Origin of the sequence: Streptomyces sp. NPDC096132 (assembly GCF_044763345.1) — a bacterium.
Lineage (GTDB): Bacteria > Actinomycetota > Actinomycetes > Streptomycetales > Streptomycetaceae > Streptomyces.
Genome location: NZ_JBIWGA010000002.1, coordinates 450,939 through 508,126, shown reverse-complemented (window position 1 = coordinate 508,126; position 57,188 = coordinate 450,939). Strand labels below are relative to the sequence as shown.

General features: G+C 70.7%; 51 protein-coding genes, 1 pseudogene and 1 riboswitch (2 of these 53 cut by a window edge). Of the genes and pseudogenes, 37 read left to right on the top strand and 15 right to left on the bottom strand.

The window, feature by feature from the left end; translation table 11 throughout:
- Positions 1-2,023, top strand: the 3' portion of a protein-coding gene (locus ACIRF9_RS06670; protein ID WP_403817334.1) for an efflux RND transporter permease subunit. It extends 1,082 nt beyond the left edge of the window; the window shows 2,023 of its 3,105 coding nt (coding positions 1,083-3,105); the start codon falls outside the window, past its left edge; the stop codon is at positions 2,021-2,023.
- Between the two features lie 110 nt (positions 2,024-2,133).
- The gene (locus ACIRF9_RS06665; protein WP_403817331.1) at positions 2,134-4,386 is read left to right on the top strand and encodes a PQQ-binding-like beta-propeller repeat protein; all 2,253 of its coding nucleotides are present in this window, start codon (positions 2,134-2,136) and stop codon (positions 4,384-4,386) included.
- A 21-nt stretch (positions 4,387-4,407) separates the two neighbouring features.
- Here the strand turns inward: ACIRF9_RS06665 and nadA are convergent, their stop codons facing one another.
- Positions 4,408-5,592, bottom strand: coding sequence for a quinolinate synthase NadA (nadA, locus tag ACIRF9_RS06660; protein ID WP_403817328.1), 1,185 nt, complete (start codon positions 5,590-5,592; stop codon positions 4,408-4,410).
- Positions 5,593-5,879: 287 nt separating this feature from the next.
- Here nadA and ACIRF9_RS06655 point away from each other — a divergent pair, with 287 nt between their 5' ends.
- On the top strand, positions 5,880-6,236 hold the full coding sequence (locus ACIRF9_RS06655; protein ID WP_030582488.1) for an iron-sulfur cluster assembly accessory protein: 357 nt from the start codon (positions 5,880-5,882) through the stop codon (positions 6,234-6,236).
- A gap of 70 nt (positions 6,237-6,306) precedes the next feature.
- Here ACIRF9_RS06655 and ACIRF9_RS06650 read toward each other — a convergent pair whose 3' ends face one another.
- Entirely contained in the window at positions 6,307-7,797 is a 1,491-nt protein-coding gene (locus tag ACIRF9_RS06650; protein ID WP_403817960.1) for a hypothetical protein, read from the bottom strand.
- A 670-nt stretch (positions 7,798-8,467) separates the two neighbouring features.
- Positions 8,468-8,680, bottom strand: a complete 213-nt coding sequence (locus ACIRF9_RS06645) for a hypothetical protein (RefSeq protein ID WP_403817325.1) — start codon at positions 8,678-8,680, stop codon at positions 8,468-8,470.
- Positions 8,681-8,810: 130 nt separating this feature from the next.
- On the opposite strand from ACIRF9_RS06645, the gene ACIRF9_RS06640 reads away from it, so the two are divergent.
- Positions 8,811-9,785, top strand: a complete 975-nt coding sequence (locus ACIRF9_RS06640) for a carbohydrate kinase family protein (protein WP_403817322.1) — start codon at positions 8,811-8,813, stop codon at positions 9,783-9,785.
- Positions 9,786-9,878: 93 nt separating this feature from the next.
- Here the strand turns inward: ACIRF9_RS06640 and ACIRF9_RS06635 are convergent, their stop codons facing one another.
- Positions 9,879-11,228 (bottom strand): cysteine desulfurase/sulfurtransferase TusA family protein, encoded by a 1,350-nt coding sequence (locus ACIRF9_RS06635; protein WP_403817319.1) that lies wholly within the window; start codon positions 11,226-11,228, stop codon positions 9,879-9,881.
- Positions 11,229-11,513: 285 nt separating this feature from the next.
- Here ACIRF9_RS06635 and coxB point away from each other — a divergent pair, with 285 nt between their 5' ends.
- The 4 genes from coxB to ACIRF9_RS06615 all read left to right on the top strand — a co-directional run bounded on the left by coxB (position 11,514) and on the right by ACIRF9_RS06615 (position 15,988).
- On the top strand, positions 11,514-12,473 hold the full coding sequence (coxB, locus tag ACIRF9_RS06630) for a cytochrome c oxidase subunit II (RefSeq protein WP_403817317.1): 960 nt from the start codon (positions 11,514-11,516) through the stop codon (positions 12,471-12,473).
- Positions 12,470-14,200: a cytochrome c oxidase subunit I gene (gene ctaD / locus ACIRF9_RS06625; protein WP_403817314.1), complete on the top strand. Its 1,731-nt coding sequence runs from the start codon at positions 12,470-12,472 to the stop codon at positions 14,198-14,200. The genes coxB and ctaD overlap by 4 nt, the downstream gene beginning before the upstream one ends.
- On the top strand, positions 14,197-14,595 hold the full coding sequence (locus ACIRF9_RS06620; protein WP_403817310.1) for a cytochrome c oxidase subunit 4: 399 nt from the start codon (positions 14,197-14,199) through the stop codon (positions 14,593-14,595). Before ctaD ends, ACIRF9_RS06620 begins: the two co-directional genes overlap by 4 nt.
- Positions 14,596-14,725: 130 nt before the next feature.
- The gene (locus ACIRF9_RS06615) at positions 14,726-15,988 is read left to right on the top strand and encodes an Ig-like domain-containing protein (RefSeq protein ID WP_403817307.1); all 1,263 of its coding nucleotides are present in this window, start codon (positions 14,726-14,728) and stop codon (positions 15,986-15,988) included.
- Between the two features lie 101 nt (positions 15,989-16,089).
- Here the strand turns inward: ACIRF9_RS06615 and ACIRF9_RS06610 are convergent, their stop codons facing one another.
- Positions 16,090-16,491 (bottom strand): hypothetical protein, encoded by a 402-nt coding sequence (locus ACIRF9_RS06610; protein WP_403817304.1) that lies wholly within the window; start codon positions 16,489-16,491, stop codon positions 16,090-16,092.
- Between the two features lie 177 nt (positions 16,492-16,668).
- Here ACIRF9_RS06610 and ACIRF9_RS06605 point away from each other — a divergent pair, with 177 nt between their 5' ends.
- From ACIRF9_RS06605 to ACIRF9_RS06575, 7 genes are all read left to right on the top strand, one after another.
- On the top strand, positions 16,669-17,289 hold the full coding sequence (locus ACIRF9_RS06605; RefSeq protein WP_403817301.1) for a heme-copper oxidase subunit III: 621 nt from the start codon (positions 16,669-16,671) through the stop codon (positions 17,287-17,289).
- Positions 17,290-17,366: 77 nt separating this feature from the next.
- On the top strand, positions 17,367-18,179 hold the full coding sequence (locus ACIRF9_RS06600) for a c-type cytochrome (RefSeq protein WP_403817298.1): 813 nt from the start codon (positions 17,367-17,369) through the stop codon (positions 18,177-18,179).
- Positions 18,176-19,237 (top strand): Rieske 2Fe-2S domain-containing protein, encoded by a 1,062-nt coding sequence (locus ACIRF9_RS06595; protein WP_403817295.1) that lies wholly within the window; start codon positions 18,176-18,178, stop codon positions 19,235-19,237. Before ACIRF9_RS06600 ends, ACIRF9_RS06595 begins: the two co-directional genes overlap by 4 nt.
- Positions 19,234-20,871: a cytochrome bc complex cytochrome b subunit gene (locus tag ACIRF9_RS06590; RefSeq protein WP_403817292.1), complete on the top strand. Its 1,638-nt coding sequence runs from the start codon at positions 19,234-19,236 to the stop codon at positions 20,869-20,871. The genes ACIRF9_RS06595 and ACIRF9_RS06590 overlap by 4 nt, the downstream gene beginning before the upstream one ends.
- 146 nt (positions 20,872-21,017) lie before the next feature.
- Positions 21,018-22,082 carry an anthranilate phosphoribosyltransferase gene (gene trpD / locus ACIRF9_RS06585; RefSeq protein WP_403817289.1) on the top strand — a complete coding sequence of 355 codons (1,065 nt, stop codon included), beginning with the start codon at positions 21,018-21,020 and terminating at the stop codon, positions 22,080-22,082.
- A gap of 82 nt (positions 22,083-22,164) precedes the next feature.
- Positions 22,165-22,281: riboswitch (SAM riboswitch) on the top strand.
- A gap of 122 nt (positions 22,282-22,403) precedes the next feature.
- The gene (locus ACIRF9_RS06580; protein WP_403817286.1) at positions 22,404-23,765 is read left to right on the top strand and encodes an aminotransferase class V-fold PLP-dependent enzyme; all 1,362 of its coding nucleotides are present in this window, start codon (positions 22,404-22,406) and stop codon (positions 23,763-23,765) included.
- A gap of 68 nt (positions 23,766-23,833) precedes the next feature.
- Positions 23,834-25,978, top strand: coding sequence for a PQQ-binding-like beta-propeller repeat protein (locus ACIRF9_RS06575; protein ID WP_403817283.1), 2,145 nt, complete (start codon positions 23,834-23,836; stop codon positions 25,976-25,978).
- A 21-nt stretch (positions 25,979-25,999) separates the two neighbouring features.
- On the opposite strand, the gene ACIRF9_RS06570 is transcribed toward ACIRF9_RS06575, so the two are convergent.
- The gene (locus ACIRF9_RS06570; protein WP_089101146.1) at positions 26,000-26,281 is read right to left on the bottom strand and encodes an Lrp/AsnC family transcriptional regulator; all 282 of its coding nucleotides are present in this window, start codon (positions 26,279-26,281) and stop codon (positions 26,000-26,002) included.
- Complete coding sequence (locus tag ACIRF9_RS06565) at positions 26,278-27,012, bottom strand: rhomboid family intramembrane serine protease (RefSeq protein ID WP_403817279.1); 735 nt, start codon at positions 27,010-27,012, stop codon at positions 26,278-26,280. The genes ACIRF9_RS06570 and ACIRF9_RS06565 overlap by 4 nt, the downstream gene beginning before the upstream one ends.
- 180 nt (positions 27,013-27,192) lie before the next feature.
- On the opposite strand from ACIRF9_RS06565, the gene ACIRF9_RS06560 reads away from it, so the two are divergent.
- The 5 genes from ACIRF9_RS06560 (at position 27,193) to ACIRF9_RS06540 (ending at position 32,602) form a co-directional block, all read left to right on the top strand.
- On the top strand, positions 27,193-27,432 hold the full coding sequence (locus ACIRF9_RS06560) for a hypothetical protein (protein ID WP_055541554.1): 240 nt from the start codon (positions 27,193-27,195) through the stop codon (positions 27,430-27,432).
- Positions 27,433-27,469: 37 nt separating this feature from the next.
- Complete coding sequence (locus tag ACIRF9_RS06555) at positions 27,470-28,813, top strand: NYN domain-containing protein (RefSeq protein ID WP_403817276.1); 1,344 nt, start codon at positions 27,470-27,472, stop codon at positions 28,811-28,813.
- 212 nt (positions 28,814-29,025) lie between these two features.
- On the top strand, positions 29,026-30,066 hold the full coding sequence (locus ACIRF9_RS06550; RefSeq protein ID WP_403817273.1) for an NlpC/P60 family protein: 1,041 nt from the start codon (positions 29,026-29,028) through the stop codon (positions 30,064-30,066).
- Between the two features lie 268 nt (positions 30,067-30,334).
- The gene (locus ACIRF9_RS06545; RefSeq protein ID WP_403817271.1) at positions 30,335-31,357 is read left to right on the top strand and encodes an NlpC/P60 family protein; all 1,023 of its coding nucleotides are present in this window, start codon (positions 30,335-30,337) and stop codon (positions 31,355-31,357) included.
- Between the two features lie 39 nt (positions 31,358-31,396).
- Complete coding sequence (locus ACIRF9_RS06540) at positions 31,397-32,602, top strand: hypothetical protein (protein ID WP_403817268.1); 1,206 nt, start codon at positions 31,397-31,399, stop codon at positions 32,600-32,602.
- Here the strand turns inward: ACIRF9_RS06540 and ACIRF9_RS06535 are convergent.
- Entirely contained in the window at positions 32,590-33,120 is a 531-nt protein-coding gene (locus ACIRF9_RS06535) for a PadR family transcriptional regulator (RefSeq protein ID WP_403817265.1), read from the bottom strand. The two genes, ACIRF9_RS06540 and ACIRF9_RS06535, sit on opposite strands and share 13 nt — an antisense overlap.
- 87 nt (positions 33,121-33,207) lie before the next feature.
- Between ACIRF9_RS06535 and ACIRF9_RS06530 the strand changes: the two genes are divergently transcribed.
- Complete coding sequence (locus ACIRF9_RS06530; protein WP_403817262.1) at positions 33,208-34,533, top strand: MATE family efflux transporter; 1,326 nt, start codon at positions 33,208-33,210, stop codon at positions 34,531-34,533.
- On the opposite strand, the gene ACIRF9_RS06525 is transcribed toward ACIRF9_RS06530, so the two are convergent.
- Positions 34,491-35,729 (bottom strand): glycosyltransferase 87 family protein, encoded by a 1,239-nt coding sequence (locus tag ACIRF9_RS06525; protein WP_403817259.1) that lies wholly within the window; start codon positions 35,727-35,729, stop codon positions 34,491-34,493. The two genes, ACIRF9_RS06530 and ACIRF9_RS06525, sit on opposite strands and share 43 nt — an antisense overlap.
- Positions 35,730-35,851: 122 nt before the next feature.
- Here ACIRF9_RS06525 and ACIRF9_RS06520 point away from each other — a divergent pair, with 122 nt between their 5' ends.
- Together ACIRF9_RS06520 and ACIRF9_RS06515 are read left to right on the top strand one after the other, a co-directional pair.
- Positions 35,852-36,994, top strand: coding sequence for a glycosyltransferase family 4 protein (locus ACIRF9_RS06520; protein ID WP_403817256.1), 1,143 nt, complete (start codon positions 35,852-35,854; stop codon positions 36,992-36,994).
- 104 nt (positions 36,995-37,098) lie between these two features.
- Positions 37,099-38,679, top strand: coding sequence for a GMC oxidoreductase (locus ACIRF9_RS06515; RefSeq protein WP_403817957.1), 1,581 nt, complete (start codon positions 37,099-37,101; stop codon positions 38,677-38,679).
- Positions 38,680-38,698: 19 nt separating this feature from the next.
- Here the strand turns inward: ACIRF9_RS06515 and ACIRF9_RS06510 are convergent, their stop codons facing one another.
- Entirely contained in the window at positions 38,699-40,495 is a 1,797-nt protein-coding gene (locus tag ACIRF9_RS06510) for an AMP-dependent synthetase/ligase (RefSeq protein ID WP_403817253.1), read from the bottom strand.
- A gap of 338 nt (positions 40,496-40,833) precedes the next feature.
- Here ACIRF9_RS06510 and ACIRF9_RS06505 point away from each other — a divergent pair, with 338 nt between their 5' ends.
- From ACIRF9_RS06505 to ACIRF9_RS06480, 6 genes are all read left to right on the top strand, one after another.
- The gene (locus ACIRF9_RS06505; RefSeq protein WP_403817954.1) at positions 40,834-41,589 is read left to right on the top strand and encodes a metallophosphoesterase; all 756 of its coding nucleotides are present in this window, start codon (positions 40,834-40,836) and stop codon (positions 41,587-41,589) included.
- A gap of 102 nt (positions 41,590-41,691) precedes the next feature.
- Positions 41,692-42,132, top strand: a complete 441-nt coding sequence (locus ACIRF9_RS06500) for an SRPBCC family protein (protein ID WP_403817250.1) — start codon at positions 41,692-41,694, stop codon at positions 42,130-42,132.
- A 142-nt stretch (positions 42,133-42,274) separates the two neighbouring features.
- Positions 42,275-43,441 (top strand): ArsA family ATPase, encoded by a 1,167-nt coding sequence (locus ACIRF9_RS06495; RefSeq protein WP_403817247.1) that lies wholly within the window; start codon positions 42,275-42,277, stop codon positions 43,439-43,441.
- 122 nt (positions 43,442-43,563) lie between these two features.
- Positions 43,564-44,070 (top strand): DUF5304 family protein, encoded by a 507-nt coding sequence (locus tag ACIRF9_RS06490; RefSeq protein ID WP_403817244.1) that lies wholly within the window; start codon positions 43,564-43,566, stop codon positions 44,068-44,070.
- Positions 44,071-44,184: 114 nt separating this feature from the next.
- On the top strand, positions 44,185-45,138 hold the full coding sequence (locus tag ACIRF9_RS06485; RefSeq protein ID WP_403817241.1) for an ROK family glucokinase: 954 nt from the start codon (positions 44,185-44,187) through the stop codon (positions 45,136-45,138).
- A gap of 154 nt (positions 45,139-45,292) precedes the next feature.
- Entirely contained in the window at positions 45,293-46,039 is a 747-nt protein-coding gene (locus ACIRF9_RS06480; protein WP_403817238.1) for an endonuclease/exonuclease/phosphatase family protein, read from the top strand.
- Between the two features lie 4 nt (positions 46,040-46,043).
- Here ACIRF9_RS06480 and ACIRF9_RS06475 read toward each other — a convergent pair whose 3' ends face one another.
- Positions 46,044-46,688, bottom strand: a complete 645-nt coding sequence (locus ACIRF9_RS06475) for a hypothetical protein (RefSeq protein WP_403817235.1) — start codon at positions 46,686-46,688, stop codon at positions 46,044-46,046.
- Complete coding sequence (locus ACIRF9_RS06470; protein ID WP_403817233.1) at positions 46,681-47,460, bottom strand: alpha/beta hydrolase; 780 nt, start codon at positions 47,458-47,460, stop codon at positions 46,681-46,683. The genes ACIRF9_RS06475 and ACIRF9_RS06470 overlap by 8 nt, the downstream gene beginning before the upstream one ends.
- A 158-nt stretch (positions 47,461-47,618) precedes the next feature.
- On the opposite strand from ACIRF9_RS06470, the gene ACIRF9_RS06465 reads away from it, so the two are divergent.
- The 5 genes and pseudogenes from ACIRF9_RS06465 (at position 47,619) to ACIRF9_RS06445 (ending at position 52,487) form a co-directional block, all read left to right on the top strand.
- Positions 47,619-48,380, top strand: coding sequence for a lysophospholipid acyltransferase family protein (locus ACIRF9_RS06465; RefSeq protein ID WP_403817231.1), 762 nt, complete (start codon positions 47,619-47,621; stop codon positions 48,378-48,380).
- Positions 48,381-48,411: 31 nt separating this feature from the next.
- Positions 48,412-49,635: a MacS family sensor histidine kinase gene (macS, locus tag ACIRF9_RS06460; RefSeq protein WP_403817228.1), complete on the top strand. Its 1,224-nt coding sequence runs from the start codon at positions 48,412-48,414 to the stop codon at positions 49,633-49,635.
- Positions 49,632-50,318 carry a response regulator gene (locus ACIRF9_RS06455; protein WP_403817225.1) on the top strand — a complete coding sequence of 229 codons (687 nt, stop codon included), beginning with the start codon at positions 49,632-49,634 and terminating at the stop codon, positions 50,316-50,318. The genes macS and ACIRF9_RS06455 overlap by 4 nt, the downstream gene beginning before the upstream one ends.
- Positions 50,319-50,378: 60 nt before the next feature.
- Positions 50,379-51,439, top strand: a pseudogene (locus ACIRF9_RS06450) (6-phosphofructokinase).
- Between the two features lie 52 nt (positions 51,440-51,491).
- Complete coding sequence (locus ACIRF9_RS06445; protein ID WP_403817222.1) at positions 51,492-52,487, top strand: 2-hydroxyacid dehydrogenase; 996 nt, start codon at positions 51,492-51,494, stop codon at positions 52,485-52,487.
- On the opposite strand, the gene ACIRF9_RS06440 is transcribed toward ACIRF9_RS06445, so the two are convergent.
- Together ACIRF9_RS06440 and ACIRF9_RS06435 are read right to left on the bottom strand one after the other, a co-directional pair.
- Positions 52,439-54,319 carry an anthranilate synthase family protein gene (locus tag ACIRF9_RS06440; RefSeq protein ID WP_403817219.1) on the bottom strand — a complete coding sequence of 627 codons (1,881 nt, stop codon included), beginning with the start codon at positions 54,317-54,319 and terminating at the stop codon, positions 52,439-52,441. The genes ACIRF9_RS06445 and ACIRF9_RS06440 overlap by 49 nt on opposite strands.
- 112 nt (positions 54,320-54,431) lie before the next feature.
- Entirely contained in the window at positions 54,432-54,488 is a 57-nt protein-coding gene (locus ACIRF9_RS06435; RefSeq protein ID WP_393673033.1) for a trp operon leader peptide, read from the bottom strand.
- Between the two features lie 97 nt (positions 54,489-54,585).
- Between ACIRF9_RS06435 and ACIRF9_RS06430 the strand changes: the two genes are divergently transcribed.
- The gene (locus ACIRF9_RS06430; RefSeq protein ID WP_403817216.1) at positions 54,586-55,938 is read left to right on the top strand and encodes a class II 3-deoxy-7-phosphoheptulonate synthase; all 1,353 of its coding nucleotides are present in this window, start codon (positions 54,586-54,588) and stop codon (positions 55,936-55,938) included.
- Positions 55,939-56,086: 148 nt separating this feature from the next.
- Positions 56,087-56,320, top strand: coding sequence for a bacterioferritin-associated ferredoxin (locus ACIRF9_RS06425; RefSeq protein WP_403817213.1), 234 nt, complete (start codon positions 56,087-56,089; stop codon positions 56,318-56,320).
- Between the two features lie 34 nt (positions 56,321-56,354).
- Here ACIRF9_RS06425 and bfr read toward each other — a convergent pair whose 3' ends face one another.
- Positions 56,355-56,834, bottom strand: a complete 480-nt coding sequence (gene bfr, locus ACIRF9_RS06420) for a bacterioferritin (protein ID WP_360840254.1) — start codon at positions 56,832-56,834, stop codon at positions 56,355-56,357.
- A 175-nt stretch (positions 56,835-57,009) separates the two neighbouring features.
- Here bfr and ACIRF9_RS06415 point away from each other — a divergent pair, with 175 nt between their 5' ends.
- Positions 57,010-57,188 carry the 5' end (the start) of a sulfite oxidase-like oxidoreductase gene (locus ACIRF9_RS06415; protein WP_403817210.1) on the top strand. It continues 454 nt past the right edge of the window, so only the first 179 of its 633 coding nucleotides appear in the window; it begins with the start codon at positions 57,010-57,012; its stop codon lies off the right edge, out of view.

Sequence of the window (57,188 nt, the reverse complement as noted above, 5' to 3'; positions counted from 1 at the left end):
CGCGGTCTCCATCCCGCTGTCCGTCGTCCTCGCCCTGATCGTGCTGTGGACCCGCGACCTGTCGCTCAACATGCTGACCCTGGGCGCGCTGACCATCGCCATCGGCCGGGTCGTCGACGACTCGATCGTGGTCCTGGAGAACATCAAGCGCCACCTCGGCTACGGCGAGGAGCGGCACACGGCGATCATCACGGCCGTCCGCGAGGTGGCCGGCGCGGTCACCTCCTCCACCCTCACCACGGTCGCCGTGTTCCTGCCGGTCGGTCTGGTCGGCGGCATGGTGGGCGCCCTGTTCGGCGCGTTCAGCCTCACCGTGACGGCCGCCCTGCTGGCGTCCCTGCTGGTCTCGCTGACGGTCGTGCCGGTCCTGTCGTACTGGTTCCTGCGCGCCCCCAAGGGCACCTCGGAGGACGCCGAGGAGGCCCGTCGCGTCGCGGAGGAGAAGGAGGCGAGGAGCCGTCTCCAGCGCCTCTACGTCCCCGTCCTGCGGTTCGCGACCCGGCGCCGGCTGACCAGCGTGGCCATCGCGGTCGTGGTGCTGCTGGGCACCTTCGGCATGGCCCCGCTGCTGAAGACCAACTTCTTCGACCAGGGCGAGCAGCAGGTCCTGACGGTGAAGCAGGAGCTGAAGCCCGGCACCAGCCTCGCGGCGACCGACGTCCAGGCCGGGAAGGTCGAGAAGCTGCTCGCCGGCGTCAAGGGCGTGAAGGACTACCAGGTCACCGTCGGCTCCTCCGGCTTCATGGCGGCCTTCGGCGGCGGCACCGACACCAACCAGGCCTCCTACCAGGTGATGCTGGAGGACTCGGCGTCGTACGAGGACGTCCAGGACCGGATCGAGGACGGGCTGAAGAAGCTCGACGGGATCGGAACGACCACGGTCGCCGCCGGTGACGGCTTCGGCAGCCAGGACCTGAGCGTCGTCGTGAAGGCGGCCGACGCGGGTGTGCTGCGCACGGCGTCCGAGCAGGTCCGCAAGGCGGTGGCCGGCCTCGACCACGTCACCGACGTCACCAGCGACCTCTCGCAGAGCGTGCCGCGCATCTCGGTCACGGCGAACTCCAAGGCCGCGGCGGCCGGTTTCGACGACCAGACGCTGGGCGCGGCGGTCACCCAGGCCGTCCGCGGGACGACGGCCGCGAAGGCGGTGCTCGACGACACCGAGCGGGACGTCGTCATCCGGTCGGCGAAGCCGGCGCAGACCCTCGCCCAGCTCAAGGCCCTGCGTCTGGGCCCGGTGAAGCTCGGTGACATCGCCGCCGTCCGGCTCGTCGACGGCCCGGTGTCCATGACCCGGATCGACGGCCGGCGCGCGGCCACCGTCACCGCCCGGCCGACCGGCGACAACACGGGCGCGGTCAGCACCCAGCTCCAGTCGAAGATCGACGCGCTGAAGCTGCCGGCGGGCGCCACGGCCGAGATCGGCGGTGTCTCCTCCGACCAGGACAGCGCGTTCAAGAACCTGGGCCTGGCGATGCTCGCGGCGATCGCGATCGTCTTCATGCTGCTGGTCGCGACCTTCCGTTCGCTCGCCCAGCCGCTGATCCTGCTGGTCTCCATCCCGTTCGCGGCGACGGGCGCGATCGGCCTGCTCGTCGCCACCGGCACCCCCATGGGCGTCCCGGCGATGATCGGCATGCTGATGCTCATCGGCATCGTGGTGACCAACGCGATCGTCCTGATCGACCTCATCAACCAGTACCGCAAGCAGGGTCACGGCGTCGTCGAGGCCGTGGTCGAGGGCGGCCGGCACCGTCTGCGCCCCATCCTGATGACCGCGCTCGCGACCATCTTCGCCCTGCTCCCGATGGCCCTGGGCGTCACCGGCGAGGGCGGCTTCATCGCCCAGCCGCTGGCGGTGGTCGTGATCGGCGGTCTGATCACCTCGACCCTGCTCACCCTGCTCCTCGTCCCGACGCTGTACGCGATGCTCGAACTCCGCAAGGAGCGCAGGGCCAAGAAGAAGGCCCTGAAGAGGCAGACCGCACAGCCCGAGAAGACGCCCGAACCGGCCGGCGTCTGAGGACATGTCGGCGTGACGGACCCCGGGTCCGTCACGCCGACGCTTTTCCCCCGTGGCCGGTTCCCTATGCTGAGCGCTCGAACTGATCTGCGGCGGAAGGGAATCGGGACGTGCCGCTCCACAAGGACGACCCGAAGGCGCTCGGTGGATACAAGATCGTCGACCGTCTCGGGGCCGGAGGCATGGGCATCGTCTACCGGGCCCGCTCGCGGTCGGGGCGCGAGGTCGCCCTCAAGGTGGTCCACGCGCAGTACGCCGAGGACGCCGTCTTCCGCGCCCGGTTCCGGCAGGAGATCGAGGCCGTCCGCAGGGTGAGCGGCGCCTTCACCGCGCCGGTCGTGGACGCCGACCCGGAGGCCGCGCGGCCCTGGATGGCGACCCAGTACGTGCCCGGGCGCTCACTCGCCGACCGGATCCGCGAGGGCGGCCCGATCCGGGACGCCGAACTGCGGCTGGTGGCGCTGGGGTTGGTGGAGGCGCTGCGGGACCTGCACCGGGCGGGCGTGGTGCACCGCGATCTGAAGCCGGCGAACGTCCTGATGGCCGAGGACGGCCCCCGTGTCATCGACTTCGGTATATCCAGGGCGGCCGAGAACCACAACACCCTCACCGAGACCGGCCAGATGATCGGCACCCCGCCCTTCATGTCGCCGGAGCAGTTCGTCGACGCCCGCTCGGTCGGACCCGCCTCCGACGTGTTCTCGCTCGGGGCGCTACTGGCGTACTCCCTCACCGGGCGTGGCCCCTTCGACGCCGACAGCCCCTATCTGACCGCCTACCGGGTGGTCCACAACGAGCCGGTGCTGGAAGGGGTGGCACGCCCCCTGCGCACCGTCCTGGAGCGCTGTCTGGCCAAGGAGGCCAAGGAACGGCCCGGACTCGACGAGCTGGCCCGGGAGTTCGCGGCCGTCCTGCCCGAGTACGCGCAGGACGAGCCGCACACGATGAGTCTGCGGGTGGACACACTGCGGGCCGCGCTGCGGGACGGCGCGGCGACCGACCCGGGGACCGGCGCTCATCGCACCGCCACTTCCGTCACCGGCTCCGGCCGCCGCCGCCCGTGGTGGCGCGGACTGCCGGGACTGCTCGCCGCGTCCGGCCTCATGGCCGCGTCCCTCACCGCACTTTTCGCGTTCGCCCCGCTCGACCCCGAAGAGGCCGCGCAGGCGCGCCCCTCGGCATCCCCCTCGTCCCGCTGGGCGGCTGTCCCGGCCGGCTGGAAGCCCTGGCAGACGACCGTGTCGGCGGACGCCGAGCGCGGTGTCCGCGAGGCCCAGGGGGCGGACTTCGCCGCGCCGTTCTGCCTGACGGACCACGGCGCGGTCTACTGCGGCGGCACCGCGCTCCTCCCGGAACGGATCGACGGCGCCACCGGCAGGACGCTGTGGCGTGCGGACATCACGCCCGCCGGGTACTCGGCCGACCGGTACCAGACGGCGGTCATCGGGGTGCACGACGGTCTGGTGCTCGTGGAGCTGACGGTCGACGAGAAGTCCGGGGAGACGAAGGAGCACCTGATCCTCGGCCTCGACGCCAAGACCGGCGACAAGGTGTGGTCCCAGAAGGCGAACTACGACGGCGTCGGGGGAGCGGTCTACTCCGGCGGGCTGGTCCTGGTGCAGGACGACGACGGCCCGTCGGTGATCCTGCGCTCGGCGGCCGACGGGAGGGAGCGCTCGCGGGTCTCCCTGCCCGCCAACCACTACTGCGGGATGCTGGCGGTGGCGGACCGCGCGGTCGTGCAGTGCACCAGCGCGTCGGAGGACTCCGACGACACGCAGTTCATGGTCATCGACCCCGCCAACGGATCCCTGCTGCGGTCGACGGGAGTGGCGGCGGACGAGAACTTCCTCGGCATCCTCGACGGGCAGCTGATCTTTCTGGCGTACGAGGACGACGGGACCCTCAACAGCGACGTCGCCTACGACCGCATCGTGCGCGTCGACCCCGGAAGCCGCGAACGCGAGGTGACCGAGCTGTCCGAGAAGTACACGGGGCGGGCGGTGCTGCGGGACGGCACGATCTGGTTCTCCAACTCCAGCGGCCGGGTGAGTGCCGTCTCGGCCCGCACCGGCAGCCGGACCTGGCAGACCCACACCAACCTGGAGGCACCGGGCGACGTCACCGTGGACGACGACGGGCGCACCGTGTACATGGCCACCGGCAGCGGACGGGTGGCGGCGCTGGACGCGGCCAAGGGCACCCTGTTGTGGGAGTCGGGCGCCCGCGCCGAGATCCTGCCCGACGGGATCGTGCCCACCGTGCTGGCCAACAAGGGCGCCCTGGTGGTGGTGACCGCCGACGGCACGGTCTTCACCCTCGACCCGGCCCACCCCGACCGGAAAGCGGTCTCGGCGGGGTGAGCACGGGCCGGGGTGGACCGGCTACGGCAGCGCCAGCATCCGCTCCAGCGCCAGCTTCGCGAACGCCTCGGTCTCCTTGTCGACCTCGATGCGGTTGACCAGCTTGCCCTCGGCGAGGGACTCCAGGGCCCAGACCAGGTGGGGGAGGTCGATGCGGTTCATGGTCGAGCAGAAGCAGACCGTCTTGTCGAGGAAGACGATCTCCTTGCCCTCGGGCGCGAAACGGTTCGCCAGGCGGCGCACCAGGTTCAGCTCGGTGCCGATGGCCCACTTCGAGCCGGCCGGGGCGGCTTCCAGCGCCTTGATGATGTACTCGGTCGAGCCGACGTGGTCCGCCGCGGCGACGACCTCGTGCTTGCACTCGGGGTGCACCAGCACGTTCACGCCGGGGATGCGGGCGCGGACGTCCTCGACCGACTCCAGGCTGAAGCGGCCGTGCACCGAGCAGTGACCGCGCCACAGGATCATCTTCGCGTCGCGCAGCTGCTCGGCGGTCAGCCCGCCGTTCGGCTTGTGCGGGTTGTAGACGACACAGTCCTCCAGGGACATGCCCATGTCCCGGACGGCCGTGTTGCGGCCCAGGTGCTGGTCGGGCAGGAACAGCACCTTCTCGCCCTGCTGGAAGGCCCACTCCAGGGCTCGCTGGGCGTTGGAGGAGGTGCAGATCGTGCCGCCGTGCTTGCCCGTGAACGCCTTGATGTCGGCGGACGAGTTCATGTACGAGACGGGCACGACCTGCTCGGCTATGCCGGCCTCGGTGAGCACGTCCCAGCATTCGGCGACCTGCTCGGCCGTCGCCATGTCGGCCATGGAGCAGCCGGCGGCGAGGTCCGGGAGGACCACCTTCTGGGCGTCGGAGGTCAGGATGTCCGCCGACTCGGCCATGAAGTGCACACCGCAGAACACGATGTACTCGGCCTCCGGGCGGGCGGCCGCGTCCCGGGCCAGCTTGAAGGAGTCGCCCGTGACGTCGGCGAACTGGATGACCTCGTCGCGCTGGTAGTGGTGGCCGAGCACGAAGACCTTGTCACCGAGCTTCTCCTTGGCCGCGCGGGCGCGCTCGACCAGGTCCGGGTCGGAGGGCGAGGGCAGGTCGCCGGGGCACTCGACGCCCCGCTCGCTCTTCGGGTCGGCCTCACGGCCGAGCAGCAACAGGGCGAGCGGAGTCGGCTGTACGTCGAGCTCCGTGGTCTGGGCGGTGGTCACGACACGCACCCTTTCTACTTTTCGTCGATCTGACGCTATCTATGATAGCTTGCTTCGTGTCACTTTGACGATGGTCATCGCGTCGATGTGACATGAATCCCGGACACGGCGCGCAGAGGCCGGTCGCGCGGGCCGTGCGGTCGCTGTTCGCTTCGTCGCCGGTGTGCGAGCATGAAGGAACAGGCAGAGAATCTGGCGACGAGAAGTGCCCGGCCCGGAATGAATCCGCGGCCCCGTCGGTTGCAACCGTCGGCAAGCAGTCTCCGTACAACCCGGGAGAGATGTAGATGTCCGTATCGGACGAGACCAGCACCGTCACCGACGGCATCATCCTGTCCGACGCCGCAGCGGCGAAGGTCAAGGCCCTGCTCGACCAGGAAGGCCGTGACGACCTGGCCCTGCGTGTCGCCGTGCAGCCCGGTGGCTGCTCCGGCCTGCGCTACCAGCTCTTCTTCGACGAGCGCTCCCTCGACGGCGACGTCGTCAAGGACTTCGGCGGCGTCAAGGTCGTCACCGACCGCATGAGCGCCCCGTACCTGGGCGGCGCGTCCATCGACTTCGTCGACACCATCGAGAAGCAGGGCTTCACGATCGACAACCCGAACGCGACGGGCTCCTGCGCCTGCGGTGACTCCTTCAGCTGAGCCCATGACGGCGTGAGGAAGGCGGCGGCACCCTCCCGAGGGTGCCGCCGCCTTCGTCGTCCCACGGCGCCTACTGCACGTCGGGCAGCCGCGCCCCGTCCTTCTCCAGCGGCACGGCCCCGCCGTCCGAGCCGACCACCTTCCGGCTGCCGAGCGGCTCGTCCAGCTGCACGGTCAGGTGGTACTCCTTGGCGATCATGATGCAGACCTTGTCCGGCCAGGGCGTCTCGGTCACGGTGACCGTCACCTCGTCCGTGCTCTCCTTCGCCGTCGCCTCGTAGTCGCCGCACACCCCGCCGGTGAAGCTCACGACCAGCTCCTTGCCCTCGGCCGTGTAGCCGTCCACCTGCACGTCCCGCGGACCCGCGGTGCCGCTGGGCGTGGGCGTCGGTGCCGTGGCCGCCTTCAGATACGCCGGGTCGACCGCCGGCTGCGTGACCCGGTACTCGTCCGCGGCCCCCGAACCCTTCACGTCGAACAGCCAGGACGGGACGAGCACCTGCCGCCCGCCCGAGCTGTGCGGGGCGAGCCCGAGCACCGCGTCCTCGATCGTCACCGTCTCTCCCTGGGGAGCGCCCGTGGACGAACCCGTGGAGGAGCCGGTGGACGAGCCGCACGGGCTCTCCAGCCGGTCCTTCAACGGCACCGGGCTGGCGCACCCTCCGATGCCCATCCGATGGCCGGCGTCACTCGACGCCGCGTTCAGCGCGTCCAGCGCCTCCTCGGCACTCAGCAAGGGGTACGTCTCACCCTCGGCCGGTGCCTTCAGCTGCCCGTTCCCGCCGATGACCACGCCGTCGGAGCCGACGCTGATCCCGGTCGTCCACCCGTAGGTGGGCAGTCCGCCGACCTCCGGGTCCGCGTTCACCACCCGCTGGGCGCCCATGACCTGGCTCGCGTCCACCTTGGCGTCGTCCTGCCCGACGGCCTTCAGGATCGGCGCCGCCGCCTTCTTCGCGGCCGCCTCACTCACCGGGTCGGCGGCCGGGGCGGCCGGATCCTGCGTGCACTTGGCGATGCCGCCCTTGCAGTTGTCGGTGCCCGGCGCGTACCGGCTGAACGTCCACATGCCCGGCGCCTGCCGGTTCACCCGCAGCACCGGTCCCGAGCCGTCGTTGCCGGAGCCGACCTTCCAGGCATCCCCGTCGACCACGGGCGTCCCGTCCACCCCGAGCGCCTTCGCCAGCCGGGCCACCTCGTCCTTGCCGACCGCGCCCTTCGCCCAGTACACGGGCGCGGAACCGGGGCCGTCGGGGAGCGTGCCGTCGGCCTTGTACGTCACCCCGTACGGGTTCGGCTCACCGGGCGCGATGCCGTTCGAGCCACCGTCGGAACCGTCCGCCGTGTAGTCGTCCAGCACGAGCGGCGCGGGCGTGCCGTCACCGGAGGGCGCGCCGGCACCGGAACCGGAGCCACCGGTGGCCTGCGCACCGAGGTACGCCCCGCCGCCCCCGACCAGCAGCACGGCGGCGGCGACGGAGGCGACGAGGAGGGGGGAGCGGCGTCGGCGCACGGGGGAGGGCTCGTGGTCGCCCCGCTCGACCTCGTCGACGGCTTCCACGGCCCGCGCGGCCTTGCCGACGGCGGCGGCCTCCGCGCCGGCCGTGTCCTCGCCGACCGGCGCGGCGGTCTCGGCCTCACCGACGGCTGAGGCCTCGTCCGTCCGCGCGGCCTTCTCGGCTTCCTCGGCCTCTCCGCCGGGCGGCACGACTTCCTCGGCCTCGTCGACGGGCGGCGCTGCGTTCTCGGCCTCGTCGACGGGCGGCGCTGCGTTCTCGGCCTCGTCGACGGGCGGCGCTGCGTTCTCGGCCTCGTCGACGGGCGGCGCTGCGTTCTCGGCCTCGTCGACGGGCGAGGCTGCGTTCCCGGCCTCGTCGGCGGGCGGCGGGGCGTTCCCGGCCTCTTCGGTCGGCGCGGCCTCCTCGACCTGCTCGGGCTCTTGTTTTTCGGCGCGCGCGGGTTCCTCGACGCTCTCGGCCCGTTCGGCCTTCTCCGTCGGCGCGACCTTCTCGGCCCGCGCGGCCGGGTCGGCGGAAACCCTCTCCTCCGGCTCGCGCGCGGCGTCGCTGTTCTCGGGTCGCTCGGTGTTCACCGCATCGCTCCTTCGGCTGCCCTGCTGTCGTACCTCACATCCCCTTTACGGGGGACAGCGATGGGACGCGGCGGGGGAGCGCACGGTTCCCTTCCGGGCGCCGTACGGCGGAAAGCCCTGGCCGTACCTGGGGAAACCCCTAGTTGCCGTAGTCCGGCATGGCCTCCAGCAGGCGCGCGGACCTCGCCGGGACGTTCACGCCGTGGATGAGTGACGGGGAGACCGGACGGGAAGTGATCTTCTCCGGGGCCGCCCAGTGTGGAACCATCCGTGCGCAGTCGCCACGCAGCGACGCGAGGTCGCCGTCGAGGTCGGCCGGAGCGGGGGCTGCGTGGAGCTCGAGGTTCGTCATAGCGGAACCGTAAGCACGCTCGAGCCCGCGAAGAAAGATCTACTATCGGGTAGTTTCGGCTGCTTCAGTGGCGCCCCTCGACCGGGTAGCGTGAACTGTCAATCCCCCTCCCCTCAGGAGAGTCCACGCCGTGCGCATCGCAGTCACCGGCTCCATCGCGACCGACCACCTCATGACGTTCCCCGGACGTTTCTCCGACCAGCTCGTCGCGGACCAGCTCCACACGGTCTCCCTCTCCTTCCTCGTGGACAACCTGGACGTACGCCGGGGCGGAGTGGGTGCGAACATCGCCTTCGGGATGGGGCAGCTGGGCACGCGGCCGATCCTGGTCGGCGCCGCGGGCGCGGACTTCGACGAGTACCGCGCCTGGCTGGACCGGCACGGCGTGGACACCGAGTCGGTCCGCATCTCCGAGACCCTGCACACGGCCCGCTTCGTGTGCACCACCGACGCCGACCACAACCAGATCGGCTCCTTCTACACGGGCGCGATGAGCGAGGCCCGCCTGATCGAGCTGAAGACCGTCGCCGACCGCGTCGGCGGTCTCGACCTGGTCCTGATCGGCGCCGACGACCCGGAGGGGATGCTCCGCCACACGGAGGAGTGCCGCGCCCGCGCGATCCCCTTCGCCGCCGACTTCTCGCAGCAGATCGCCCGGATGGAGGGCGAGGAGATCCGGATACTGCTGGAGGGCGCCACGTACCTCTTCTCGAACGAGTACGAGAAGGGCCTCATCGAGTCCAAGACCGGCTGGACGGACGCCGAGATCCTCGCGAAGGTCGGCCACCGCGTCACCACCCTCGGCGCGCGCGGCGTCCGGATCGAGCGCGACGGCGAGGACCCGATCGAGGTCGGCTGCCCGGACGAGGAGCGCAAGGCCGACCCCACGGGCGTCGGCGACGCCTTCCGCGCGGGGTTCCTCTCCGGCCTCGCGTGGGGGGTCTCGCACGAGCGGGCCGCCCAGGTCGGGTGCATGCTGGCGACGCTCGTCATCGAGACGGTGGGGACGCAGGAGTACCAGTTGCGGCGGGGGCACTTCATGGAGCGGTTCACCAAGGCGTACGGGGACGAGGCGGCGGCGGAGGTTCGCAAGCACCTCGGGTGAGGGTGGATCGTCGTCGGGTGCAGGTGCGTGGGGGCTGGTCGCGCACACGCGGCGGTAGCCGCATGTCGACACAGCCCCGCGCCCCTGGGTGGGTCAGCTGAGCCTGCGGATCAGGTATGCCGTCCCCTTCTCCGCCGGCTCCTCGCCCACGTACTCCTGCCCCCGCATCTCGCACCACGCCGGGATGTCCAGGCGGGCCGCCTCGTCGTCCGACAGGACCCGGATCCGGCCGCCCACCGGCACGTTCCCGATGACCTTCGCGAGTTCGATGACCGGGATCGGGCAGCGCTTGCCGAGGGCGTCCACGACCAGGACGTCCTCCTCCACGGCCGTGGCGGGTGCCGGTGCCCCGAGCTTCTCGCGTACCCCTGCCACCACGCCCGGCAGCACCGCCAGGAAACGCTCCACGTCCTCCTCGGCCGCCCCCGCGGGCAACGACACCCGCACATTCCCCTCGCTCAGCACCCCCATCGCCTTGAGCACATGGCTCGGCGTCAGCGTGCTGCTGGTGCAGGAGGAGCCCGAGGACACCGAGAACCCCTCCCGGTCCAGCTCGTGCAGCAGCGCCTCCCCGTCGACGTACAGGCAGGAGAAGGTGACGACCCCCGGCAGCCGCCGCTCCGGATCCCCCACCACCTCCACGTCCGGCACCAGTTCGGGCACCCGCACCCGAATGCGCTCCGTCAGCTCCCGCAGTCGTACGGACTCCTGGACCGCCTCGGCCCGTACGGCCCGCAGGGACGCGGCGGCCGCCACGATGGCCGGCAGGTTCCCGAACTCCTCCACCTCCCGCGCCGCGAACCGCACCCCCTTGCGCACCACGAGCAGCCCGACGCCCGACGGCCCGCCCCACTTGTGCGCACTGGCGGTCAGGACCGACCAGTCGCCGTCCACCCGCCCCCACCCGAGGGACTGCGCCGCGTCCACCAGCAACGGCACCCCGGCCGCCCGGCACACCTCGGCCACTGCGGCCACCGGCTGCTCGGTCCCCACCTCGTGATTGGCCGACTGCAGGCACGCCAGCGCGGTGTCGGCCCGCAGCGCGTCCTCGTACACCCCGGCCTCCACGGCGCCGCTCCGCACCACCGGAACCCGGGTCACCGTCCCACCCTCCGCCTCGTGCGCTTCGGCCGAATGGAGCACCGACGAGTGTTCAACGGATGACACGATCAGGTGACGCCCGACCCGCCGACGCCCCGCCAACACCCCCGCGATGCCCGTCTGTACGGCCCGGGTCCCGGAGGACGTGAAGACCAGCTCGTCCGGTCGGCACCCGACGGCCTCCGCAGCAGCCTCCCGAGCGGCGTCCACCAGCATCCGAGCCCGCCGCCCCTCCCTATACAACCGCCCCGGATCGGCCCACCCCTCATCAAGAGAGGCCAACAGCGCCTGACGGGCGACGGGATGAAGGGGAGCGGCGGAAGCGGCGTCGAAGTAGGCCATACGGCAACGTTAAAACGTAGGTGAGCGACGCAGGGGCGCGGGGAACTGCGCGACCAGCCACGAAAGCGCCCGCACACGCCGAACAGCCGCACCCGACGAACTACTAGGCGCTTTCGGCTGACCCGCGGCGCGTATGGCACCCCTCCCCGAGAACCCCCGGAGGGCGTCGGCTAGGGTTTGGTCCGCATAAACATCCAAACCCCTGCCCGACGCAGGGCGGCGACCGACCAGCGAGAAGGCAGGCCGCAGCCAACCGCGCGGGCGAGACTCTCGGGAAGGCGCTACGTGAGTCCCAACGGCTCCGACCGCTCGCCGCGGCGCCCGATGCGGCGGAAGCTGCTGCAGGCAATGACCGCGGGCCTGGTCCTGGCGACCGCCACCGGTTGCACATACAAGGACTTCCCCCGCCTTGGTATGCCCACCCCGGTCACAGAAGAGGCTCCGCGGATCCTCTCCCTGTGGCAGGGATCCTGGGCTGCCGCGCTGGCCACCGGCGTGCTGGTGTGGGGCCTGATCCTGTGGAGCGCTGTCTTCCACCGGCGCAGCCGGACGAAGGTCGAAGTTCCTCCGCAGACCCGGTACAACATGCCCATCGAGGCGCTGTACACGGTGGTCCCGATCATCATCGTCTCGGTGCTGTTCTACTTCACGGCCCGCGACGAGACGAAGCTCCTCAGCCTCGAGAAGAAGCCCGACGTCACGGTCAACGTGGTCGGCTTCCAGTGGAGCTGGTGCTTCAACTACATCGCGAACGTCGAAGGCTCCACCGGCGACGCGAAGACCGACAAGAACCTGGCCGCGATCCCGGACCGGTACAAGGCGGACTTCCCGGCCGACGCGGGCGGCGTCTACACCTGCGGTGTCCCCGGTGAGCGGAACCCGCAGACCAACAACCCGGGTCCGACCCTCTGGCTCCCCGAGGGCAAGACGGTCCGCTTCGTCCTCACCTCGCGTGACGTCATCCACTCCTTCTGGGTGGTGCCGTTCCTGATGAAGCAGGACGTCATTCCGGGCCACACCAATGCCTTCCAGGTGGTTCCCAACCATGAGGGCACCTTCCTGGGCAAGTGCGCCGAGCTCTGCGGCGTCGACCACTCCCGGATGCTGTTCAACGTGAAGGTCGTCTCCCCCGAGCGCTACGAGCAGCACCTCAAGGACCTCGCCAAGAAGGGGCAGACCGGTTACGTTCCCGCGGGCATCGAGCAGACCGCCCATGAGAAGAACCGGGAGACGAACAACCTGTGAGCATCCTCAACGAACCCCAGGGTGCGGCGGCAGCTGAAGACTCCTACGAGAACGAGCTGCCGGTCCGGCGCAAGCAGCCCGGCAACGTCGTGGTGAAGTGGCTGACGACCACCGACCACAAGACCATCGGGACGCTGTATCTCGTCACGTCGTTCGCGTTCTTCATGATCGGCGGCGTGATGGCGCTGTTCATGCGCGCCGAGCTGGCCCGTCCGGGCCTGCAGCTGATGTCGAACGAGCAGTTCAACCAGGCGTTCACGATGCACGGCACGATCATGCTGCTGATGTTCGCGACGCCGCTGTTCGCCGGCTTCACGAACTGGATCATGCCGCTGCAGATCGGTGCGCCGGACGTAGCCTTCCCGCGGCTGAACATGTTCGCCTACTGGCTGTACCTGTTCGGCTCGCTCATCGCCGTCGGTGGCTTCCTCACCCCGGACGGCGCGGCCGACTTCGGCTGGTTCGCCTACTCCCCGCTGTCGGACGCGGTCCGCAGCCCGGGCATCGGCGCCGACATGTGGATCATGGGTCTGGCCTTCTCCGGCTTCGGCACGATCCTCGGCTCGGTCAACTTCATCACCACGATCATCTGCATGCGCGCGCCCGGCATGACCATGTTCCGCATGCCGATCTTCGTGTGGAACGTGCTGCTGACCGGTGTCCTGGTCCTGCTGGCCTTCCCGGTCCTGGCGGCCGCGCTGTTCGCCCTGGAGGCGGACCGCAAGTTCGGTGCCCATGTCTTCGACGCGGCCAACGGCGGCGCCCTACTGTGGCAACACCTCTTCTGGTTCTTCGGCCATCCAGAGGTGTACATCATCGCCCTGCCGTTCTTCGGCATCATCAGTGAGATCATCCCGGTCTTCTCCCGCAAGCCGATGTTCGGCTACATGGGCCTGATCGCCGCGACGATCGCCATCGCCGGCCTCTCCGTGACCGTGTGGGCGCACCACATGTACGTCACCGGTGGCGTCCTGCTCCCGTTCTTCTCCTTCATGACGTTCCTCATCGCCGTACCGACCGGCGTGAAGTTCTTCAACTGGATCGGAACGATGTGGAAGGGCTCGTTGTCCTTCGAGACACCGATGCTCTGGGCGACGGGCTTCCTCATCACCTTCACCTTCGGCGGTCTGACCGGCGTCATCCTGGCCTCGCCGCCGATGGACTTCCACGTGTCCGACTCGTACTTCGTGGTGGCGCACTTCCACTACGTCGTCTTCGGCACCGTCGTCTTCGCGATGTTCGCCGGCTTCCACTACTGGTGGCCCAAGTTCACCGGCAAGCTGCTCGACGAGCGTCTCGGCAAGATCACCTTCTGGACGCTGTTCATCGGCTTCCACGGCACCTTCCTGGTCCAGCACTGGCTGGGTGCCGAGGGCATGCCGCGTCGTTACGCCGACTACCTGGCGCAGGACGGCTTCACCGCTCTGAACACGATCTCGACGATCAGCTCGTTCGTCCTCGGTCTGTCGATCCTCCCGTTCCTCTACAACGTGTGGAAGACGGCCAAGTACGGCAAGCCGGTCGGCGTCGACGACCCGTGGGGCTACGGCCGCTCCCTGGAGTGGGCGACCTCCTGCCCGCCGCCGCGGCACAACTTCCTCACCCTGCCGCGGATCCGCAGTGAATCCCCGGCGTTCGACCTGCACCACCCGGAGATCGCCGCGCTCGAGCAGCTGGAGCACGCGGGCCACGGTGCCATCTCGGGCAGCAAGGAGGCCGGCAAGTGAAGGTCCAAGGCAGGATGTTCACCTGGCTGAGCGTCTTCATCCTCGTCATGGCGATCGTCTATGGCGTGTGGTCGAAGGAGCCGGCCGGCACCACGGCCCTCTTCCTGGCCTTCGGTCTGTCCATCATGATCGGCTTCTACCTGGGCTTCACGGCCCGGCGGGTCGACGCGGGCGCCCAGGACAACAAGGAAGCGGACGTCGCGGACGACGCCGGCGAGCTGGGCTTCTTCAGCCCGCACAGCTGGCAGCCGCTGGCGCTCGGCATCGGCGGTGCCATCGCCTTCCTCGGCGTGGCCGTGGGCTGGTGGCTGCTGTACTTCTCCGTCCCGATCATCCTCATCGGTATCTGGGGCTGGGTCTTCGAGTACTACCACGGTGAGAACCGCACCCAGTAGCACGCGCTGAGCGCACGGGAGCCCGGACACTCCGTCAGGAGAGTCCGGGCTCCTTCTTTTGCCGTAATCCCTGTCCTCCATACGTGGCGTCCAGCGCGCCGCGGTTGACGCGGCTTCCTAGCGTGAAGCCATGAGCCACTCACCCCGCCCCCGCACAGTCGTCAGCTGCACGCTGCTGGTGATCGCCCTCGGAGCGGGCGCCGTCACCGCCTGCTCCTCCGACGGCAATCCCCTCGCCGAGCGCCCCTACGACGCGAGCGACCAGATCTCCTTCAACGGCCCCGACGGCGACGGCAAGAAGAAGGCCGACCCGGACAAGCCCCTGGAGGTCGTCGCGGAGGACGCCGACGAGCCCATCACGGACGTCACCGCCGTGGACGCCACAGGCCGCTATGTGGCGGGCGAACTCTCCGCCGACGGCACCCGCTGGCACAGCACCGAGCCGCTGGCCGCGGACGCCCACTACACGGTCCGGGTGAGCACCGAGGACGACGACGGCGCCCCCGGCCGCCGGGTCCTCACCTTCGACACCGGCAAACCCAGCGGCAAGAAGCGCCTCACGGTCGAGCTGGGCCCCGACACGGGCACCTACGGCGTCGGCCAGCCCGTCACCGCCAAGCTCAGCGAGCCGGTCAAGGACCCGGCCCAGCGGGCGATCGTCGAACGCGGCCTCAAGGTCGACTCCACGCCCGCCGTACCGGGCGGCTGGCACTGGGTGGACGACAAGGAGCTCCACTACCGCCCCAAGGACTACTGGCCCGCCCACGCCACGATCCGCGCCCACAGCAACCTCAACGGCATCCGGATCAGCGACCGGCTGTGGGGCACCACCTCGAAGGACGTCAACCTCAGCATCGGCGACCGGGTCATAGCCGTCACGGACGCCTCGGCCCACTCACTGACGTTCTACAAGAACGACGAGGTCGTCAACACCTTCCCCGTGACCACCGGCAAGCCCGGCTTCGAGACCCGCAACGGCGTCAAGGTCGTCCTCGGCAAGGAGCAGTTCGTCCGCATGCGCAGCTCCACCGTCGGCATAGCCGAGGGCTCCTCGGAGTCCTACGACCTCCCCGTCTACTGGGCCACCCGGCTCACCTGGAGCGGCGAGTACGTCCACGCCGCCCCCTGGTCGGTGGGCTCCCAGGGCTACGCCAACGTCAGCCACGGCTGCACCGGTATGAGCACATCCAACGCGGCCTGGTTCTTCGACCACGTCCGCCCGGGCGACGTCGTCAAGGTGATCAACAGCTACGGCAACACGATGGAACCGTTCGGCAACGGCTTCGGCGACTGGAACGTCGACTGGACGAAGTGGCGGACGGGCAGCGCGCTGACCACCGGCAAGCAGAAGACCCAGCCCGACACGACCACTCTCCGGCCTACGGTGCTGTGACCCACCAGGGGCGCGGGGCTGTGTCGATGTGCGGCTCCGCCGCGGGGCGTGAGCAGCCCACGACGGCCCGCAGTCGCCCCACGACCTCACACCGCACCCTCTCAGGCGCTCAGCAACCTCTTCTGCCGCAACAGAGAAGCCAGCGCCGAGGCGAACTCCACAGGCTCGACCGGCAAGGTCACCGCCGCGTCAGCGCGACTCCAGGTCGCGAGCCACGCATCCTGAGGCCGAGCGATCAGCAGCAGCACCGGCGGGCACTGGAACACCTCGTCCTTGATCTGCCGGCACACCCCCATGCCCCCCATCGGCACGGCCTCGCCGTCCAGCACGCAGACATCGATCCCGCCCTTGTCCAGTTCCCTGACGACGGCCTCGGGCGTCGCGCACTCCACGAACTCCACCAGGGGGACGTCCGGAGCCGGCCTGCGCCCGGTCGCGAGCCGGACCTGCTCGCGGGTGTTGGAGTCGTCGCTGTAGACCAGCACCGTCGCGGTCGCCTGCATGCTTCCTCCGTGACTTCGGCGTCGTACGGACAGAACCGTTGCGGCGGATGCTACTCCCATGAACACCGCGTCAACACCGCCTGGAACACCACTTCGATGGGCCATCCGGGCGTACGCACCCTGCGAACACTCCGAACGGCACCCCCCGGAGTGAGCGCGAGATAAGCGACCGACATAATGTCGGTCGTGGCGACAGCAACGACAGTAGAAACCGGGCACGCGCACCCGTCGGTCAATCGGCCGAACCTCACCAGCGTCGGAACCATCATCTGGCTGAGTTCCGAGCTGATGTTCTTCGCGGCCCTCTTCGCGATGTACTTCACCCTGCGATCGGTGACGGGGGCCGAGTACTGGAAGAGTCAGGCCGAGTTCCTGAACTTCCCGTTCTCGGCGACGAACACCACGATCCTGGTGCTCTCCTCCCTCACCTGCCAGCTCGGCGTCTTCGCCGCCGAGCGCGGTGACGTGAAGAAGCTCCGGGGCTGGTTCATCGTTACGTTCATCATGGGTGCGATCTTCATCGGCGGTCAGATCTACGAGTACACCGAGCTGGTGAAGAAGGACGGGCTCTCGCTCTCCTCCGGCCCGTACGGCTCGGTCTTCTACCTGACCACCGGCTTCCACGGCCTGCACGTGACGGGCGGCCTCATCGCCTTCCTGCTGGTCCTCGGGCGCACCTACGCGGCCAAGAGGTTCACCCACGAGCAGGCGACCGCCGCGATCGTCGTGTCCTACTACTGGCACTTCGTCGATGTCGTCTGGATCGGCCTCTTCGCCACGATCTACATGATCAAGTAGCCGGGCCCGTTCCACGCGCCGCAGAAGCGCACCACCCAGAAGCATCGACGCAGAAGATCCTGACACCGGGGTAATCCGTGAAAAAGCTCTCCGCACGACGACGCCATCCGCTGGCGGCGCTCGTCGTCCTACTCCTCGCGCTGGCGTGCACGGGGGGGCTGTACGCCGCGTTCGCGCCCGCGAGCCAGGCGAAGGCAGATGAAACCGCCCAGTCCCTGGCCATCGACGAGGGCAAGAAGCTCTTCGCCGTAGGCTGCGCAAGCTGCCACGGCACCGGCGGTCAGGGCAGCTCCGACGGTCCGAGCCTGGTCGGCGTGGGCGCCGCGGCCGTCGACTTCCAGGTCGGCACCGGGCGTATGCCGGCCGCGACCTCCCAGGGCGCGCAGGTGCCCCGGAAGAAGGTCGTCTACACGCAGGCCGAGATCGACCAGCTGGCCGCGTACATCTCCTCCCTGGGCGCCGGCCCGAACATCCCGACCGAGGCCGAGTACGGCCCGGAGGGCGCCGACATCGCCAAGGGCGGCGAGCTGTTCCGCACCAACTGCGCGCAGTGCCACAACTTCACCGGCAAGGGCGGTGCCCTGACCAGGGGCAAGTACGCTCCGACCCTCGAGGACGTGGACCCGAAGCACATCTACGAGGCCATGCAGACCGGCCCGCAGAACATGCCCTCCTTCCCCGACACGACGCTGTCGGAGCAGAACAAGAAGGACATCATCGCGTACCTGCACGCGGTCAACAGCGACGAGACGAACAACCCCGGTGGTCTGGAGCTGGGCGGCCTCGGGCCGGTCAGTGAGGGTCTGTTCTCCTGGATCTTCGGCCTCGGTGCCCTGATCGCGGTCGCCGTCTGGGTCGCCGCTCGGACCGCAAAGGCCAAGAAGTCATGAGTAGCCAAGACATTCCAGAAGAGAACCTGCCCGCAGAGCAGGGCCACGCGCACGGCACGGCCGTAGGCGTCGCGGACGAGAAGAACCCGTTCGCCGACCCGGGGCTGCCGCCCCACGAGCACCGGATCCAGGACATCGACGAGCGGGCCGCCAAGCGGTCCGAGCGCACGGTCGCCCTGCTGTTCACGCTGTCGATGCTGGCCACCGTCGCCTTCATCGCCGCGTACGTGGCGATCCCCGCCGACAAGTCGATCTTCGTGTTCCCGATCGGCCACCTCAGCGCGCTGAACTTCGCGCTGGGTCTGACGCTGGGCACGGCGCTGTTCACCATCGGCGCCGGCGCGGTCCACTGGGCCCGCACCCTGATGTCGGACGTCGAGGTCGCCGACGACCGTCACGCGATCGCGGCCGACCCCGAGGTCCGTGCGAAGGTCCACGCGGACTTCAAGCAGGGCGCCAAGGAATCGGCGATCGGCCGTCGCAAGCTGATCCGCAACACGATGTTCGGCGCGCTCACCCTGGTGCCGCTCTCCGGTGTCGTGCTGCTGCGCGACCTGGGCCCGCTGCCCGAGGACAAGCTGCGCCACACGCTGTGGGCCAAGGGCAAGCTCCTCGTCAACATGAACACGAACGAGCCGCTGCGTCCTTCGGACGTCGCCGTCGGTTCGCTCACCTTCGCCAAGCCCGAGGGCCTGGAGGAGCACGACGAGGACTTCCAGAACGAGATCGCCAAGGCGGCCCTGATGATCGTCCGGCTCCAGCCGGAGGACATCAAGGACAAGCAGGAACTCGAGTGGTCCCACCAGGGCATCGTGGCGTACTCGAAGATCTGCACCCACGTCGGTTGCCCGATCTCCCTGTACGAGCAGCAGACACACCACGTGCTGTGCCCCTGCCACCAGTCCACCTTCGACCTCTCCGACGGTGCCAAGGTCATCTTCGGCCCGGCCGGTCACGCTCTGCCGCAGCTGCGCATCGGCGTGAACGACGAGGGCTACCTCGAGGCGCTCGGCGACTTCGAAGAGCCCGTCGGTCCTGCTTTCTGGGAGCGCGGATGAGTACGACAGAGAACACCGAGTCCCGCGAACGCGGGAAGGCGCCGGCCGGCGAGCGGATCGCCGACTGGGCCGACGGCCGGCTGGGGATCTACTCCCTGGCCAAGGCCAACATGCGCAAGATCTTCCCCGACCACTGGTCGTTCATGCTGGGCGAGGTCGCGCTCTACAGCTTCATCATCATCATCCTGACGGGTGTGTACCTGACGCTGTTCTTCCACCCGTCGATGAACGAGGTGGAGTACCACGGCAGCTACGTCCCGCTCCAGGGACAGCTGATGTCCGAGGCGTTCAGCTCGACCCTGCACATCTCCTTCGACGTGCGCGGCGGTCTGCTCATCCGGCAGATCCACCACTGGGCGGCGCTGATCTTCCTCGCGGCCATGTTCGTGCACATGATGCGCGTGTTCTTCACCGGCGCGTTCCGCAAGCCGCGTGAGATCAACTGGCTGTTCGGCTTCCTGCTGTTCGTCCTCGGCATGTTCACCGGTTTCACCGGTTACTCGCTCCCGGACGACCTGCTCTCCGGCACCGGTGTCCGCTTCACCCAGGGCGCCATCCTGTCGATGCCGATCGTCGGCACGTACATCTCGATGTTCCTGTTCGGCGGGGAGTTCCCGGGCCACGACTTCGTGGCGCGGTTCTACTCGATCCACATCCTGCTGCTGCCGGGCATCATGCTCGGCCTGGTGGTGGGCCACCTGATCCTGGTCTTCTACCACAAGCACACGCAGTTCGCGGGCCCCGGAAAGACCAACAAGAACGTCGTCGGCATGCCGCTGCTGCCGGTGTACATGGCCAAGGCCGGAGGCTTCTTCTTCCTGGTCTTCGGTGTCATCGCGCTCATCGCCGGCATCGCGCAGATCAACCCGATCTGGGCCATGGGCCCCTACCGTCCGGACCAGGTGTCCACCGGCGCCCAGCCCGACTGGTACATGGGCTTCGCCGAGGGTCTGATCCGTTTCATGCCGGGCTGGGAGGTCAACCTCTGGGGCCACACCCTGGTCCTGGGCGTGTTCATCCCGCTGGTCCTCTTCGGTGTCGTCCTCGCGGCGCTCGCGCTCTACCCCTTCATCGAGTCGTGGGTCACGGGCGACAAGCGCGAGCACCACATCCTGGACCGTCCGCGCAACGCCCCCACGCGCACCGCGCTGGGCGTCGCCTGGGTCACGATGTACATGATCACGCTGGTCGGTGGTGGCAACGACCTGTGGGCCACGCACTTCAACCTGTCGATCAACTCGATCACCTGGTTCGTCCGGATCTTCTTCTTCGTCGGACCGGTCATCGCGTACATCCTCACCAAGCGGATCTGCCTCGGCCTGCAGCGCCGCGACAAGGACAAGGTGCTGCACGGTCGCGAGACCGGCACCATCAAGCGCCTGCCGCACGGTGAGTTCATCGAGGTCCACGAGCCGCTCAGCCAGGAGCAGCTGCACACGATCACGGCGCACGAGCAGTACGAGCCGGTCGCGATCGGTCCGGCCGTCGACGAGAACGGCGTCGAGCGCAAGATCAAGCGGTCCGAGAAGCTGCGCGCCAAGATCAGCAACGCGTACTTCGGCGAGGACCAGCAGATCCCGAAGCCGACTGTCGAGGAGTACAAGGAGATCACGAGCGGCCACGGCCACCACTGATCCTCCGGCGTCGCCACGCCACGGTCGAAGGGCCCCGTCCGGTGTTCGGACGGGGCCCTTCGCCGTGCCTCCCGGCTGGATAGGGTGGGAGCGCACTCTCCGACGAGAGAACTCGCGATCCGGTACGACACACCCAGGAGCGGCTGATGAGCGCTGTGACCCCCGCTGGAGGCGACACCGCGGCGGGCCGTTCCTGGCCCGACGTGCTGAACGCCCTGCTGTACGGCCGTGACCAGAGCGCCGACGCCACGGCGTGGGCGATGGACCGGATCATGCGCGGTGAGGCGACGGACGCGCAGATCGCCGGGTTCGTGGTGGCCCTGCGGGCCAAGGGCGAGACCGTCGAGGAGATCAACGGCCTCGTCCGGGCCATGTACGAGCACGCCAACGTGATCGAGGTGCCCGGGCGGACGGTGGACATCGTCGGCACGGGCGGCGACGGCGCCAAGACCGTCAACATCTCCACCATGTCGGCGATCGTCGTCGCCGGCACGGGCGCCACGGTCGTCAAGCACGGCAACCGGGCCGCGTCCTCCGCCTCCGGCGCCTCGGACGTCCTGGAGAAGCTCGGCGTCAATCTGGAGCTGACCCCGGCGCGGGTGGCCGAGGTGGCCCAGGAGGCCGGGATCACCTTCTGCTTCGCGATCAAGTTCCATCCGGCGCTGCGGCACGCGGGCGCCGCACGCGGCCAGCTGGGCATCCGTACGGTGTTCAACATCCTCGGTCCGCTGACCAACCCGGCCCGGGTGCGGGCCCAGGCGGTCGGGGTCGCGGACCCGCGCATGGCGCCCGTCGTCGCGGGTGTCTTCGCCGAGCGCGGCAACTCCTCCCTGGTCTTCCGGGGCGACGACGGCCTCGACGAGCTGACCACGACGGCCACCTCCCGGGTGTGGGCCGTCCGGGACGGCAAGGTCACCGAGGAGTCCTTCGACCCGCGTGACGTCGGCATCGAGCTGGTGCCGGTGGAGGCCCTGCGGGGCGGGGACCCGTCGTACAACGCGGAGGTCGCCCGCCGCCTCCTGGACGGCGAGACGGGCCCCGTACGGGACGCCGTACTCCTGAACTCGGCAGCGGCCCTGGTGGCCCTCGACCCGGGCCCCGGGCCCCTCGCCGAGCAGATCCGCACCGGCATGGCCAAGGCGGCCGAGTCCATCGACTCTGGCGCGGCCAAGCGGGCCCTGGAGCGCTGGGTCGCGGCCAGCAACGCCTAGCCGTCACGTCACCCCGATGGTCGTCCCGCGATCCGGACACGGGTTGCGGGACGACGATCACTTCACGTACGTTCCTGTACCAGGTCATGAGTGACAGTCATGAGGCCCCGGCCGACTGTCCGGCAACCCTCCGTCCGTGGCGGGGTGCCCCGGGTGAAGACCAGGCCGTGGGCAGCGAGGTCCACGGCAAGCGCGGATCCCTCACGAACCAGGGATCCTGGTCGTTCGAGGAGTCTTCCGTGAGCAAGCGAATGCGATAGGGCGCCGAGCCCCGCCTCCGCACACCCATCTCACTTTTCTCTTTTCTCACGGGAGTTCCCCATGTCTGTCTCCACCGCTGCCTCCGCCCAGACCATTTGTGCCCCGCTGCCCGTTCTGGGCCGGGATGTCACCGTCCCGCTCGTCACGGGCGGCGAGGTCACCTACGCGGCGCTCGACTACGCGGCCAGCGCCCCGGCCCTCCAGCGGGTCTGGGACGACGTGGCGGCCTACGCGCCCTACTACGGCAGCGTGCACCGCGGGGCCGGCTACCTCTCCCAGCTGTCGACCGACCTCTTCGAGAACGCCCGCCGGACGGTCGCCGAGTTCCTCGACTGCCGCGAGGACGACCAGCTGATCTTCACCCGGTCGACCACCGACTCGCTCAACCTCCTCGCCGCCGCGCTGCCCGCCGACTGCCAGGTCTTCGTCTTCGAGACCGAGCACCATGCGAGCCTGCTGCCCTGGAAGGACGCCCGGGTCACCTACCTCGACGCCCCGCGCACCCCGGAGCGGGCCGTCGAGACCCTGGAGCGGGCCCTCGCCGCCCGGGACCCCCAGGGCCCCGCCCTGGTGTGCGTCACCGGCGCCTCCAACGTCACCGGCGAGCTGTGGCCCGTACGCGAACTGGCGGCTGCTGCGCACGCCCACGGTGCCCGGATCGTCCTCGACGCCGCGCAGCTCGCCCCGCACCACCCGGTGAGCGTCCAGGACCTCGACGTCGACTGGGTCGCCTTCTCCGGGCACAAGCTGTACGCCCCCTTCGGCTCCGGCGTCCTCGCGGGCCGCGCGGACTGGCTGCGCGAGGCCCAGCCGTACCTGGCCGGCGGCGGCGCCAGCCGCAAGGTCACCCGGCGCGAGGACGGGGGAGTGGACGTGGAGTGGCACGAGAGCGCGGCCCGCCACGAGGCCGGCTCCCCGAACGTCATCGGCGCCTACTCCATCGCGTCGGCCTGCAAGGCGCTGACGGAGGCCGGCTTCGACACCCTCGTGGCCCGCGAGCAGCACCTCGTCGAGAAGGTGCGGGCGGGCCTGGCCGAGGTCCCGGAGGTCCGGATCCTCTCCCTCTTCGGCGACGACGCCCCGCGGGTCGGCGTGATCTCCTTCGTCGTCGAGGGCTGGAACAGCTCCCACTTCGCCGCGGCCCTCTCCGCCGAGTACGGCATCGGCGTCCGCGACGGCCTGTTCTGCGCCCACCCCCTCGTGCGCACCCTTCTGGGCAGCGACCCGCAGACCCAGGGCGAGTGCGGCGCCCCGGAGGCGGCCCCGGGCGAGAAGTCCCTCAACGCCATCCGGGTGAGCTTCGGCGCCGGCACCCCCGACGAGCACGTGGACCGCTTCGTGGCGGCGGTCCGGGAGCTGGTGGCCGACGGCGCGAAGTGGACGTACCGCACGGAGGACGGCCGCTGCGTCCCGGCCGTCTGACGTACCGACGTCTACCCGGGCCGATACGCTCCCCTCAGCAACTGTACGGAGGGCAGGGGGAGCACGGGGTGCAGGAGCTGCGCGAGACGGATCCTCGGACCATCGGTCCCTACCGGGTCCTGGGCAGACTCGGATCCGGCGGCATGGGGGAGGTGTACTTCGCCGAGGCGCGGGGCGGGCCGCGGCTGGCCGTGAAGGTGGTGCGGGCCGAACACGCGGAGGACCGCACCTTCCGCGCGCGGTTCCGGCACGAGGTGCGGGCCGCGCAGAGCGTCGGAGGGGCGGGCACGTACACCGCGCGGGTCGTGGACGCGGACACCGAGGCCGAACGGCCGTGGATGGCCACCGAGTTCGTGGCCGGGCCGAACCTGCGGGACGCGGTGCTCGACGGCGGGCCCCTGCCGGGGGACGCGGTACGGCTCCTCGCGGCCGCGCTGGGCGAGGCGCTGGCCGCGATCCACGCCAAGGGGCTGGTGCACCGGGATCTCAAGCCCTCCAACATCCTGCTCGCCTCCGACGGTCCCCGGGTCATCGACTTCGGGATCGTCCGGGCCCTGGAAGGGACGGCGCTGACCCGGACCGGGGTGGTCGTCGGCTCGGTCGGCTATGTCTCGCCGGAGCAGATCCGCAACGGCGCCCGGGTGGGGCCGGCCTGTGACGTCTTCTCGCTGGGCGCGGTCCTCGCGTATGCCGCCGGCGGACGGGAACCGTTCGGCGAGGGACAGGATTCGGTTGTCCTGTTGCGGATTCTGACCGGGGACGTCGATCTGTCCGCCGTACCGAAGGCGGATCTGCCGCTGGTGGAGTCATGTCTGCGGGACGACCCCGGCGCACGGCCGACGCCCGCGGACGTGGTCGCGGCCACCGGGCACACCGCGCGCTCCCTGCGCGAAGGCCTGCGGGCCGGGTGGTACACACCCGGCGCCCCGCGGCGGCCCGCGGCCTCGGACGGCGGTGAGCGCTGGATCCCGGAACACGGCTCGGGAGAGCGGGAGAGCCGGGTGGAGTACGTGGCGCCCATGACCGTCACCGACGTGCCGCAGGCCGCGGAGCCCGCACCGCGGGCACCCTCGCGGCGACGGCTGCTGGGAGCCCTGGCCGGCGGCGCGGCGGTGGTGGCGGCCGGGGGCCTCGGCGGCCGGCTGCTGCTGCGGGACGCGTCGGACGGCACCCGCCGGGCCACGGCCGGCGCCTCCTCCTCGGGCACACCGGACGCGCCCCGAGTGGGCTGGCAGTACAAGGTCGACGGGCTCGGCGGGAAGCGGGGGCCCTGTGCCGCGCTGTCGCCCGACGGGAAGCGCCTGTACGTCGGCGGCAAGGACGGCTCGCTGCACGCCGTGGGCCTGAACGGGCTGAAGGTATGGCAGACGGCTCTGGGCGGGGAGGTCATGTCCCCGCTCGCCACCGCCGACGGCGTGTACTGCCTGCTGTTCGACGGGCAGGAGGGCGCCTCGAAACTCTGCGCGCTCAGCCACACCGGGAAGGTCCGCTGGACCCGGTCGTTCGCCGCGGCGAACAGCCAGGTCCCGGTGGCCTCGGGACGGCTGGTGCTGGTGTCGTACGGCGGGACCTCGGACGCGGGCGGTGTGCGGGCCTTCGCCCCGGACGGCAGCGTGCGGTGGACCACGTCCACCGGGGCGGCGCCGACCAGCGAGCCCCTGGTGGCGGACGGTGTGGTGTACGTCGGCACGTTCGGGGACGAGGCATGGGCCCTGGACGCGGCGAGCGGGAAGCGGCTGTGGACCGCGCGCGTGGGCCTGGACACCGGGCGGCCGACGCCGGTCGGGAAGACGCTGGTGGTCGGCTCGGGCGGCGAGCAGCCGCTGCACGGCATCGGCCTGAGCGGCAAGTCGCTGTGGAACCGGCGCGACGACGAGCTGGGCGGCAGCCGCTACCTCACCTGGGTGGCCTTCGGCGGCCTCGCCGTCACCGCGAGCGACTACCAGCTCGTGGCCCTGGATCCCGCCGACGGATCGACGGCGTGGACCTTCCTGCCCGGCGGCGAGGGCAGCCAGTACAGCGATCCCACGGTCTCGGGCGACACCGTCTACCTGCGCCAGGGCTCGATGCTCTACGGCGTGGACCGCCGGGGCGAGCGCACCTGGCAGAAGCGGGCCGAGGGCGGGGCGTCCCTCGGCACCCAGAGCCCGGTCGTCCATGACAACCGGATCTACTCGGCCACCGCCGACGGCATCACCGCCCTCGCCCTGTAGCCCCGGGCGCGTCCTGGGCTGCTAGCTGTCGAGCCCGATGGCGAACGCCGCCTCGAGGTCGTGCTGGGAGTAGGTGCGGAACGCGACGTGGGTGTCGGTCGCCTCCACGCCCGGGATCTTGCTGATGCTGCCGGGGATGACCTCCGCGAGGTCCTCGTGCTGCTTCACCCGCACCATGGCGATCAGGTCGTAGGTGCCCGTGACGGAGAAGACCTCGCTGACGGAGTCCAGCGCGGCGATCCGCTCCGCGATCTCGGGGATCCGGTCCACGCTGGTCTTGATGAGGACGATCGCGGTGATCACGGCTGGTTCTCTCCCTCGGGGGCCGTTGCTGGGGCGGCCCTCACTCTAGTCGTAGGACGAAAACGGGCCCACGCGTAACAGAAGCCGAGACCGAAGCCCACCAGGTGCGCCAGATACGCCACCCCGGGCCCCTGGTCGGCCTGCCCCGCGGCCACCCACTGCAGCGCCGCCCAGAACGGCAGCACGACCCACGCCGGGAAACGCAGCGGCAGGAAGAACAGGAACGGCAGGAGACTGGTCACCCGGGCCCGGGGGAACAGGTGGAGGAACGCGCCGAGGACCGCCGAGATCGCCCCGGAGGCCCCCACCAGCGAATGCGAGGACCCGGCGTGGGCGGCCGCGTACCCCACCAGGGCCAGATAGCCGCAGCCGACGTAGAAGAGGGTGAACTGCATGCGGCCCATCCGGTCCTCGGTCATCGCCCCGAAGACGTAGAGGAAGAGCATGTTGCCCAGGAGGTGCACCCAGCTGCCGTGGACGAACAGGGCCGTGGCGGGGGTCAGCGCGGCGCGCGCGGAGCCGTCGAAGAGTTCCGCCGGGACCACGCCCCAGCGGCGGAAATAGGCCCGCTGCGCCGCCACCAGCTCGTCGCCGGAGCCGTACGACGGATTGAGGCCCGAGGCCGGGCCGATCGCGAAGATCAGACAGCACAGCGCGATCAGTCCGTACGTCACCGGCGCCGAGGGGCTGCGGAGGGCTCTGCGGACGGTCCCGCTCCAGTTGCCGATCATGAACACAGAGCATGGCGTAACGGGACGCACCCGCACAGATCGCCTCGCCGCCGGATCGGGCGGTGGGACGGATGGGCGGCGAGTACCCGCCAGGCCGTAGGGTTACGAGCCATGCACAGCGGGGAGCCTCCGGCGCGACCCGAGTGGAAGACCGACACTAGAAGGAAGCGGACAGTCACGATGACGGTTCCCCTGCCGACCGCGACCACGCGGTGGCGCTGCACCCTCTGCGGCAACCTCACCCGGTTCGACGTGACGCGCTCGTCGAAGGTCGTCGAGTACGTCCACCTCGACCTTGCCGGAGAACCGAAGGTGGAGGAGCGCGAGGTGGTCAGTGAGACCATCGAGTCGGTGCGGTGCCGCTGGTGCAACGCAGTGGACCAGGTGGAACTCGTGGATCGGCCCGGCGCCGGCTCCTGACAGGAGCCGGCCCCGCACAGGTATTGGGGTGTGACGGATGGTGGAGAGCGCAGGCGGGGGGCCGGGCGACGGCGCCGCTGAGGTGCTCGACCGTCCGCTGCCCGACGGTGTGCGCCGCCGGGTCGTGCAGATCGTCTCCGACGGCTTCGGCGGCCTGACCGTCGGCGAACTTCCCGCACAGTTGCGGCAGTACGCCCGGTTCGCCCCGAACCGCCGGGCGAAGTTCGCGGGCAACGCGATGGCGGCCGCGCTGGAGACCGATCCGCTGTTCCGGCAGCGCATCGCCGAGAAGTTCAGAGAGGCCCAGCCGGAGATCTCCGGCGCTCTCGACTCCGGCTCGCCGACCCCGGCCGCGGACCCGCTCGACGTGGCGGCCGCGGCCTATGTGCTGCGGCCCACCGGCTGGGTGAAGCTGGTGACCGCGGCCGGCGAGGAGGCCCAGCGGGCGGACGCCGAGCGGGCCGACGAGGAGAGCCGGGCCGAACTGGAGCGGCTTCGCGAGGAGCTCGCGCAGGCGCGCGAGCAGACCCGCGCGGACACCGAGCGGCTGCGCGGCGAGCTGGACGCCGCGAAGAAGGAAGCGGAATCGCTTCACCGCAAGCTGCGTTCGGCCCTCAGCGACGTCAAGCGCGGCGAGGCGGCGCTGCGCAAGATGCAGGGCGAGATCGAGGCCGTACGCACCGACGGGCAGGCCCAGGTGTCCGCCGCCGAGAGCGAGACCCGGCGACTGAAGGCGCGCCTCGGGGAGACCGAGGCCGCCCTGGAGGCCACCCGGCGGGCGGCCCGCGAGGGGCGCAGCGTCGAGGACATGCGCGTACGGCTGCTGCTGGACACCGTGCTCGACGCGGCCCAAGGGCTGCGGCGCGAACTGGCGTTGCCCCCGGTGTCCGTGCGGCCTGCGGAGACGGTCGATGCGGTCGAACCGGGACGAATGACCCCGAAGGACATCGCCGCACGCGCCCTGTCGGAGCACGATCCGGCCATTCTCGACCAGTTGCTCGCCCTGCCCCAGGCGCATCTCGTCGTCGACGGCTACAACGTCACCAAGACCGGTTATCCGCAGATGCCGTTGGAGAAGCAGCGGCTGCGGCTGCTCGGGCAGCTCTCGGCGCTCGCCGCGCAGACCGGCGCCGAGGTCACCTGTGTCTTCGACGGGGCCGAACTGGCCGCTCCGGTGCTGCTCGCGCCGCCGCGCGGGGTGCGGGTGCTGTTCTCGAAGCCGGGTGTCACGGCCGACGAGCTGATCCGCCAGCTGGTGCGCGCCGAGCCGCCGGGGCGGCCGGTCATCGTCGCCTCGACCGACCGCGAGGTCGCCGACGGGGTCGCGAAAGCGGGTGCCCGGCCCGTGGCTTCCGCGGTACTTCTGAAGCGGCTGTCCTGAAGGTCGAAGTTGCAGGTTTAATGCCCGAATTGGCGGGATCGTCACGCAACGTAAAGTCAATCACGCATCACTGCACGTGAGTTATATGAAAAAACTGCGTTGCGTAGCGCGATTTTTGTGGCTGGGGATTTGAACTGATCACAGCGAGGTCACTAAGGTCTGGTGCTCGAACCTCCACACGGGTGATCACTCAAAAGAAGGAGCCCGTCTCCGTGGCGTCCCATCGTCGACCGAAGCAGCCGAGTCGCACACGCGTGACCGTGCTGACCACCGCAGCCGCCGCTGCCGTCGCTCTGAGCTCCCAGGCCGCCAACGCGGCCCCGAGCGAGAAGCTCAGCAAGAGTGAGGTCAAGGCCAAGGTCGACAAGCTCTACGAGGAGCAGGAGCAGGCCACCGAGAAGCTGAACGGGGCCGAGGAGAAGCAGGAGAAGCTCCAGAAGGAGATCTCCACCATCCAGGACAACGTCGCCCGCGGCCAGGAGGAGCTCAACGAGCTGCGCGACTCCATGGGCCTGGCGGCCGCCGCCCAGTACCGCACGGGCAGCATCGACTCCTCCCTCCAGCTCTTCCTGTCCTCGAACCCGGACGACTACCTGGACAAGGCGTCCACCGCCGACCAGCTCAGCGCCCAGCAGGTCGAGGCACTGAAGAAGATCCAGGAGAAGCAGCGCGAGCTCGCGCAGGAGCGCTCCGAGGCCTCCGCCAAGCTCAAGGACCTCTCGGCCACCCGCACCGAACTGGCCAAGCAGAAGAAGGTCGTCCAGAGCAAGCTCGCCGCGGCGCAGAAGCTCCTCAACTCCCTGACGGCGGCGGAGCGGGCCGAGCTGGCGGCCGACGAGGCCCGCGCCAGCCGCTCCTCCGCCGAGCGGGTCGACCTCGGGGACACGGGCTCCGCCTCCAGCCGCGCCGCCGCCGCGTTCTCCGCGGCCCAGTCCAAGCTCGGCTCGCCGTACGTCTACGGCGCCTCCGGCCCCTCCTCCTTCGACTGCTCGGGTCTGACCTCCTGGGCCTACGCCCAGGCCGGCGTCTCCATACCGCGGACCTCGCAGTCGCAGGCCAACGCCGGGACGCGCATCTACTCCACCAGCGACCTCAAGGTCGGCGACCTGGTCTTCTTCTTCAACGACCTGCACCACGTCGGCCTCTACGCGGGCAACGGCCAGATCATCCACGCGCCGCGCACCGGCACCGTCGTCCGCTACGAGTCGATGAGCACGATCGGCGGCCCGTTCATGTTCGGCGTCCGCGTCTAGGACCCGTCCCCGTCCGCGTCCAGGACCCGTCCGCGTCCAGGACGCTCCCCGGGGGTCCGTCACCCCCGCGGGTCCGTTCCAAGATCAGGACACGGTGCCGCCCGAACGGGCGAATTGCGACCACCCGAAGTGACCCCACGCCCCGCCGGTGACCTGCGTCAGCGGCGGGGCGTCACTGTGTGTGGCCGCCGAGGTCTTTGGCCACCCCCCTGACACGGGGCTACTGTCTGCCGCGTTTCGTCCGCCAGTGGAAGGAGCGCGGCTTCCCGTGGGGTCCCATCGCCGCCTTGCACCGTCCGGGTTCGACCGGGGCGCCACCAGCGCCCTGGGCGTGCTGTCCGCCGCGGCCGCCGCGCTCGGCGCCCTGACCGCCGTACCGGCTTCGGCCGCGCCGCACGACGACACCCGTGCCGAGGTGGACCGTCTCTACGAGGAGGCCGAGAAGGCCACCGAGGCCTTCAACGAGGCCGGCGAGCGCGCCGGCAGCCTGCGCCGGGAGGTGGGCGACGCGCAGGACCGGATCGCGCGGCAGCAGGGGCACATCAATGACCTGCGCGAGCAGCTCGGTTCGCTGGCCGGCGCCCAGTACCGCTCCGGCGGCCTCGATCCGTCGCTGGCGCTGCTGTTCTCCGACGACCCGGAGGAGTACCTCGACAAGGCGTCCGTCCTCGACCGGATCACCGCGCACCAGGCCGGCGAGCTCAGGGAACTCCAGGAGGCGCTGCGCGAGCTGGCCCAGGAGCGCACCGAGGCCGCCCACAAGCTCGCCGAACTGGAGAAGAGCCGCAAGGCCGTCGCCGGCCACAAGCGGGCCGTCGAGCAGAAGCTGGCCAGGGCGCGGCAGCTCCTCAACGCCCTGCCGTCCGCCGAGCGCGCCGCCTACGACCGGGCGTCCCGCTCCGGCCGCTTCGACATGCCCGGCCTCGGCGCCGCCGTCCCCGCCTCCGGCCGGGCGGCCGCCGCCCTCTCGGCCGCCCGCTCCGCGCTCGGCCGGCCGTACGTCTGGGGCGCCAACGGCCCCTCCGGCTTCGACTGTTCGGGCCTGATGCAGTGGTCGTACGCGCAGGCCGGGGTCTCCCTGCCGCGCACCTCGCAGGCCCAGGCGCACGCCGGCCGCCGCGTCCCGCTCTCCCAGGCGCAGCCCGGCGACATCGTCACCTACCGCTCCGACGCCAGCCATGTCGGCATGTACGCCGGCAACGGCCAGGTCATCCACGCCCCCTACCCGGGCGCGCCGGTGCGCTACGACCCGGTCGGGATGATGCCGGTCTCCTCGGTGACCAGGCCCTGACGGGAGTCCTCGCGTGCGGGCCACCGTACGATCGGGAGGATGGCTGGTCGTGGGCGGGTGCGCGGATCCGGGGTCCCGGGTCTCTGTCTGGTGCTCGTCCTCCTGGCCGGACTCTCCCTCGTCGGCTGCGGCGGGCGGCCGACGACCGGCACCGCGAAGGCCGACGTCCAGCGGGTGCTGGACCGGCGGGCGGCGGCCGTCCTGCACCACGACGCCGGTGCCTACGCGGCCACCGGCACCAGCGAGGGCTACGCCGACGTGCGGGCCCTGCCGCTGGCGGCCTGGTCGTACAGGGTGACCGCCGTGCGCCGGGACGGCGACACGGTGACCGCCGACGCCGAGCTGAGCTACCGCATCCGGGGCTACGACAGGGCCCCGGTGACCGTGGGCCGCACCCTGCGGCTGGCCCGGGACGCCGCCGGGCGGTGGGGGGTGACCTCCGAGGAGCCCGCGAAGAAGGCGGGCGAGCAGCTGTGGGACCAGGGTGTGGTGACCGTCGTGCGCGGTGAGCACAGTCTCGTGCTCGGCGCGGGGCAGCCCGCCGCGCGGCTCCGTGCCTTCGCCGACCTCGCCGACGGCGCGGTCCCGGCGGTGTCGGCGGCCTGGGGCACGGACTGGGCGGGGCATGTCGTCGTCCTCGTACCGAAGTCGCTGGACGGGATGGCGGGGCTGCTCGGTTCGCCCGCCTCCTCCTACCGGGGCATCGCCGCGGTCACCACCGGCGAGACCGGCGGCGGGACGCGCACGCCCGCCGACCGGGTGGTCGTCAACCCGGACGCGTACGCCCTGCTCGGCACGGTCGGCCGGCAGGTCGTCCTCACCCACGAGACCACCCATGTGGCCACCCGCGCCCATACCAACGCCGCCACCCCGCTGTGGCTGTCCGAGGGGTACGCCGACTGGGTCGGCTACCGGGAGACGGGACGCACCCCGCGACAGGTCGCGCCGGAGCTGCAGAACGCCGTGACCGAGGGCCGTGTCCCGGCCGGGCTGCCCACCGACGCCGACTTCGGCTTCTCCGGCGACGCGGCCCGGCTGGCCCGGGCGTACGAGGGCGGCTGGCTGGCCTGCCGGATGATCGCCGACCGGTGGGGCGAGGTGAAGCTGGACGCCTTCTACCGGGCCGTGGGCGCGCACGAGAAGCGGACGGGCGCGGTCGAGGGGGCGCTGAAGAGCGTGCTGGGCACGTCCCTGCCGGAGTTCACCGCGCACTGGCGGACTTATCTGCGGGATCAGCTCGCCTGAGTCAGCCGCTCGACGGCCTCGGCCAGCCATGCGCGCTCGGCCGCCCCCGTCGCCCGCGCCACGCGCAGCATGCCCTCCCGGAACAGGTCCTCGGTCTCCTCCGCCCGTACGGGCCTGCCCGCGTCGTAGAAGAAGCTCGTGGGCGTCTGAAGGAAGTCCAGCCGGCGGCGCAGGACGGCCGCCTGCTCCTGGCGGTCGGGCAGGTGCCGCAGGAACGCCAGGACCGTGTTGAACCTGACCTGGTCGGTGATCTCGACCTGCCGGGGGTGCCGAAGCCGTTCCAGCAGGTCCTCGCGGCCCGGCGCGGTGAGGGTCAGCACCCGGCGCGGGGCCGCGCTCGCCCCGTCCTCGGTGTGCTGGTCGAGCTTGCCGGCGGTGACGAGCCGGGTGATCGCCGGGTAGAGCGCGCCGTCGCTGACGGGCCGCACATGGCCGCTCAGCGCTGTGATGCGCTCCTTCAGCTCGTAGCCGTGCAGCGGCTCTTCGGCGAGGAAGCCGAGGATCGACAGCTCCAGCATGGTGCTCCCTTGCGGTGGGTGACGCGACCATGCTACCTCTTTTCGAGCTACCTCGAATCGAGATAGCCCGATCGGGGGGACTCCGGCATGAACGCTCACCGCAAGCAACTCGTCTCGCTCGCCCACCCCGTCTACTTCTCGCTCCTCGCCTCCGTGGCCGCCGGGATCATCAACACCGTCTGGGTCTCCCGGCTGGGCGGCCCCGCGGTCGCCGCGGTCGCGGTCGCCACCAACACCGAGAACGTGCTGCTCGGCGTCGCCCTGGTCTTCGCCTCGGGGACGACCGTGCTGGTCGCGCATGCCCGGGGTGCCCGGGACCCGGGGGCCGTGCGGGCGGCCGTACGCGGCGGCTGGGCGCTGTGCGCGGTCGTCACCCCGGTCGTCGCGGCCGGCGGGTTCCTGCTGCGCGAGCCGCTGTCCCGGCTCGTCCTCGGCGGCGACGGCGGCCCCGCACTGCCGCTCGCGGTCTCCTACTTCGCGATCTCGATGCCGGGCACGGCCGTCTTCTTCGCGCAGAACCTCGTCGACGGCATGCTCAAGGGCACCGGCGACACCAGGACCCCCCTGCGCCTCGCCCTCCTCGCCAATGGCCTGATCCTGGTCTGCGACCCCTTCCTCATCCACCTCTACGGCGTCCGGGGCGCCGCGGCCTCCACCGTGCTGTGCCGCTGCGTGGCCCTCGGCGCCGGACTGGTCGCGCTGCGCCGCAACGCCCTGCTGCGCTCGGCCGCCGGGGCCGCGCCCGCCGCCTCCACCGGCACCGCGCTGCGGCGGACGCTCGCGACCGGTCTGCCCATGTCCGTCGACTTCACCGTCCGGCAGGCCGGGGCGCTCGGGCTGGTGGCCGTGGTGGCACGGCTCGGGGTGACGGCGGTGGCCGCGTACTCCATCGCCTACAAGGTCATGTACGTGGCGACCATGGCCTTCTACGCCGTGCGCCAGGCCGCCTCCATCCACACCGCGCACACCCGGGGGCGGGGCGGGCAGGAGCGGCGGGCGATCGGTCGGCAGGCCGTGGTCGTGTCCGGGGGCGCCGGCCTCGTCGCGGCCCTCCTTCTCCTCGTCACCGCCCCCTGGATCATGGCCGCCTTCGGCGCCGGGCCCGCCGTGGCGCACGAGGGCGTGCTGTTCCTGCGCTGCGTCGGGCCGTACCTGCCGCTGATGGCCGGTTTCATCGCGCTCGGCGGGGTCTTCGAGGGCAGCGGGGGAGCGCCGGTGCTGCTGCGGGTGACCCTGCTCGGTACGGCGGTCCAGCTGCCGCTCGCGTACGCGCTGTCGGGACTGGGGCTGCCGGGGGTGTGTCTGGCGCTGGCGCTCGCGATGGGCGTGCAGTGCGCGGTGGTGGCGGTCGTGGTGCGGCGGACCTGGCGTCAGGAGGAGGCGGGGGCCGTCTCGTTGGCGCGGGCGGTCTGACCGGGGACGAGCTCCGGGGCGGGCTCGGGGACGGTCGCGCGCCACAGGCGTACGGCGGCGGAGAGCGTGGCGGCCAGCAGCAGGCCGTTGCGCAGGAACAGGAGGGACACGCCGAGGGGGGTGCTGTTGACGACGTCCGCGAAGTGGACCGGGAACTCCAGCACCGTCACGAAGGACGCGGCCAGGACCAGCACGGCCGGGAGGGTCATACGGGTCGCGCGCGAGCACAGGCAGACCGCGGCCAGGCCGACCAGCCACACCAGGTACTGCGGGCTGATCACCCGGCTGGTGACGGTGAACAGCAGCACCGCCGTGAGGGCGGCGTCCGCGAGGGTGTGCGGTGCGAAGCGCTTGGCCACCAGCCGCCACAGCAGCAGCCAGCCGAAGGCCAGCGCGGTCAGGCCCAGGGCCAGGTCGCTCACCAGCGGGACGTACGGGCCGAGGAACTCCACCGAGCCGTAGTTCAGCAGCACCCGCCCCTGCCAGCCGAACTGCCGGGCCACATGGAAGACGAGGGCACCCAGCGACTCCACCTCGGTGCCCCGCTCGCGCTGGAAGGTGAGGAAGGCGAACGCCCCGGGCATCAGCCACGCGAACAGGGCGGACAGGGCGGCGACCGTCGCCGCCGCCGCACCCCACGCCCGGCGGCGCACCGCGGCCGCCAGCAGCAGCACCGGCCAGACCTTCAGCAGTGCGGCGAAGCCCGTCAGCGCGCCCATCACCCGGGGGTGCCGGGCGCCCGCGAGCAGGGCGGCCACGGCGACCGCGGTGACCATCACGTCGTAGCGGGAGTAGACCGTCGGGCCGAGCAGCGGGACGCCCGCCACCCACATCCAGGCGCCGCGCAGCGAGCGGCCGGGGCGCAGGCCCGCGTTCAGGAGCAGTACGAGGACGGCCAGGTCGGCCAGGAAGGCGAGGACGAAGAAGGCCTGCGTGTAGCCGAGGAAGGGGAGCAGACCGGGGGAGAGGATCGCGAGGGCGGCGGCGGGCGGGTACTGCCAGGTGACGTCGGTCCGCGGGAAGCTGCCGGTGCGCAGCACCTCGTACCAGCCCTGGTAGATGGACGACACGTCGGTCGTCACGTCCGGGCCCGGGAAGACGAGGACCTTGCAGACGAAGAGCAGCAGGACGAGCCGGGTCACGCCCCAGGTCGCCAGCAGCCAGGTGAGCGGCCGTCTCGCCTCCGTGATGTCCACCGGATGTCCGTCCTGTCCGTCTCTGTCCGGTCCTGTCCGTCCGTGGAGCCCATGATCCCCCGGCCGGCTGTGAAGCGCGGCCCCACGCGGCTGTGAGTGGCGTTTGGATAGGGTCGGCCTCGATGCACAAGACCCTGATCGTGACGAACGACTTTCCGCCCCGCCCCGGTGGTATCCAGGCGTTCCTGCACAACATGGCGCTCCGGCTGGACCCCGACGGTCTCGTCGTCTACGCCTCCACCTGGAAGCGGAGCCGGGAGGGCGTCGAGGCGACGGCCGCCTTCGACGCCGAACAGCCCTTCACCGTCGTACGGGACTCCACGACGATGCTGCTGCCGACGCCCGGGGCGACCCGGCGGGCCGTCGGGCTGCTGCGGGAGCACGGCTGCACGTCGGTGTGGTTCGGGGCGGCCGCGCCGCTCGGGCTGATGGCGCCCGCGCTGCGGAAGGCCGGCGCCGAGCGGCTCGTCGCGACGACCCACGGGCACGAGGCCGGATGGGCGCAGCTGCCCGCCGCCCGCCGGCTCCTCGGGCGGATCGGGGAGACCACCGACACGATCACCTACCTGGGCGAGTACACGCGCTCGCGGATAGCGACCGCGCTGAGCGCCGAGGCGGCCGGGCGGATGGTGCAGCTGGCGCCGGGCGTCGACGAGAAGACCTTCCACCCCGGCTCGGGCGGCGACGAGGTGCGGGCGCGGCTCGGGCTGACCGACCGGCCGGTGGTCGTGTGCGTCTCGCGGCTGGTGCCGCGCAAGGGCCAGGACACGCTGATCCTCGCCCTGCCCCGGATCCTGGCCGCCGAGCCGGACGCCGTCCTGCTGATCGTCGGGGGCGGGCCGTACGAGAAGGACCTGCGGCGGCTGGCACGGGAGACCGGGGTCGCGGACTCGGTGCGGTTCACGGGAGCGGTGCCCTGGTCGGAGCTGCCCGCGCACTACGGCGCCGGGGACGTCTTCGCGATGCCGTGCCGGACCCGGCGGGGCGGTCTGGACGTCGAGGGGCTCGGGATCGTCTACCTGGAGGCGTCCGCCACCGGGCTGCCCGTGGTCGCCGGGGACTCCGGCGGGGCGCCCGACGCCGTGCTCGACGGGGAGACCGGCTGGGTCGTCCGGGGCGGCTCCCCGGCCGAGGCCGCCGAGCGGATCGTCGTACTGCTCCAGGACGCCGAGCTGCGCCGCCGGATGGGGGAGCGGGGGCGGCAGTGGGTGGAGGAGCGATGGCGCTGGGATCTCCTCGCGGAGCGGCTCAGAACATTGCTCTAGACTTTTCCGTCCGCTCTCTGGGCTAATGACGGCTTTCGGCTGATGCTGCGCATATGACAGTCAAACTGATGCAGCGTCAGCTGACGAGACGTCAGATCCTTGGTATGGCCGCCCTCCAGACGGCGGCCACCCTCGGCTTCACCCGCGTGGGCCTCAAGTCGGCCCAGGCGGACGAGCCCGCAGCGGTCGAGTCCGCGCCCGCGATCGTGGTCGGTTCCGGCTACGGCGCCTCCGTCGCCGCCCTCCGCCTCGGTCAGGCCGGCATCCGCACCCTCGTCCTGGAGATGGGCCGGCTGTGGAACACCGCCGGCGCCGACGGAAAGGTCTTCTGCAACACCGCCAGCCCCGATTCGCGTTCCATGTGGTTCAAGACCCGCACCGAGGCGCCGCTCGCCTCCTTCCTCTGGCTGGACGTCGTCAACAAGGACATCAACCCCTACCCCGGCGTCCTGGACCGGGTGCACTTCGACAACATGTCCGTCTTCGTCGGCCGCGGGGTCGGCGGGGGTTCCCTGGTCAACGGTTCGATGGCGGTCACCCCGCTGCAGTCCTACTTCGCCGAGCAGTTCCCCACGGTGGACGTGACGGAGATGTACACCACATACTTCCCGCGCGCCCGCGCCATGCTCGGCGTCAACACCATCGACCCGGCCTGGTTCGAGTCGACGGAGTGGTACCAGTTCAGCCGGGTCTCGCGGAAGCACGCCACCAACACCGGTCTGAAGACCACCTTCGTGCCCAGCGTCTACGACTTCGGCTACATGCAGCGCGAAGCCGCCGGCACCGCCACCAAATCGGCCCTCGGCCAGGAGGTCATCTACGGCAACAACTACGGCAAGAAGAGCCTCGACAAGACCTATCTGGCATCCGCGCTCGGCACCGGGAACGTCACCATCCACACCATGGAGAAGGTCCGCGGGATCAGCAGGGCGAGCGACGGCACCTGGGTGCTGACCGCCGACCGCATCGACGACACCGGCGCGGTCGTCGAGACCAAGCAGTACGGCTGCACCTACCTGTTCCTCGGCGGCGGCAGCCTAGGCACCAGCGAACTGCTGCTCAGGGCACGGCAGTCGGGCACGCTCCCGGCGCTGGACGCGAGCGTCGGGGCCGGCTGGGGGCCCAACGGGAACGTGATGCTCGGACGGGCCAACCACCTGTGGGACACCGTCGGAGCCAACCAGTCGACCATGCCGGTGATGGGCATCGACGACTGGGCCAACACCGCCAACCCCGTCTTCGCGGAGATCGCCCCGCTGCCGACGGGACTCGAACACTGGGTCAGCCTCTATCTGGCGATCACCAAGAACCCGCAGCGCGCCACGTTCTCGTACGCCAACAACGCCCTGAGCCTCAACTGGAGCGCCGCGCAGAGCTCGGTCTCCTCCGGCATGGCGAAGAAACTGTTCGACCGGATCAACTCGGCGAACTCCACGATCTACCGCTCCGACCTCTTCGGCACCCCCAGCAGGGTCTTCGCCGACGACTTCACGTACCACCCGCTCGGCGGCTGTGTGCTGGGCAAGGCGACCGACAACTACGGCCGGGTGAAGGGGTACTCGAAGCTGTACGTCACCGACGGCTCGCTGGTGCCCGGCAACATCGGGGTGAACCCGTTCGTCACCATCACCGCGCTCGCCGAACGCACCATGGCGCGGGTCCTCGCCGAGGACGCCGCGCCATGACGCTTGTGCGGAAAGGGGGCTACTTGGCGTAGATCGCCTCGATCTCGCCCGCGAAGTCCTTCGCCACGACGTTGCGCTTGAGCTTCAGCGACGGCGTGAGATGGCCCGAGTCCTCCGTGAACTGGGAGGAGAGAATGCGGAACTTCCGCACCGATTCCGCCTTCGACACCGCGGCGTTGCCGTCGTCGACCGCCGACTGGATCGCGGCCAGCAGGTCGGGGTCCTGGCGCAGCGACGCCGCGGTGGAGCCCGCCGGCTTGCCGTGATCGGTGGCCCAACGGCCCAGGAACTCCTCGTCGATGGTGACCAGCGCGCCCACGAACGGCCGCCCGTCGCCCACCACCATGCACTCCGCGACCAGCGCGTGCGCGCGGATCCGGTCCTCGATCACGGCCGGGGCGACGTTCTTGCCGCCCGCGGTGACGATGATCTCCTTCTTGCGGCCGGTGATCCGCAGATAGCCGTCCTCGTCGAGGGTGCCGATGTCACCGGTGTGGAACCAGCCGTCGGCCAGCGCCTCGGCCGTCGCGCCCGGGTTGTTCCAGTACTCCTTGAACAGGTGCTCGCCGTGCAGCAGCACCTCGCCGTCGTCCGCGATCCGCACCACCGAGCCCGGCAGCGGCTGCCCGACCGTGCCGATCTTCTGCCGGTCCCAGGGGTTGAACGCGGTGGCCGCACAGGACTCGGTCAGACCGTAGCCCTCCAGCACCGTGAAGCCGATGCCGCGGAAGAAGTGACCGAGGCGCTCACCCAGCGGAGCGCCGCCGGAGATCGCGTACTCGCCCCGGCCGCCGAGCACCGCGCGCAGCTTGCTGTAGACCAGGCGGTCGAACACCTTGTGCTTGATCTTCAGACCGATCGACGGGCCGGACGGGGTGTCCAGCGCCTTGCTGTACGCGATCGCGGTGTCCGCCGCCTTGTCGAAGATCGCGCCCTTGCCGTCCGCCTGCGCCTTGGCCCGGGCCGAGTTGTAGACCTTCTCGAAGACCCGCGGCACGCCCAGGATCAGCGTCGGCCGGAAGGCGGCCAGCTCGTCGGTGAGGTTCTTGATGTCCGGGACCGTGCCCAGCTTGATCGGCGCCATCATCGGGGCGATCTGCACCAGCCGGCCGAAGACGTGCGCGAGGGGGAGGAAGAGCAGCACGCTGCACTCGCCGGTACGGAAGAGCGGACGCAGCCGCTCGACGACGTTCCCGCACTCGGCGAAGAAGCTGCGGTGGGTGAGCACACAGCCCTTGGGCCGGCCGGTCGTACCGGACGTGTAGACGATGGTCGCCGGGTCGTCGGCCTTGGCGAGCGAGCTGCGCTCCTCCACGGCCTGGTCGGAGACGTCCTGGCCGAGCCGCCCGAGCTCCTCGAGACCCCCCGCCTCGATCTGCCACACGTGCTTCAGCGCCGGCAGCGTGTCCCGCACCGACTCGACGGCGGCGGCGTGGTTGTCCAGCTCGACGACGATCGCGGTCGCGCCCGAGTCGGAGAGGATCCACTGCACCTGCTCCGGCGAGCTGGTCTCGTACACCGGCACGGTGACCGCGCCGGCGCTCCAGATCGCGAAGTCGAGCAGCGTCCACTCGTAGCGGGTGCGCGACATCAGGCCGACCCGGTCGCCCGGCTGGACCCCGGAGGCGATGAGCCCCTTGGCGGCGGCGCGCACCTCGGCCAGGAAGGCCGTGGCGGTCACGTCCTGCCAGGCGCCTCCCACCTTGCGGGCGATGACGGCGACGTCAGGGTGCTGCGCGGCGTTTCTGCGGACGATGTCGGTCAGATTGCCGTCCGCAGGGACCTCGTACAAAGCCGGAAGGCTGAACTCGCGCAAGACTGCTGCTCCTCATAGGGCGCCGGCGCCACGACGTTGTGTGCTGCGACGGTGCGGTCCAAGGCTCGGGCTGGTGCTCAGGGCTTCAATGATTGAAATCCTGAGCACGACTGGACTGCCCGGACGTTACCCGCCGGTATGGCTTCTTTGACAGGGGGTCCCGACGAGATGTTCGCTGCGTCACACAGATTGGTGCTTTCCCGCGCACAGTAGTCCACCCCTTTACTGACTGGCCAGTAACCGCTATTTCCGTCGCCACTGTTCACGTATGCCGCACACGCCTACCCTTGATCGACATGGCATCCACACCCTCCGGTAACCGCAGGACACGCATCCATGTGGTCAGCGACGTGCACGGCAACGCCCGTGACCTGGCCCGGGCCGGAGAAGGCGCGGACGCGTTGATCTGTCTGGGCGACCTCGTCCTCTTCCTCGACTACGCCGACCACTCCCGCGGGATCTTCCCCGACCTGTTCGGCGTGGAGAACGCGGACCTGATCGTCGAGCTGCGCACCGCCCGCCGCTTCGAGGAGGCCCGCGAACTCGGGCGCCGCCTCTGGGGCGGCATCGACGGCGACCGGGCCACGCTGATCGAACAGGCCGTGCGCAAGCAGTACGCCGAGTTGTTCCCGGCGTTCCCGACACCGACCTACGCCACGTACGGAAACGTGGACATCCCCCAGCTGTGGCCCGAGTACGCCGGGCCGGGCACGACCGTCCTGGACGGCGAGCGGGTGGAGATCGGCGGCCGCGTCTTCGGCTTCGTCGGCGGCGGCCTGCGCACGCCGATGCGCACGCCGTACGAGATCAGCGACGAGGAGTACGCCGCGAAGATCGAGGCCGTCGGCGAGGTCGACGTGCTGTGCACCCACATCCCGCCCGAGGTGCCCGAGCTCGTCTACGACACCGTCGCGCGCCGCTTCGAACGGGGCAGCCGCGCCCTGCTGGACGCCATCCACCGGACCCGCCCGCGCTATTCCCTCTTCGGACACGTCCACCAGCCGCTGGCCCCGCGGATGCGGATCGGCGCGACCGAGTGCGTGAACGTCGGGCACTTCGCGGGGAGCGGGAAGCCGTGGGCGCTGGAGTGGTGAGCTCGCCGCGCGGTGGGGGTGAACTCGGCCGGTCGGCCGCACGGTAGCCTTCACGCTGCACACACGTACCTTTACGGGCCCGCATCCGGAGGAGTCACGGCGATGGCGGAACACACCAGTTCGAGCATCACGATCGAGGCGGCACCGGCCGACGTCATGGCCGTGATCGCGGACTTCGCCCGCTACCCGGACTGGACCGGCGAGGTGAAGCAGGCCGAGGTCCTCAAGGAGGACGAGCACGGCCGCGCCGAGCAGGTCCGCCTCGTCATGGACGCGGGCGCGATCAAGGACGACCAGGTCCTCGGCTACACCTGGACCGGCGAGCACGAGGTGTCCTGGACGCTGGTCAAGTCCCAGATGCTGCGGCAGCTGGACGGCTCCTACATCCTGAAGCCGGCCGGCGCGGGCGCCACCGAGGTCACCTACCAGCTGACCGTCGACGTCAAGATCCCCATGCTCGGCATGATCAAGCGCAAGGCGGAGAAGGTCATCATCGACCGGGCACTGGCTGGTTTGAAGAAGCGCGTGGAGTCCGGAGCGTAGTAGTAAGCGCTGTGGGCAGTCGTTCCGCTGGGGGTCCCCCCAGGCCCTTAAGGCACTGGGGGAGGAACGGGTGGGCACAGCCTTCAGCGCCGGGCCACGGCTCGACACGCCTGCACCCCTGCCAACGGTACGGTTCACCCTCATGCGCACGATCCTGATCACCGGCCCCGGCGGCAGCGGCCGTACGACAGTCGCGGCCGCCACCGCACTCCAGGCAGCCGCCGGAGGCACCCGCACCCTCGTCCTCAGTGCCGACCGCACCGACACCCTCGGTGCGGCGCTGGGGGTGCGGACCGGGGCGAAGCCGGTGCAGGCCGCGCCGCACCTCACCGCCTGGCGCCCCGACGCCGGCGCCGGCTTCCGCGACGACCTCGCCGGCTTCCAGGAGCGCGCCTCCACCGTCCTCGACCTGCTCGGTGCCGCCCGCCTCGACCCCGAGGAGGTCACCCCGCTGCCTGGCGCAGAGGAGCTGACCCTGCTGCGCGCGCTGCGGGACGCCACCCTCGCCGAGGCGCACGACCTGCTCGTGGTCGACCTGCCGCCCACCGCCGAGGCCCTCGCCCTGCTCGCCCTCCCCGAGGAGCTGCGCCGCTATCTGCGCCGCCTGCTCCCGCCGGAACGCCAGGCCGCCCGCGCCCTGCGCCCCGTCCTCGGCCGCCTCGCCGGGGTGCCGATGCCCGCCGAGTGGCTGTACGAGACGACCGCCCGCTGGGACGTGGAGCTGGCCGCCGTGGAGGCGGTCCTCGCCGACCGCGACACCGTCGTACGGCTCGTCGCCGAACCGGGCCCGGCCGGCGCGGACGCCGTCCGGGACGCCCGCCTCGGCCTCGCCCTGCGCGCACTGCCCGTCGAGACGCTCGTCGCCAACCGCGTCCTGCCGGAGGCGGCCGCCGACGACGGGTGGCTCGGCCGGCTGGTCACCCAGCAGCGCAAGGCCCTCGGGGAATGGGGAGAGACGGCGCGGGCCGTCGCTCACCTCGGTCACGACCCCCGGGGCGCCGACGACCTCGCGGCGCTCGCCGTGCCCCGGGTCAACACGGCGACCTCCCCGGTCGAGTGGCCCGTCACCGACCGGCTCGCCGAGGACGGCGTCCTCGTCTGGCACCTCCCGCTGCCCGGCGCCATACGCGACGAGCTGGACCTCATCCGGCGCGGCGACGAACTCGTCCTCGCCGCCGGACCCTTCCGTCGTATCGTCCCGCTGCCCTCGGCCCTGCGCCGCTGCACCGTCGACGGCGCCGCCCTGCGCGACGGTGAGCTGCGCATCCGGTTCGCGCCGGATCCCGGTCTGTGGCCGCAGGGACGGTGAACGACATACCCCCGTTCGGGTAACGTCGTGAGAGACGAACCGTAATCAGACGTCGTCCCTCAGGAGCTTCCAGGAGCCTCAGCCGGCTCACCGGAGTTCTCAGGAGCCATCAGGAGTCCGTCATGAGCGAAGAGAGCCCCACGCCCGACGCCGCCCGGGACGAGGCCGTCGCCGAGGAGCCCCGCGCGACCGACGCCGACGCCTGGGCCACCGCCTGCGCCGAGGACCTGGCCCGGGAGAAGGCCCGCCGGCGTACCGAGCAGGGGCGGCCGGAGGGCACGGCCGCCGAGGAACTGCGCAAGCTCGTCGACGCCGTCGCCGACAAGCTCTCCGGCATCCAGTCCCCGCTGCTCGGCGCGGTCGCGGGCGGTGCCGCCCAGCAGGTGGTGCGGCAGGTCGTCCAGCAGGCCAAGGCCGCCGTCGAGCCGGTCATCGAACGCAACCCCGACGTCTTCGACCACCTCGCGGCGGCCGGCGGCGAACTGCTCGCCGCCTACCGCTCCGCGGTCCAGCACCAGGAACAGCGCTGGACGAGCCGTGGACACGATCTGAAGGACGACCCCCGCGACGACGACTCCGGCGACGGGGGCGAGGGCACCGGTCCGGGGCAGCGCATCGACCTCGACTGACCGAGGGCCTTCAGGGCGTCGCCGGCCCTGTCCGCCGGGCGGACGACGGGAATCCGACGGCAGTGGCTCGGGTACCGTTGGCCGTAGCGGGGCTCGACCGAAACTGAGGGATTCATGGGACTCACCATCGGCGTCGACATCGGCGGCACGAAGATCGCGGCCGGCGTGGTCGACGAGGAAGGCAACATCCTCTCGACCTTCAAGGTGCCGACCCCCACCACGCCTGAGGCCATCGTGGACTCCATCGCCTCGGCAGTGGAGGGCGCCCGCGCGGGCCACGAGATCGTCGGCGTGGGCATCGGTGCGGCCGGTTACGTCAACCGGCAGCGCTCCACCGTCTACTTCGCCCCCAACATCGACTGGCGCCAGGAACCGCTGAAGGACAAGGTCGAGGCCCGCGTGGGCCTCCCGGTCGTCGTCGAGAACGACGCCAACGCCGCCGCGTGGGGCGAGTACAAGTTCGGCGCGGGCAAGGGCCACCGCAACGTCATCTGCATCACGCTGGGCACCGGCCTCGGCGGCGGCATCATCATCGGCAACAAGCTGCGCCGCGGCCACTTCGGCGTCGCCGCGGAGTTCGGCCACATCCGGATGGTCCCGGACGGCCTGCTGTGCGGCTGCGGCTCGCAGGGCTGCTGGGAGCAGTACGCGTCGGGGCGGGCGCTGGTGAGATACGCCAAGCAGCGCGCCAACGCCACCCCGGAGAACGCGGAGATCCTCCTCGGCCTGGGCGACGGCACACCCGACGGCATCGAGGGCAAGCACATCTCCATGGCCGCCCGCCAGGGCGACCCGGTCGCCGTCGACTCCTACCGCGAGCTGGCCCGCTGGGCCGGCGCCGGCCTCGCCGACCTCGCCTCCCTCTTCGACCCCTCCGCCTTCATCGTCGGCGGCGGCCTCTCCGACGAGGGCGAACTGGTCCTCGACCCGATCCGCAAGTCCTACAAGCGCTGGCTGGTCGGCGGCAACTGGCGCCCGGTCGCCGACGTGATCGCGGCCCAGCTGGGCAACAAGGCGGGCCTGGTGGGAGCGGCGGACCTGGCGAGAGAGCCCGACCCGATCATGTAGGGGTCACTTTTTTCGGGGACGCCGACTGCACCCACCCAAGGGGCGCGGGGCTGTATAAACATGCGGCTCCGCCGCGCGGGCGCGACAAGCCACGACGAACCGGCAGTCGCGCACAATCCCCGCGCCCCGACCCATTGGGCGTAAATTGATCCACATGCCGCAGCTCCCCAACTCTCGCACCGAGTCGGACGGTTCGGCCGTCATCCGGGTCCTGAGCTACAACATCCGCTCGATGCGCGACGACACAGCCGCCCTCGCCCGAGTCATCACCGCCTGCGCCCCCGACCTGGTCCTCCTCCAGGAAGCTCCCCTCTTCTTCCGCTGGCGCAAGAAGCTCGCCCGCCTCGCCGCAGCCACCGACCAGGTGATCCTCACCGGCGGCGGCACGGCGGCGGGCCCGGCCGTCCTCTGCTCTCTCCGCGCCACGGTGGAACGCACGGAGGACATCCTGCTTCCCCTCACCCCCGGCCGGCACCGCCGAGGCCTCGCCACAGCGGTCGTACGATTCGCCGGCGCCCGCCTCGGCGTGATCAGCTGTCACCTCAGCCTCCACAAGGACGAGCGCTACGACCAGGGCGGCATGCTCCTCGACCGCCTCGCCGGCCTGGGCGTGGAACACGCCATCGCGGGCGGCGACATCAACGAACGCCCCGGCGGACGCACCTTCGCCCGCCTGTCCACCACCCTGCGGGACTGCCGCACCACCGCCCCCTGGGGCACCGAGCACACCTTCCCGTCCTCCGCCCCGGACCGCCGTATCGACGCCCTCTTCACGACGAAGGCCGTGGAGGTACTCGGCTGCGGTGTCCCCCTCGGCCTCCCCGGCATCACGGAGAACGACCTGAGGGCGGCCACGGACCATCTCCCGGTCCTGGCCGCCCTCAGAATCCCCGCTGCCTAGAGCGTCAGACCACGGCCCCCCGGCCGGGATCCTCGTCGTCCTCGTCGTCCGGTCGCATCCGCACCACCAGGGTGGCGAAGCCGCCGAGGAAGCCGCCGACGCACACCGTCGTCAGCCACCACGTCATGTCCCAGCCCAGCAGCACCGCCAGCAACAGCAGCACCGGCCCGCCGATCACCCCGAGCCAGGCGAACCTGGCGGTGGTGTCGGCGGCCGGGAGCGGCGGCGGCTCCGGCGGGACGAAGTGGCCCTCGTCGTCCTCGTCGAAGTCCTCCTCGGCCGGCTCCGGCGCGGTGTAGTCGCGCGGGCCGACGCCGGGCGCGAAGGAGACGGAGCTGCCCAGCGGCTTGGCCGGTTTCGGCTCCTGCTCCTCACCCGAGTCGCGGGGTTCGTCCTCGTTGGTCTTGGATTCCAGGAGTGCCAGGTCCTCGATCGACTTGAACGGCTTGGCCCCCGGCGGGTCCGGCGGCTCAGCGCCGTACCCCGCGACGATCGCCGCCCACGCGGCCTCCTCGTCGAAAGGCACACTCTGCTCCTCCGGCTCCCGGCCCTGACGGGCATCCAGGCCGTCCCGGCCCTCCCGCTCGTCCCGGCCCTCCCGCTCGTCCCGGTTCTCCCGGTCCTCGCGGTCGGAGTCGTGCTCAGCCACCTACGGCCGTCCCTTCCTTGCCGACACTGGGCGCGATCCGGGCGATGAACGCGTAGCTCTCCTCGAAGATCCGGTCCGCATCGTGGTCCAACGTTGCCACGTGGTAGCTCTGTTCCAGGAGGATCTCGGTCACGTCCGTGGAGGACACCCGGCTCAGGATCCGGGCCGAGTCGGCCGCCGGGACGACATGGTCCTGGACGCTGTGCAGAAGCAGCAGCGGCTGCGTGACCTGCGGAAGCTCTCCGTCGACCTGCCGTAGGAAGACCCGCAGGGAGTGCGCCGCGTGCACCGGCACCCGGTCGTACCCGACCTCCGCGACGCCCTCCCTGGCTATGTCGCTCGTGATGCCCTTGACCGACCGCACGACATGGCGGGCCACCGGAAGGGCGTACGCGGACAGCCCGTGCACCTTGTTCGCCGGGTTGACCACGACGACGCCCTCGACGCCCGCGCCGTGCTTCGCGGCCAGCCGCAGCGCCAGGGCGCCGCCCATGGACAGACCGACGACGAACACCCGGGAGCACCGCTCGCGCAGGGCGCGCAACTCGCGGTCCACCTCCGCGTACCAGTCGGGCCAGCCGGTGAGGGCCATGTCCTCCCAGCGCGTGCCGTGCCCCGGCAGCAGGGGCAGGGAGACGGTGAGGCCCTGGCCGGCCAGATACCGGGCCCAAGGGCGCAGCGACTGAGGGGAACCGGTGAAGCCGTGGCAGAGGAGGACCCCGACCTCCCCGCCCTCATGGCGGTACGGCTCGGCTCCAGGAAGGACCGGCACCTTCGGTCTCCTGTCTTCGTCTGTTCTTCATGGGAGGGACGTGTGCTTCACGGTACGCGACCGCACTGACACCGACCAGGGCCGTCGGAGCCTTTGCCGCCGCTCCGGGTTAAGGTCTGAGGACACATACAGGAGGCACTCGGGTGTTGTACGGCGCGATGAAGGTTGCTGTGGGGGGACCGCTGAAGGTCACCTTCAGGCCCTGGGTGGAAGGGCTGGAGCACATTCCCGCCGAGGGGCCCGCGATCCTGGCCAGCAATCACCTGTCCTTCTCGGACTCCTTCTTCCTGCCCGCGGTCCTGGACCGCAAGGTCACGTTCATCGCGAAGGCCGAGTACTTCACCACGCCCGGCGTGAAGGGCCGGCTGACGGCCGCCTTCTTCAAGGGCGTCGGCCAGCTCCCGGTGGACCGCTCCGGCGCGCGCGGCGCCGGTGAGGCCGCCATCAGGAGCGGCATAGAGGTGCTGGAGCGCGGCGAGCTGTTCGGGATCTACCCGGAGGGCACCCGCTCCCCCGACGGCCGGCTCTACCGGGGCAAGCCGGGCGGCCTCGCGCGCGTGGCGCTCGCCACCGGGGCGCCCGTCATCCCGGTCGCGATGATCGACACGGAGAAGATCCAGCCGCCCGGCAAGGTGATGCCCAAGCTGATGCGGCCCGGCATCCGGATCGGCAGGCCGCTGGACTTCAGCCGCTACCAGGGCATGGACCACGACCGGTTCGTCCTCCGGGCGCTGACGGACGAGGTCATGTACGAGATCATGAAGCTCTCCGGCCAGGAGTACGTGGACATGTACGCGACCGCCGCCAAGCGGCAGATCGCGGAAGCCGCGAAGGCCGGGAAGGAAGCGGAGAAGGCCGCGAAGGCGGCGCTCGCGCAGGCCGAGAAGGACCAGGCCAAGAAGGAAAAAGAAGAGCAGTAGGCAGCGCTCCGGGGGCGGGGGGACGGAACGGATGGCCAGGCGCGAGAGAGTCATGAGAATGTCGGTCGAGTTGCCGCTGTGGCGTGCGCTCACCGGCTACCGGGTCCTGACGATGCTGTACGCGGTCGGCCTGTTCGCCACCGGCTACGAGTACTACGACCGGCCCGGCATCGCCATCGCCTACTACGTCGTCCTGTTCGGGTGGACGCTCGCCACACTGCCCCGGGTGCAGAACGCCGCGGCCTGCACCAAGCGCTTCCTCGCGGTCGACCTCGCCGTCGCGCTCACCGGCATCGTCCTCACCCCGCTGGTCGTCACCGACCAGCACATCCAGGACGGCGGGCCCACGCTGCCCTCGATATGGACGGCCGGGTCGGTCCTCGCGTTCGCCATCAAGGGCGGCTGGCGCTGGGCCGCGTTCGCCTCCACCCCCGTCGCGGTCGCCAACCTGATCGAGCGCGGCCACCCGGCCCGCGACACCGTCCACAACGTGATCCTCGTCTGGGTCGCCTCCATCGCCATCGGCTACGTCGTCGAGGTCGCCCGCGCCTCCGAACGCACCCTCGCCCGCGCCCTGGAGATCGAGGCCGCGACGAGGGAACGGGAGCGGCTCGCCCGGGACATCCACGACAGCGTGCTCCAGGTGCTGGCCATGGTGCAGCGGCGCGGCGCGGTCATGGGCGGCGAGGCGGCCGAGCTGGGCCGGCTGGCGGGGGAGCAGGAGGTCGCGCTGCGCACCCTGGTCTCCGGCGGGCTCGTACCGGTCTCCCGGGTGTCGGAGGACCTGGCCGAGGGGGCCGTCGTACGGCTGGTCGACGAGCCCGAGGAGAGCGGCGGGCCGATCGATCTGCGCGCGCTGCTCGCGCCGTACGCCGCCGCCCGGGTCAGCCTCGCCGAGCCGGGTGCGCCGGTGTTGCTGGAGCCGGCCGCCGCGCGGGAACTGGCCGCGGCCGTGGGCGCCGCCCTGGACAACGTGCGCCGGCACGCCGGGGAGGAGGCCCGGGCCTGGATCCTGGTCGAGGACGAGCCCGACGAGGTGATCGTCACCGTACGGGACGACGGGCCCGGCATCCCGGAGGGGCGGCTGGCGCAGGCCGAGGGCGAGGGGCGGCTCGGGGTCGCCCAGTCGATCCGGGGCCGGCTGCGCGACCTCGGCGGACGTGCCGAGCTGATCTCACCTCCGGGGCAGGGCACGGAGGTCGAACTGACGGTACCGAAGCAGGACTCGAAGCGGGGGAAGGCAGGACGGCGATGAGCCAGGAGCAGGGACCGGGGCAGGGCATCAAGGTCATGGTGGTCGACGACCACCCCATGTGGCGCGACGCGGTCGCCCGCGACCTGACCGCGTCCGGCTTCGACGTGGTCGCCACGGCGGGCGACGGCGAGCAGGCCGTGCGCCGCGCCAGGGCCACGACGCCGGACGTGCTCGTCCTCGACCTCAACCTGCCGGCCAAGCCCGGGGTGCAGGTGTGCAAGGAGGTCGTCGCCGCGAACCCTGCGCTGCGCGTCCTCGTCCTCTCGGCGAGCGGTGAGCACGCCGATGTGCTGGAGGCGGTCAAGTCCGGTGCGACCGGCTACCTGTTGAAGTCGGCGTCCACGGAGGAACTGCTGGACGCGGTGCGCCGTACGGCCGTCGGCGACCCGGTGTTCACCCCCGGCCTCGCCGGACTGGTCCTCGGCGAGTACCGCCGCCTGGCCTCCGACCCGGGACCCGCGTCCGGCCCCGACGAGCCGGACGCGCCCCGTCTCACCGACCGGGAGACGGAGGTGCTGCGGCTGGTCGCCAAGGGCCTGAGCTACAAGCAGATCGCCGAACGCCTCGTCATCTCCCACCGCACGGTCCAGAACCACGTCCAGAACACCCTCGGCAAGCTCCAGTTGCACAACAGGGTGGAACTGGTGCGGTACGCGATAGAGCGCGGCCTCGACGACGAGTGACGGGCGCGCGACACTGACTCTTCGTCAGGCAGCCTCGGCTCACGGCGAAGGGACCCGTCCATGCGCGTCGGAGTACTGACCGGAGGCGGGGACTGCCCCGGCCTCAACGCCGTCATCCGGGCCGTCGTCCGCAAGGGCGTCCAGAGTTACGGCCATGAGTTCGTCGGCTTCCGGGACGGCTGGCGGGGCCCCCTCGAGGGAAGGTCGGTCCGCCTGGACATCCCGGCCGTGCGCGGGATCCTGCCCCGGGGAGGCACCGTCCTCGGCTCCTCGCGGACCAACCCGATGAAGGAGGAGGACGGCATCCGCCGGATCAGGGACACCCTAGCCGGGCAGGAGATCGGGGCCCTGATCACCATCGGCGGCGAGGACACCCTCGGCGTCGCCGCGCGCCTGTCCGGCGAGTACGGCGTCCCCTGTGTCGGTGTCCCGAAGACCATCGACAACGACCTGTCCGCCACCGACTACACCTTCGGCTTCGACACCGCCGTCGGCATCGCCACGGAGGCCATCGACCGGCTGCACACCACCGCCGAGTCCCATATGCGCGTCCTGGTCGTCGAGGTGATGGGCCGTCACGCCGGCTGGATCGCCCTGCACTCGGGGCTGGCCGGCGGCGCCAACGTCATCCTCATCCCCGAGCAGCGCTTCGACGTCGAGCAGGTGTGCGCCTGGGTGACCTCCCGCTTCCGGGCCTCGTACGCGCCGATCGTGGTCGTCGCCGAGGGCGCGATGCCGAAGGACGGCGACATGGTTCTGAAGGACGGCTCGCTGGACCCCTTCGGGCACGTCCGGCTGTCCGGCGTCGGCGAGTGGCTGGCCAGGGAGATCGAGCGGCGGACCGGCAAGGAGGCCCGCACGACGGTCCTCGGGCACGTCCAGCGGGGCGGCACCCCCAGCGCCTTCGACCGCTGGCTCGCCACCCTCCCCCACTGCCTGAACGGCGTGGGGGCACCCCCATCGGCCTGCACGCCATCGACGCCGTCCACGAGGGCGACTTCGGCACGATGGTCGCCCTGCGCGGCACGGACATCGTCCGCGTACCGCTCGCGGAGGCGACGGCACGGCTGAAGACGGTGGACCCGAAGCTGTACGCGGAGGTGGGGGTGTTCTTCGGCTGAGGCCGACAACCGTGGGCGTATTCTTCCTATAAGTGACAAACAGGGAGCGGCTGTGGAAATCCTCGCCTTCGGCGTCCAGGCCGACGAGAAGCCCCTGATCGAGCGGGGCTTCGCCGGTCACCACGAGGTTCGCTGTGTGGACGTCTTCCTGAACGAGGACACCGCCCCCATCGCGGCCGGCTACGAGGCCGTCTCCACCAGCGTCAACGCCGTCCTCGACCGCCATGTCCTGAACATCCTCGCGGACGGCGGGACCCGGATGATCGCCCAGCGTTCCACCGGCTTCAACAACATCGACCTCACCGAGGCGGAGCGCCTCGGCATGACGGTCGCGCGCGTCTCGTACTACTCCCCGTACGCGGTCGCCGAGTTCGCCTGGACGCTCGCCCTGGCCGTCAACCGCCGGGTCGTCCGGTCCGCCATCCGCTCCCGTGAGTTCGACTTCCGTCTCGACGGGCTGATGGGCCGGGACATGCACGGCCGTACCGCGGGAGTCCTGGGCACCGGCAAGATCGGCGAGGCGTTCAGCCGGATCGCCCACGGCTTCGGCATGCGCCTGCTCGGCTGGGACATCGCCGAGAACCCCGCCTGCATGGAACTCGGCATGAAGTACGTCCCCAAGGAGCAACTGCTCGCCGAGTCCGACCTGGTCACCCTGCACGTCCCGCTGATGCCCGAGACCACGCACCTCATCGACGCCGACGCCCTGAAGGCCATGAAGGACGACGCGATCCTGGTGAACTCCAGCCGCGGCGCCCTGATCGACACCGCGGCCCTCGTCGTGGAACTGCGCGAGGGCCGCTTCAGGGGCGTCGCCCTGGACGTCTACGAGGCGGAGGCGGGCCTGTTCCACGTCGACCGGTCCCTGGAGACCGTCGAGGACGACACCCTGGCCCGTCTCGTCACCTTCCCGCACGTCCTGGTCACCTCCCACCAGGCGTACTACACCGAGGACGCCGTCGGTCAGATCGTCGACGCCACGGTGCGGAACATCCTGGACTACAAGGCCGGCCGCCGCTCGGAGAACGTGCTCGTCCCGCGCACCTGAGCCATCAGCTCCCGCACGATCAGGGCCCCGTTCAGCGTGAGCACGGACTCCGGGTGGAACTGCACGCCGGCGAACCCCGGTCCGCGTACGGCGTGCACCTCCCCGTTCGCCGCCCGGCCGACCTCGACCCCGTGCGCGGCCAGCTCGGCCAGGGCCTCGTCGTCGCAGCGGGCCACGAAGCTGTTGTAGAAGCCGACCGTCTCGGCCCGTCCGAACAGGTCGATCTCCGTCTGCGCCCCCTGGTACGGCACCTCCTTCCGTACGATGTCCAGCCCCAGCTCGGCCGCGATCAGCTCGTGCCCGAGGCAGACGCCCAGCACACCGTGCCGGTGCTCCCGCAGCACCCGGGCGGTCAGGTCCCGCAGGAAGCGCATCTTCGGATCGGTGAGATCGGACGGGTCACCGGGCCCGGGGCCCAGCACGACCGGCCCCTCGTGCGCGAGGACCGCCTCGCGCAGCCCGGGCTCGTCGTAGCGGCGGACGGACACCTCGAGGCCGCCGGAGCGCAGCACGTGCGCGAGCATCGCGGTGAACGTGTCCTCGCCGTCCACCACGAGCGCGTGCCCGGTCAGGGCCTCCGTCCGCTCCTGCATCCGCAGCCAGAACGGCGCCAGCGACGCCCGCCGCCCGTCCAGCGCGGCCCGCACCCGGGGATCGTCGGCCAGTCGCGGGCGCGTGTGCTCCTCGCGGGGCCGGCCCGGCCGTACGCCGAGGGCCGCCAGCACCCCCGCCGCCTTCGCATGCGTCTCCGCGACCTCGCCCGCCGGGTCCGAACCCCGTACGAGCGTGGCGCCGACCGGCACCCGCAGCCGCCCGGCCGCGTCGATGTCGGCGGTACGGATGAGGATGGGGGAGTCGAGGGTCTGGGCGCCGCCCGAGTCCCTGCCCAGGAGCGCCAGCGCACCCGCGTAGTACCCCCGCCCGCCGGCCTCGTGCCGCTCGATGACCCGGCAGGCGTTCTGCACCGGTGACCCGGTCACGGTCGCCGCGAACATGGTCTCCTTCAGGACCTCCCGCACATCCAGCGAGGACCTGCCGCGCAGCTCGTACTCGGTGTGCGCGAGATGCGCCATCTCCTTCAGCCGGGGGCCCACGACCACCCCGCCCATGTCGCCGACGGTGCACATCATCTTGAGCTCCTCGTCGACCACCATCGACAGCTCCTCGATCTCCTTGCCGTCCGCGAGGAAGCCGAGCAGATGCTCCGGGGTGGGTCCCTCCGCCGGATAGCGGTACGTCCCGCTGATCGGGTTCATCACGACCGTCCCGCCGGACATCCGGACGTGCACCTCCGGGCTGGCGCCGACCAGCGTCCGCTCCCCGGTGTGCACGAGGAAGGTCCAGTAGGCGCCCCGCTCACCCTCGAGGAGCCGCCGGAAGAGGGCGAGGGCGTCCGCGCGGGAGAAGCCCGGGATCTCACCCTCGTACGTCCGCCGGATCACGAAGTTGGCGCCCTCGCCCCGCCCGATCTCGTCCCGCAGCACGCGTCCGACGATCTCGGCGTACTCCTCGTCGGCGACGTCGAAGGCCCCGGAGTCGACGCGGACGGCATGGGAGGGGAGCAGGGCCAGGGCCTGTGCGAGCGGGATCTCGTACCGCTCCTCGGGGGTGAGGAAGGCCAGGGGCGTGCCGTCGTCACGGACGTCGAAGCCGCGCTCGCGGATCTGCCGGAAGGGCACCAGCGCCAGCCCCTCGTCGGGGAGGTCGGCGAGACGGTCGTACGCGGTGACCGGGCCGACGAGCAGTTCCACCGTGTTCTCGTCGTGGCCGGCGGCACGGCGGCGGAGCAGGGCGAAGGGGCGGTCGTCGTGCAGCAGCTGTGTCAGGTCCATGGTTCCTCTGCCATCCGTGTCGGTGAGGACATCTGTGCCGTGAGGAACGGACCCCGACAAACGCCGAAGGCCGCCCCCCGGGCGGCCTTCGCGAAGTCTTGCGTACGCGCAGTCAGTGGGCCGCCGGAAGAGCGGTCCACCACCAGTTCTGGGTCGAGTGCGCGAACATGGGTCGCACCCTACCCCACGCGCACCTGAGCGGGAGTGCGTCTCACCTGTCGAGCCGGGGCGAAAAGGACTCGACACGACCCCGTAATGTTGAGGGCGTGACCGTGAACGCTAAGACCAGCGCGAGCGCTGGCAACACCTGGCGAGACCTGCCCGCGGCGCAGCAGCCCGAGTACCCCGACCCCGAGGCTCTGCGCGCAGTCGTTGCGGAGCTGGAGTCGTATCCGCCGCTCGTCTTCGCGGGCGAGTGCGACCAGCTGCGCGCCCGGATGGCGGCCGTCGCCAAGGGAGAGGCGTTCCTCCTCCAGGGCGGCGACTGCGCCGAGGCCTTCGACGCGGTGTCGGCCGACCACATCCGCAACAAGCTCAAGACCCTGCTCCAGATGGGCGCCGTGCTGACGTACGCCGCCTCGGTCCCGGTCGTGAAGGTCGGCCGGATCGCCGGCCAGTACTCCAAGCCGCGCTCCAAGCCCACCGAGACCCGCGACGGCGTGACGCTGCCGACCTACCGCGGCGACTCCGTCAACGGCTTCGACTTCACCGAGGCCGCCCGCGTCCCGGACCCCGAGCGCCTGAAGCGGATGTACAACGCCTCCGCCTCCACGCTCAACCTGGTGCGCGCCTTCACCACCGGCGGCTACGCCGACCTGCGCCAGGTCCACGCCTGGAACCAGGACTTCGTGAAGTCGTCCCCCTCCGGCCAGCGCTACGAGCAGCTCGCCCGGGAGATCGACAACGCGCTGAACTTCATGCGGGCCTGCGGGACCGACCCGGAGGAGTTCAAGACCGTCGAGTTCTACTCCTCGCACGAGGCGCTGCTGCTGGACTACGAGTCGGCGCTCACCCGCGTCGACTCCCGCACCGGCCGGCTGTACGACGTCTCCGGGCACATGGTGTGGATCGGTGAGCGCACCCGGCAGCTGGACCACGCGCACATCGAGTTCGCCTCGAAGATCCGCAACCCGATCGGCATCAAGCTCGGCCCGACGACCACGGCCGAGGACGCGCTGCAGTACATCGAGCGCCTCGACCCCGACCGTGAGCCCGGCCGGCTGACCTTCATCGTCCGCATGGGCGCCGACAAGGTCCGCGACAAGCTGCCCGAGCTGGTCGAGAAGGTCACGGCGTCCGGCGCGGTGGTGGCCTGGGTGACCGACCCGATGCACGGCAACACCTTCGAGGCGGCCTCGGGTCACAAGACCCGCCGCTTCGACGACGTGCTCGACGAGGTCAAGGGCTTCTTCGAGGTCCACAAGGGCCTCGGCACCCACCCGGGCGGCATCCATGTCGAGCTCACGGGTGACGATGTCACCGAGTGCGTCGGCGGCGGCGACGAAATCTTCGTCGACGACCTCCACCAGCGCTACGAGACGGCCTGCGACCCCCGCCTGAACCGCAGCCAGTCCCTCGACCTGGCGTTCCTCGTCGCGGAGATGTACCGCGACCAGTGACCTTCGGTCATGTGAGTGGGGCGCGGATCACATACGATCCGCGCCCCACTCCACTTTTGCGGGCACTGAGTGCCGGGTAAGGTTAGGTTAGCCTCACCGATCAAGCGGGACGGCAACAGTTACCAATCCCGGCGGGAGGTGGATCCGCGTGTACGTCTGCAGCTGCTTCGGTGTGACCGAGGCGCAGGTCAAGAAGCACGCGGAGAACGGTGCCTGCACGCCCCGCCAGATAGCCTCCGCCTGCAAGGCCGGTACGGACTGCGGGTCGTGTGTACGCCGGATCCAGGCGATCCTCGGCCGGGGCTCCTGCCCCCGCCGTGACCTGGCCGACCAGGGCCGGCCGGTCCTCTCGGAGCTGGAAGAGCTCGACGAGGCGGCCTAGGCTCTTCGATCGCGAGCGGCCCGTCCGGAGCCGCTCAGCTCTCCGGCTGCTCGATCAGCTGCGCGATGTAGAGGGCCTCACCGAGCTTCTCCACCAGCTCCAGCTGGGTGTCGAGGTAGTCGATGTGGTGTTCCTCGTCCTCAAGGATCGACTCGAAGATGTTCGCGGACGTGATGTCGCCCTTTTCGCGCATCACCTTGATGCCCCGCTTCAGCCGGTCGATCGCCTCGACCTCGATCTGCCGGTCGGCCTCGAACATCTCCTTGACGGTCTGGCCCACGCGCACATGGAACAGCCGCTGGTAGTTCGGCAGGCCCTCCAGGAACAGGATCCGGTCGGTGAGCACCTCCGCGTGCTTCATCTCGTCGAAGGACTCGTGCCGCGTGTACTTCGCGAGCTTCGTCCAGCCGAAGTTCTCCTGCATCTTGGCGTGGAGGAAGTACTGGTTGATGGCGGTGAGCTCGCCGGTGAGCTGCTCGTTGAGGAACTCGATGACCTCGGGGTCGCCCTGCATCGCAGAGGCTCCTTCCACGTGGGGATTCGGGGAGGTTGCCGCCGCATGATTTCACCGGCACAGAAGATCGTCCAGTAAGTGCGTACTTAGTAAGTTAGTGCATGCTTAGTGGCAGTTGCCCGATTCGGGACATGGCCGGTCATGTGCACTGTGTCGGGTCTGTCAGGATGGAGACATGGGTCAGCCGGTGGAGCGCGAATCTGGAGAAGCAGCACCGTCCGAGCTTCCGCCGGGACAGCGACTGCAGCGGGGTTGGCCGGTCACCCACTACGGCCCGGTCCCCAAGTTCCGGCCCGAGCGCTGGGAGTTCCGGGTCTTCGGCGCCACCGCCGACGGTGAGAAGCGCTGCTGGAA

What these genes read in the sequence shown, in the direction of transcription:
- ACIRF9_RS06655 (WP_030582488.1), top strand. Translation starts at nt 5,880, where the DNA reads ATGTCCGTATCGGACGAGACCAGCACCGTCACCGACGGCATCATCCTG.
- ACIRF9_RS06645 (WP_403817325.1), bottom strand. Translation starts at nt 8,680, where the DNA reads ATGACGAACCTCGAGCTCCACGCAGCCCCCGCTCCGGCCGACCTCGAC.
- ACIRF9_RS06635 (WP_403817319.1), bottom strand. Translation starts at nt 11,228, where the DNA reads ATGGCCTACTTCGACGCCGCTTCCGCCGCTCCCCTTCATCCCGTCGCC.
- ACIRF9_RS06615 (WP_403817307.1), top strand. Translation starts at nt 14,726, where the DNA reads ATGAGCCACTCACCCCGCCCCCGCACAGTCGTCAGCTGCACGCTGCTG.
- ACIRF9_RS06610 (WP_403817304.1), bottom strand. Translation starts at nt 16,491, where the DNA reads ATGCAGGCGACCGCGACGGTGCTGGTCTACAGCGACGACTCCAACACC.
- ACIRF9_RS06605 (WP_403817301.1), top strand. Translation starts at nt 16,669, where the DNA reads ATGTCGGTCGTGGCGACAGCAACGACAGTAGAAACCGGGCACGCGCAC.
- ACIRF9_RS06595 (WP_403817295.1), top strand. Translation starts at nt 18,176, where the DNA reads ATGAGTAGCCAAGACATTCCAGAAGAGAACCTGCCCGCAGAGCAGGGC.
- ACIRF9_RS06590 (WP_403817292.1), top strand. Translation starts at nt 19,234, where the DNA reads ATGAGTACGACAGAGAACACCGAGTCCCGCGAACGCGGGAAGGCGCCG.
- trpD (WP_403817289.1), top strand. Translation starts at nt 21,018, where the DNA reads ATGAGCGCTGTGACCCCCGCTGGAGGCGACACCGCGGCGGGCCGTTCC.
- ACIRF9_RS06580 (WP_403817286.1), top strand. Translation starts at nt 22,404, where the DNA reads ATGTCTGTCTCCACCGCTGCCTCCGCCCAGACCATTTGTGCCCCGCTG.
- ACIRF9_RS06565 (WP_403817279.1), bottom strand. Translation starts at nt 27,012, where the DNA reads ATGATCGGCAACTGGAGCGGGACCGTCCGCAGAGCCCTCCGCAGCCCC.
- ACIRF9_RS06560 (WP_055541554.1), top strand. Translation starts at nt 27,193, where the DNA reads ATGACGGTTCCCCTGCCGACCGCGACCACGCGGTGGCGCTGCACCCTC.
- ACIRF9_RS06555 (WP_403817276.1), top strand. Translation starts at nt 27,470, where the DNA reads ATGGTGGAGAGCGCAGGCGGGGGGCCGGGCGACGGCGCCGCTGAGGTG.
- ACIRF9_RS06540 (WP_403817268.1), top strand. Translation starts at nt 31,397, where the DNA reads ATGGCTGGTCGTGGGCGGGTGCGCGGATCCGGGGTCCCGGGTCTCTGT.
- ACIRF9_RS06535 (WP_403817265.1), bottom strand. Translation starts at nt 33,120, where the DNA reads ATGCTGGAGCTGTCGATCCTCGGCTTCCTCGCCGAAGAGCCGCTGCAC.
- ACIRF9_RS06530 (WP_403817262.1), top strand. Translation starts at nt 33,208, where the DNA reads ATGAACGCTCACCGCAAGCAACTCGTCTCGCTCGCCCACCCCGTCTAC.
- ACIRF9_RS06520 (WP_403817256.1), top strand. Translation starts at nt 35,852, where the DNA reads ATGCACAAGACCCTGATCGTGACGAACGACTTTCCGCCCCGCCCCGGT.
- ACIRF9_RS06515 (WP_403817957.1), top strand. Translation starts at nt 37,099, where the DNA reads ATGGCCGCCCTCCAGACGGCGGCCACCCTCGGCTTCACCCGCGTGGGC.
- ACIRF9_RS06500 (WP_403817250.1), top strand. Translation starts at nt 41,692, where the DNA reads ATGGCGGAACACACCAGTTCGAGCATCACGATCGAGGCGGCACCGGCC.
- ACIRF9_RS06495 (WP_403817247.1), top strand. Translation starts at nt 42,275, where the DNA reads ATGCGCACGATCCTGATCACCGGCCCCGGCGGCAGCGGCCGTACGACA.
- ACIRF9_RS06490 (WP_403817244.1), top strand. Translation starts at nt 43,564, where the DNA reads ATGAGCGAAGAGAGCCCCACGCCCGACGCCGCCCGGGACGAGGCCGTC.
- ACIRF9_RS06485 (WP_403817241.1), top strand. Translation starts at nt 44,185, where the DNA reads ATGGGACTCACCATCGGCGTCGACATCGGCGGCACGAAGATCGCGGCC.
- ACIRF9_RS06480 (WP_403817238.1), top strand. Translation starts at nt 45,293, where the DNA reads ATGCCGCAGCTCCCCAACTCTCGCACCGAGTCGGACGGTTCGGCCGTC.
- ACIRF9_RS06465 (WP_403817231.1), top strand. Translation starts at nt 47,619, where the DNA reads ATGAAGGTTGCTGTGGGGGGACCGCTGAAGGTCACCTTCAGGCCCTGG.
- macS (WP_403817228.1), top strand. Translation starts at nt 48,412, where the DNA reads ATGGCCAGGCGCGAGAGAGTCATGAGAATGTCGGTCGAGTTGCCGCTG.
- ACIRF9_RS06455 (WP_403817225.1), top strand. Translation starts at nt 49,632, where the DNA reads ATGAGCCAGGAGCAGGGACCGGGGCAGGGCATCAAGGTCATGGTGGTC.
- ACIRF9_RS06440 (WP_403817219.1), bottom strand. Translation starts at nt 54,319, where the DNA reads ATGGACCTGACACAGCTGCTGCACGACGACCGCCCCTTCGCCCTGCTC.
- bfr (WP_360840254.1), bottom strand. Translation starts at nt 56,834, where the DNA reads ATGCAGGGCGACCCCGAGGTCATCGAGTTCCTCAACGAGCAGCTCACC.